Here is a 56435-nt window from a genome sequence, read left to right as displayed (position 1 = left end):
CGTCCCGCCGAGGGCAGCTATCTCATGCGACAGTGCGACAGAAGAAGGATCCCCCACATGCTCAAGAAGTTCATGGCCACCGCAGCCGCCACCGCCGCCGTTCTGGGTGCCGGTGCCGCCGTAGCCTCCCCGGCGATGGCGATCGGCAACGACCACGGCGTCAACACGGTCAACGGCAACGACGCGTCGCAGATCTACGGCAACCAGGAGACCAACGGCGCCATGAGCCCGCAGCTGTCCGCTGTCCAGGGATCGCTCAACAAGCTCTGTGTCGGCCTGCCCGCGAAGGTCAACGCCGAGTCGATCCTGGCCCTGGTCAACGTCGGCGTCCAGGACATCAACGTCCTCGCCAACCCGCAGAACCAGCAGTGCACCGAGAACTCCACCCAGGCCAAGGGCGACGAGTCGGCCTCGCACATCCTGGACAACATCCCGGTCCTCTCCGGCAACATCTCCGCCGGCAGCTGACCCACCGCGACCGCGCCGGTACCACGCCCTCCGGGGCCTGGCGCCGGCGCGTTGTTTTGGTCTAGACCTTGACAGGTTCAGACCATTTTCGATTCAGTGGGCCGTAGTCGCCCCCCACGGCAACTCCCCCCACTGAAGGAGCACTTCCGTGATATCCACCCTTCGCCGTCGCGCCCTCTCGCTGGCCGCGGCCGCCGCCGTCACCCTCGGCCTCGCGATCGCCCTCCCCTCCTCCCCCGCCGCCGCGGCTCCCGCCTGCGCCGGCGCGTGGGCCACATCGGCCGTCTACACCAACGGCATGAGCGCCTCGTACGGCGGCCACAACTGGCAGGCGAAGTGGTGGACCCAGGGCGAGACCCCCGGCACCACCGGCCAGTGGGGCGTCTGGTCGGACCAGGGCGTCTGCGGCGGCGGGGGCCCGGTCGACCCGGACCCGGGGACCGGCAACCCCTCCGGATTCGTGGTCAGCGAGGCCCAGTTCAACCAGATGTTCCCGAACCGGAACCCCTTCTACACCTACAACGGCCTCGTCGCGGCCCTGTCGGCGTACCCCGGCTTCGCCAACACCGGCGACGACACCGTCAAGCGGCGCGAGGCGGCCGCCTTCCTGGCCAACGTCTCGCACGAGACGGGCGGGCTCGTGCACATCGTCGAGCAGAACACCGCCAACTACCCGCACTACTGCGACGCGAGCCAGCCGTACGGCTGTCCGGCCGGGCAGGCCGCCTACTACGGGCGCGGCCCCATCCAGCTGAGCTGGAACTTCAACTACAAGGCCGCCGGTGACGCGCTCGGCATCAACCTCCTCGCCAACCCCTACCTGGTGGAGCAGGACCCGGCCGTCGCGATGAAGACGGCGCTCTGGTACTGGAACACGCAGAACGGCCCGGGCACGATGACGGCCCACGCCGCCATGGTCAACGGCGCGGGCTTCGGCGAGACCATCCGCTCCATCAACGGCTCGCTGGAGTGCAACGGCGGCAATCCGGCCCAGGTGCAGAGCCGGGTGAACTCGTACCAGAGCTTCACCCAGCTGCTGGGCGTGACCCCGGGGAACAACCTGAGCTGCTGAGGCCTGCGGTCAGCGGTCAGCGGGTCCGCAGCGTGGTGGCCAGCTGGGCCCGGGAGCGGACGTCGAGCTTCTGATAGATCCGCGTCAGACGGGCTTCCACGGTCTTCACGCTGACGAAGAGCTTCGCGGCCGCCTCCTGGTTGCTGGCACCCTCGGCCACGAGCAGTGCGAGGCGGGTCTCCGCCTCCGTGAGCGCGGCCAGGGCGCGGGCCCCGTCGGCGCCGCCCCCCTCGCCGGCGGACGGCTCGCGCGCGAGCTCGCTCCAGGGGGTGGCTCCGGCCGCCGCGAAAGCCTCGGCGGCGGCCTGGAGCGCGGCCCGGGCGGGTGCGCGCCGACGGCGGCGGCGTTGCACTCGGGCGAGCGCGAGCAGGGTGCGGGCCCGCTCCAGTGGGAGGCCGAGGAGCGCGAAGCGCTCGGTGGTGTCCTCCAGCAGGGCCACCGCCGCCTCGGGGTCGCCGTGTGCGGACAGGCACAGGCCCCGGGCCCGGTCGAGGGCGGCGATCACGCTGGTGCGGCCGAGCGCCAGGGCCGTCGTACGGACACGGGCCTGCAGTTCCGCGGCCTCGTCGGGTGAGTCGGCTGCGACCAGGGCCTCGGCGAGCTCCCCGTGCCAGCGCAGGATCGAGGGGTCCACCACCTGCTGGGCGGCCTCCAGTTCGGCGACGCGGCGCAGGGTGGAGACGGCCTTGGCGGCCTCGCCCGTGGCCAGTTCCACGAGGCCCAGTACGTACAGGCCCCTGGAGAGGAAGACCTGGTCGTGCTCCTCCTCGGAGGCCTGGATGCCGCGGCGGGCGTATCCGGCGGCGCGCGGGAAGCCGCCGCCCATGGCCTCCGCCATCGCGGCGAGGTACCAGGCGGGGCCGGGAGAGAGTCCGGCCTCGACGGTCAGTTCCAGGGCGTCGCGGGCGTGCGCGGTGGCGGCCGCGCACCTGCCCCGGCGCAGTTCGACCTCGCTGAGGCTGCGCAGCACCTCGAAGACGTCCTCGGCGGAGCCGGTGCGGCGCACGGCGGGCAGCAGGACGAGCAGCTGGCGCCGGGCGTCGGTGAGCCGGTCGTCGAAGAGGGCGTGGCGTACGGCGAGGTACTGCGGGGCGTTGCGCATGCCGAGCGGCACGTCGGGGGCGGGCAGGGCGAGCGCTTCGGCGAGGATCTCCTCGGCGTCCGGGTCTCCGAGGATGCGGCCCATCCGTGCCCGTACGGTCAGCGCCATCGCTTCGGCGACCTGGTCGCCCCCGCTGCGGGCCAGCACGCCGGCCCGGGCGGCGGCGTCCCGGGAGCGGACGGGGTCGCCGTCGCTGAGGTTGTGCTTCCAGGCGATCCGCAGCCGGATGGCGGCCTGGAGCGCGGGATCGCCCTCGGCGTCGGCCATGGCGTGGGCGAAGGTCTCGTCGAGGTCGGCGAGGGCCTGGCCCGCGGCGTCGATGACGGCGAGGCGGGCGCGGACCCGGTCCCCGGGCGAGGAGTCGCGGGCGAGTACGGCGCGGCTGGCGCGGCGGGCGAGGTCGGCGCGGCCGGCCCAGCCGGCGTCCTCGGCGGCGGCGACGAGCCGGGCGAGTTCCTCTCCGGGCAGGTGGGAGGGGGTGCGCTCGGCGGCGAGGAGGCCGAGCTCGGCGGCGAGCGCGCGCTGGCCGCGGCGCCGGCAGGACGCGGCGGCCTCGGTGATCTCGGCGGCGAGCCACTGGTCGGGGGTGTCCACGGCGAGCGCCCGGTGGCGTACGGCCTGGACGGGGTCGTCCACGGCGTCGGCGAGCGCGGCGTGTCCGGCGGCGCGCTCGGGCCAGCCCGCGTCGGCGGCGAGCGCGGTCGGCAGGGCCCCGGCCGTGAACCGGACCGCGCCGTCCTCTTCGACGGTGACCAGCGCGGCCCGTTCGGCCAGCGCGAGTTCGGCCTCCGCGCCCGGGCGGCCGGCCCGGCGCAGCAGCGCGGTGGTGGGGCGCGCGGCGAGGGCGGCGAGCAGCAGGGTACGGCGGGCCTGGGCGGGCAGTACCCCGAGGAGCCGGCGGGCCACCTCGCGGGCCTGGCCGGAGACGGGGAGCGGATCGGCGTGGTGGGCGCAGCCGTCGCGGGCCCCGGCGGCTTCGGCGAGGGAGTGGCCGAGCGCGAGGGCCAGTCGGGGGTTGCCGCCGCTGGCCTGGTGGATCCGGCCGGCGAGGCGGGCGGGCAGGCCGCGGCGGACCAGCAGTTCGGCGATCTCGTCGGTGCCGAGCGGGGGAACCCGTATCTGGGGGGTGTCCGGTCCGCAGAGGGGCTCGGCGAGCGGGGCTCCGCCGTGGACGCACTCGGCGACCAGGACCCGTACGCGCGGCGGGGTGAGGCGCAGCGCGAACCGCAGCAGGTCGGTGCTCTCGGCGTCGAGCCACTGGGCGTTGTCGAGCGCGAGCAGGACGGGGCCGCGGGCGGCGAGGGTGCGCAGCACCTCGACGACGGCGAGGCGCAGGGCGACGTGGTCGCGGCCGGCGCGTGGCGCGTCGGTCTCGCGGCGCAGGAGGGCGATGGCGGTGCGCTGGGGTCCGGAGAGCCGTTCCAGGGCGAGGGCGGGAACGGAGGCGAGGAGGGCGGCGGCGGATGCCTCGGGTATCCAGCGGTCGGTGGCCTCGGGCGCGAGGTGCAGCACGGTCTCGTGGCGGAGCGCGGCGGCTTCGGTGAGGGCGCGCAGCACCTCGGTCTTGCCGGCTCCGGCGGGTCCGGTGAGCAGGGCGCGTCCGTGCGCGGTCAGCGCGCGGTCGACCGCCTTGATCAGTTCGCCGTGTCCGACGGTCGCGTCGGCGTTCCCCGTAGCCGCCACCACGCACAGCCACCAGCCTCTCGGTCCGCGCTCCTGTGCCCTTCTTGTGAGACGCGACAATACGAGGTCGGATGCCCGGCGGGCCCGGATTGTGACGCAGAAATCAGTCACGTGGCAGGAAAACCCGTCGGACCTGCCGATACGCGGTGTATCAGCAGGTCCGACGGGCTTGTTGGTCCGTACTATCGCCCCGTCAGGGCGGCTTGGAGCCTCGTGGGGAGCCGGCTCAGAAGCCGAGGTTCCAGGAGTCGATCGTGCCGGTGTCGCCGCCGGCGTTGTCGTTGACGCGCAGCTTCCAGGTGCCGTTCGCCACCTCGGAGGAGGCGTTGACGGTGTAGGTCTGGCTGATGTTGTCGGTGCTGCCGCCGGCGCGGTTGTGGACCGTGTAGACGGTGCCGTCGGGGGCGATCAGGTCGACCTTGAGGTCACCGATGTAGGTGTGCGCGATGTTCACGCCGACCTTGAGGGTGGCCGGGGCGTTGCCCGCGACCCCGCTGACGGTGATCGGGCTCTCCACCGTGGCGTTGTCGCCGATGGCGAAGTCCGCGGTGTTCTCGAAGAACGGGGTGGTGGGCGTGGAGGTCACGGCCTCCACCGTCTTGGCCGCGTCGGCGAGACCGGCGCCGCAGCCGCCGGTGCAGGTTCCGGCCAGCGGGCGGGCGTTCGTCTTGATGGCCGACTCGATCTGCGCCGGGGTGAGCGAGGTCTTGGCGGAGACGAGGAGCGCGGCGAGGCCCGCGACGTGCGGGGCGGCCATGCTGGTGCCCTGGTAGGGCTTGTAGATCTCGGCGCCGGGGGTGGTGGCGCCGCTGTTCAGGGTGGAGAGGATGGCGTTCTCGGGGGTGGTGACGGTGCCGGGCGTGTCCGTGGCGCGGCGGGTCTCACCGCCCGGGGCGGCGACATCGATGATCGAGCCGTAGTTGGAGTAGTACGAGCGGTCTCCGGCGCGGTTGCTGGCGGCCACGTTGATCACGTTGTTGCAGCTGGCCGGGGTGAAGCTCGCCGCGTCCGCGTTGCTGTTGCCCGCGGCCACGACGACGGTCGTGCCGCGGCCGACGGCCGCGTTGATGGCGTTCTGGTAGCTGCTGGTGCAGGCGCCCGACCCACCGAGGGACATGTTGATGACCTTGGCGGGGGTGGCGTTCGCCGGGATGCCCGGGACGGAGCCGCCGGAGGCCCAGGTGATGGCGTCGACGATGTCCGAGGTGGCGCCGCCGCACTTGCCGAGCACGCGCACGGGCTGGATCTTCGCGTTGTACGCGATGCCCGCGACGCCCTTGGAGTTGTTGGTGGCGGCCGCGATGGTGCCGGCCACGTGGGTGCCGTGCCAGGAGGAGCCGCTGGCCAGGGAACCGGTGCCGCACTCGCCGGCCGCGCTCCAGTCGCCCTGGTCGGCGGGGTTGCTGTCGCGGCCGCCGCCGTCGCGGGCGGCGGTGGAGCTGGAGATGAAGTCGTAGCCGGCGACGACGTTGGGGGCCACGTCCGAGTGGGCGACGTAGCCGGTGTCGATCACGGCGACGGTGACGCCGGAGCCGGTGGACTTGTCCCAGGCGGCCTGGACGTTCATGCCGGCGGTGGGCTCGAAGAGGTCCCACTGCTTGGCGTACTCGGTGTCGTTGGGGGCGACGGCCAGGGCGTACGCACGGGAGTCGAGCTCGACGTAGGCGACGTCGGGGTCGGCGCGGAACTGGGCGATCACGGCGGCCGCGTCGGACGGGGCGGTCGCACCGCCGAGGTTGACGAGGGCGGCTCCGGTGCCGAGGCGGCGCTCGAACTTGGCCTTCTTCGAAGCCTTCTTGCCCTTGGCGACCGCGTCGGTGGCTGCCGCGGTGTTGGAACTGGCCTCGGCGGCGGTGGATTTGTACCCGACGATGAGGTTTTCTACCGGTGCGGTCGCGGTAGCGGCGGCCGGGGCGGGATCCGCGGGGGACAGCGCCACCGCGGTGGTGGCGGAGCCGGCGAGCAGGGTGACGGACATCGCCACCACGGATATGAGCCTACGTCTGGATGCGTGCACGGTGTTCCCTTTCGCGGGCCGTCGCGGGGCGCGCCGCAACGGCCGGTTGGTGCAGTGTGGGAGGTGAACCGGCGGCCGCGGGACCGGGACGGGCTGGTCGAACCCGCCCGGCCACCGCTGCTCACCACTGTGTTGCCCACCACGACGTCGGGGCTGGGCAACGGTGGCACCGGCGAAGAACCGACCCTATAGCTTCACGCCATGTGGGGTGGGCGCGGGGGCTGTTCGGACGGGGAGGATCGCCGGTGGGCAGACAGTAGGCAACGCCGGGATGAACGCGATACGGGGAAAACCCTTGTCCGCCCCCTGCCGCTCCCCCGACGGCCCCTCGCCGCAGGTGTCCACGACTCCGGTGGCCCGCGCCGTAGTGTGGCGGGACCGTTGGCACGAGCAAGTGAGGAGATCCGGACATGGGCGAGCTCCACCCGCCGATCGAGCCGTACGACAAGGGGATGCTCGACGTCGGCGACGGCAACTTCGTGTACTGGGAGGTCTGCGGCAATCCGGACGGAAAGCCCGCACTCGTCGTGCACGGCGGTCCGGGATCGGGATGCGGCCCGGGGGCGCGCCGGTTCTTCGACCCGGCACGCTACCGGATCGTCCTGTTCGACCAGCGCGGCTGTGGTCGAAGCACCCCGCACGCGAGCGATCCCGCGACCGACATGCGGCACAACACCACCGGGCACCTGATCGCCGACATGGAGCGGCTGCGCGGCCACCTCGGCATCGGGAGCTGGCTGCTGTACGGCGGCTCGTGGGGATCCACGCTCATCCTCGCCTACGCGCAGCGGCATCCGGATCGGGTGTCCGAGATCGTCATCCCGAGCGTCACCACCACCCGGCGCTCCGAGATCGACTGGCTCTACCGGGGGGTCGGCCGGTACTTCCCCGAGCAGTGGGAGCGCTTCGTCGCCGGAGCCGGCGGCACACCGCGCGACGGCGACCTCGTGGCGGCGTACGCCCGCCTGGCGGGGCATCCGGACGAGTCGGTGCGTGCCAAGGCCACTGCCGACTGGTGCGCCTGGGAGGACGCGGTGCTCTCCGGCGAGACGCGGGGCACCTCCCTCCCCTACGGCGGGCGGCCGCCGGAGGCCCGGCTCGCCCTCGTCCGCATCTGCTCGCACTACTTCTCGCACGGCGCGTGGCTGGAGGAGGGCGAGCTGCTGCGCGGGGCACACCGGCTGGCCGGCATCCCGGGCGTACTGATCCACGGCCGGCTCGACATGGGCGGACCGCTCGACACGGCGTGGGATCTCCACCGCGCCTGGCCCGGCGCCGAGCTGACCGTGGTCGAGGACGCGGGGCACCTCGGCGACGCGACGACCGGCGACCACGTGCTCCGCGCCCTCGACCGGTTCGCGGACGGGAACGGCAACGGCAACGGCAACGGGTAGTCCGTCGTGAGCCGGTGGGCGGTGGTGGCCTCGGTCAGGCCTTCGGGGGGTTGAGCCGCCGGAAGTACGTCCAGCTCGTCTCGTTCGGCTCGGTCCACTTCTCCGGGGCGTGGGCGAACTCCGGGTGGCGGGCCTCGATGTACGCGCGGGTGCGGTCCGGGACCTCGGCGTAGGAGGCCAGTTTGCGGCCCCGGCAGTGGAAGGTGAGCCCGCCGGGGCGCGGGCCCTGTTCCATCCAGGGCAGCCAGGGGGACGAACGGGTCCAGGACATGGTGGACGGGACGCTCGGCGCGTCAGTGGTGAGCACGGAGGCCGGGGCGAAGAACTGGAAGAGTTCCAGGGCCCGGTAGGTGTCGTCGGCCGAGTTCTGCGGATACTGCGCGACCGGCAGCGGGGAGGGGTAGGCCAGCGGCACCTCCAGGCTGAAGCACACCTGGTCGCCCAGCTCGGTCATGGGCACCGGGAAGGGGCGCCACCGCTGGTTCGCGGGGTCGTTCCAGACGTGGATCACCGGCTTGTCCTGCCAGGTCTCCAGGATCTCGCGGGTCCCCGGGTCGAGGTAGAACGCCGCCTCACGGGTGAGGAGCTGGTAGGAGCCTGGGGTCTCCTCCCGGACCAGACGGGCCAGGTTGACGCCCTCGAAGCCGAACAGGCGCCGGTAGGGCTCGCCGGGGGCCGAGCCGTAGACGTCGCCCGTCCACCAGAAGGTGACCTCGGCGCCGTCGAGGGACGCACGGGTGCGGGCGAGGGCCTGGAGGAGATCTTCGGGAGTCATAACGGGTACTGTGCGCGGTCCGCCGGCTCCGGACAAGGACCGGACCGGCCATGCGGGCGGGCGGACCGGCCATGTGAGCGGGCGGGCGGCGCGGAAAAGCTTTTCCGCCACCCGAGGTTGTCGATCTAGTCTTCGGCGCATGCCGTCAACAGTTCGACTCATGATCCTGATCACCACGCTCCCGGGCCGCGGCCGGGAGCAGATCGATGCCTACGAGCGCCTCGCGCCGGTGGTGCGGGCCGAAGAGGGATGCCTGCGCTACGACATGCACCAAGTGAGCGGCGATCCCGACCGGTTCGTCCTCGTCGAACAGTGGTCGTCGAAGGCGGCGCTCGCCGCGCACGACGCCACCCCGCACATGATCGAGGCGGACGCGGCCAGCCCCGCGTTCCGGGCGGGACCCGCGGAGGTGGTCGAGCTCGACGCCGAACCACTCGCCTGACACCTTCCCGCCCGACGCCCTCGCCGGCTTCCGGCCACCGTCCCGGCCGCGCCCGCGCCCGACGGTGACCGGCCCGCGGACGCCCGGTTGACGCAGGCGGCGCCCGGCGGCAACCGTGACCGCATGGGGAACGGACACCGACTGCTCACGCTGCTGATCTGCCTGGTGCTCGGCGGCGGGTTGACCGCTGCCGTACTGGGGGCCGCGCGGGTGGGCGGCCCCCGCCCGGCCGCGCCGGGCGCGGGCGCCGGACCCGGCGACTTCGTGGACATCCGCGAGGTGCCGCCGGGGCCCGCCGAGCCCCGCGCGAGCGGCCCCGACGCCTCGACGGGCCGGGTGTCGGTGGAGTGCGGCGACAACGCGGAGGGCCACTACAACGAGGACAACCTGGTGGTCTCGCCGGGGCTGCGCTCCGGCGCCCACCACACGCACGCCTACGTCGGAAACCTGTCCACGGACGCCTTCTCCACCGACGCCTCCCTGGACGCGGCCGCCACCAGTTGCGCGGGCGGCGACCGTTCCACGTACTACTGGCCGGTGCTGCGCCGCACGGACCTGCCGGGCAGCGGCGCGCACGAGGGCTCTGCGGGACACGGCAACGCGGGCCGGATCCTGCCGGAGTCGGCGGTGGAGGTGGAGTTCCTCGGCAGCCCGGTCGGCCAGGTGGTGGCGATGCCGCGGTTCCTGAACGCGATGACCGGCGACGCGGTGGCCTTCACGGCGGGCACCGACGAGGACGTGCGGGCCCGCTGGGGCTGCTCGGGCTCCCCGGACCGCTCCACCATCCGCTACCCGCGCTGCCCGGCGGGCGAGCGCCTCACCCGTACGCTCGCCTTCCCCAGCTGCTGGAACGGCCTGGACACGACCAGCCCCGGGCACCGCTCCCACCTGCTCTTCCCGGCGGCGAACGGCGTCTGCCCGCGGGACACCTTCCCGGTGCCCCGGCTGCGGATCTCCCTCGCCTACGACGTGCCACCGGGGGTCCCGCTCGCCCTCGACTCCTTTCCCGAGCAGCGGCACAGCCCGAAGACGGACCACGCGATGTTCGTGAACGTGATGACCGGGCAGCGGATGGCGGAGGTCGTGGACTGTCTCAACCAGGGACGTTCCTGCCGTACGTGACCGGCAGGCGGCCCGCTCTGTGACGCAGGTCACGTGAACCGGGCGCCCGCTCACGTCGTGTTGTGACCGCACCACGCAACCGAGGAAGACGGAGAGGGTGAGATGGCCGGACCACTGTGGCCCCGCGCTCGGCGGGGCGGGGCCGACGAAGCACTGATCAAGTCGGTGTACGAGGAGCACGGCCACGCCCTGCTCGCCTACGCCACCCGGCTGACCGGGGACCGGGCCGCGGCAGAGGACGTGGTCCAAGAGACCCTCATCAGGGCCTGGCGCCACTCGGACGTCCTGGTCAACGGGAAGGGTTCGGTACGCGGCTGGCTGCTCACGGTGGCCCGCAACATCATCACCGACCGGTTCCGGGCCAAGGCGGCCCGGCCGCCCGAGGTCTCCGGCTCGCCGGCCCATCCGCCGGTGGAGGCGGACCACGCCGACGCGGTGGTGGACACGATGACGGTACTGGGCGCCCTCGACCGGCTCTCGCCGGAACACCGGGACGTGCTGACGGAGTTGTACTACCGCCAGCGCAGCGTCGCCGAGGCCGCCGACACCCTCGGCATCCCCGCCGGCACGGTGAAATCGCGCTCACACTACGCGCTCAAGGCCCTCCGAGAAGTCTTCGGGGAAGACAGACGAACGGGCAGGGCGCCCCAGCGGCCCGGCGGACTTCAGGAGGTGGTGGCATGAACCGGCAGCGGCACGAGGAGGAACTGCTCGGCCCGTACGTTCTCGGCGTCCTGGACGACGCGGACGTCCGCCGGGTCGAGGAACACGTGGACGGCTGCGTGCAGTGCCGTCAGGAGGTGACCGCGTTGCGCGAGATGGAGGCGGCGCTGGGCGAGGTGCCGGCCGAGGCCTTCCTGGACGGTCCGCCGCAGGGCGGGGACCTGCTGCTCCAGCGCACCCTGCGGCAGATGCGCCAGGAGGTGGCCGGTGCCCGTCGGCGGCGCACCGCCCTCGCGGGACTGGCCGCCGCGGCCTCCCTGGCCGCGGTGTTCTGGGCCGGGGCCCAGGTGGGCGGCGCGGACGGCGGACCCATCGCGCTGCCGCCGACTCCGACGCCGACACCGACGGTCTCCGCGCAGCCCTCCCCGCCGGTGAGCGGGACCAAGGTGGCCTCCGCGACGGACGCGGGCACGGGCGCGCGGATGACCGTACAGGTGACGCCCGCCGCGAAGTGGGTACGGGTGCACGCGGCGGTGACGGGAGTGCCGGCGGGCCAGCGGTGCCGCCTGGTGGTGGTCTCCCGGGACGGTACGCGCACCACGGCGGGCGGCTGGGTCGTGGGCACCGCGGAGCACGGCGAGGGCAAGGGCGCGGCGCTGGACGGGTCGGCGGCGGTGGACCCGGCGGACGTCCGGGCGGTCCTGGTGGAGAACGAGGCGGGCCTGACGTTCGTTTCGGTCCCGGTGGCCGCGTAACCGGGCCTCGGGGGCTGCGGGGCCGCCGGGCTCGGGGCCGGGAACGTGACGGAGCCCGGGAGCATGTCCAGCTCCCGGGCTCCAGCTTGCCACCCATTTGCGCACACCGGCGGCGTTTAAGAGCCGCGGATCATTTTGAGATCGACGTGTTCTGCCTTTGAACTACAGCGCCACGGGAGAGGCGCCGAGGGGACTTGAACCCCCATCCGACGATGATCGCCCGCGCTCGGTCGATCCGGTGTTCGGCGGCGAATACTGAGACTGGAGCGAGAATCTGAGTTTGACGGGGCCGCCTCTGCCAGGCTTGGGCCACCCCCGCACGTGGTGCGGGGGGAGGGATTCGAACCCTCAACTGACACCCCTTCATCAGCTTCAACATCAGTTTCAGCTTGCGCTCATCGCGCACCCCCCGCTCGCGACGGGGGGCGAATGTGGGGCTACCTGAAGAGGTAGCCGAATACCGCGTCGCCGACCCGCTGGTCGGTGACCTCGGTGTTGTTCGCCTCCTCGCGGGCGAACTTCACGGCCTGCTGGAGCTTCTCGACGCGGTCGAGGAGCTCGTTGACCCGGCGTGCGGGCAGCGCGCCGGAGAACTTCACGGTCGTCCAGTAGCCGACCGGTACGTCCTCGTAGTAGACCTCGACCTGAGCCGGGTGCTTCTCCGTGGCCTCGGCCTTCACGTGGTTGCGCGGGACCTTCTTCGTGCGGATGGTCCGCACCGGCTCCGTCTTCCAGGAGTCCGTCGAGGGGTCCAGGTTCCACGACTCGGAGGCGTCGAGCACCGGCAGCTTGCGCACGAAGGTGTGCAGGTCGGTGAGCTGCTTCTCCAGGAACAGCAGGTACGGGACGGGCACCTGGGGCAGCAGGACCGTGCCGTCGACGACCACGTCCGCGACCGCGGACCGGTTCGCCCAGTCCTTCGTCGCCGTCACGTCGAAGAGCCGGGTCAGGGTTCCGGCGGTCGCCCGCAGGGCGTCCTCGGCCTTGACCTGCACCCGAGTGGACTCGGGCGGCAGCTGCTCGCCCTCCTCGTCCTTGGGCTGGTAGCTCCGGGAGATGCCGGCCAGCAGGGCGGGCTTCTGCACGTCCTGGTGAGCCTGGGTGAGCTCCTGGAGGGCTTTGGACTTGACGCCCTTTTCCACTGCGATGATCTGATTCAGCTTCGGCACACGGCGAACCTAACAACCCTTCACCGTAGGCACATCCGATTAAACGTCCGCCGCGCCCCCTCCGGGTGAGGGGGCGCCGCGGCGTGGGGTCAGGACAGGCGGACCGGGAGGTCGAAGAGGTCGTTCTGGGTGAGGATCGGCTTGTTGCGGAGGTCCTGCGGGGCGACGGCCAGGGTGAGGTCGGGGAAGCGGGCGTAGAGGGCCGGGAGGGCGACCAGGGCTTCCAGGCGGGAGAGGGCCGCGCCGGGGCAGACGTGCGGGCCGTGGCCGAAGGAGATGTGCCGGTTGGGGGTGCGGGTGACGTCGAACTCGCCGGCCGTCTCGCCGTGCTGGGCCTCGTCGCGGCCGATGGCGCCGAAGGAGACGATCAGGCCCTCGCCCTGGGGCAGGACGCGGTCGCCGACCTCGACGTCCTCGGCGGCGAAGCGGATCAGGACGTGCGAGGTCGGGGTGGACCAGCGCAGCGTCTCCTCGATGACGTTCTCCCACGAGACGTCGCCCTTGAGCACGAGGGCGCGCTGCTCGGGGTGGCTCTCCAGGGCGACGACCGCGTTGACGATCAGGCTGATGGTGGTCTCGTGGCCGGCGGCGACCATCAGCTGGAGGGTGTTGGTGATTTCCTCGGTGGTGAGGTGGTCGCCGTCCTGCGAGGCGTCGATGAGGGCGCTGGTGAGGTCGTCGCCCGGGTTCTCGCGCTTGGACTCGACGATGCGGGAGAACAGCGCGCCGAGGTCCGCCATCATCTGCGGCACCTCCTCGGGCAGCGTCTGCGTCGAGAAGAACTTCTCGAACAGGGCCTTCAGGCGCGGGTGTTCCTCGGCGTCCACGCCCATCAGGTCGCTGATGACGTTCATCGGCAGCGGGTACGCGAACTGCGCCTTGAGGTCCACCGTCTCGCCGGCCGGCAGCGCGGCGAGCTTGTCCAGCATGCCGGTGGTCAGCGCCTCGATGCCGGCGCGCAGCTTCTCCACCCGGCGTACGGTCAGCGCCTGCGCGACCAGGGTGCGCAGCCGGCGGTGCTCGTCGCCGTCCACGGTCAGCATCGAGCGGCCGGGGTTGGCGAGGCCGATCAGCGGCCAGTCCATCGGGATCTCGCCGCGCTGCCAGGCGCCCCAGACGTTGATGTCCTTGACGATCCGGGGGTCGGTCAGCAGCTTGCGCGCCTCGGCGTGGTGCGTGACCGCGTACACGCCGACACCGCCGGGCAGGACCACCCGAACCAGCGGACCGGCGGCGCGCAGTGCGGCACTCTCGGCGTCGAGGTCCGCGACGAAGGGGTCGAGGGTGATGGCCGCGGGGCCGCTGTGGTCGATCGGGCACGTCATCGGGTGGCTCCAAGGGCGGGGGTCGGGGTGTACGTCACGGGAAGGGCGCTGAGGCCGCGGAGCCAGGGCGAGGGGCGGCGGGCCAGGTCGCCTGCGGGCACCGCGAGGTCGACGTCGGGCAGCCGGTCGAGGAGCACCTCGATGCCGGTGCGCGCGATGACCTCGGCGACCTCCTGGGCGGGGAAGGGGCAGCGGTGTTCGCCGTGACCGAAGGAGAAGAAGGCGTCCGGGAGACGACGTCGTGGCCGGGCTCGGCCAGCTTGGCGGCGAGCAGCCCGAACATCGACTCGGCGAGGTGGCGCTGGCCCTCCAGGGCGCCCTCCCGCCCGTTGATCATGTCGTTCATGGCGGTGACGAGGCCGGGGCCCTGCGCGTCGGAGAATCCGTAGATGCGGGCGAGGACGCGCAGCGGCAGCAGCATGGCGTACTCGCCGACGATGTCGCAGGAGCCCCTGCCGCACAGCTCGTCGATCAGCTCGTCCGCGAACCGCTCCGCGTGCCCCTTGAGTTCGAAGGGGTCGACGGATTCGAGGGCCTCGGAGATGACGGCGGCCCGCTCCCGGTGGCGTTCGCCGACGGTGTAGAGGATCGACGGCTGCTTGCGGCCGATCATGGGGAGCAGCGGCCAGTCGGCGGGGATGCGGTCCCACTGGTTCCACAGCTCGGAGTCCCGGGAGAAGAGCACGGGGTCGCTGGTGACCTGGTGCAGCTCGCGGTATCCGAGGACCAGCCAGGCCGGTACGTCGCCGTCGAGGACGACCGGGGCGACGGCGCCGTGGTCGCGGCGCATGTCCCGGTACAGCTCGACGGGGTCGGTCTGGAACCGGGGGCCGCCGAGGTAGACGGGCTGGTGCTCGGGGGCGGCGGGGCAGGTCACGGGGTGGGCTCCGGGGTCTGGGACAGGGGGCTCGACGGGGTACTCGACGGAAGGCTCGACGGAGGCCGGTGCTGGGCGCCCGTCTGGAGGTGCTGGACGAGGGAGATCAGCACGTGCTTGCTCGACTCGCGGGAGCGGGCGTCGCAGAACACCAGCGGGACGGCGGCCGGCAGGTCGAGGGCGGCGCGGATCTGCTCGGGGGTGTGCTCGGGTCCGCCGAAGTCGTTGCAGGCCACGACGAAGGGCGTGCCGTGGTGTTCGAGCCGGTCGATGGCGTACCAGGAGTCGGCGAGGCGCCGGGTGTCGACCAGGACGACCGCGCCGAGGGTGCCGGAGAAGAGCCGGTCCCACAGGAACCAGAACCGCTCCTGGCCGGGGGCGCCGAACAGGTAGAGCACGTTGCGGGCGTCGAGGGTGATGCGCCCGAAGTCGAAGGCCACGGTGGTGGCGCTCTTCCCGGCGACCCCGGCGATCCCGTCGACGTCGTCGACTCTCTCGCCGGCCTTGGTCATGGTCTCTTCGGTGTTCAGCGGGCGGATCTCGCTGACCGAGCGGACCATGGTGGTCTTGCCGACGCCGAAACCGCCCACGATGACGATCTTCAGTCCGTTGTCGGCGGTGCTGCGCAGTTCCCTGCGGGGCTGGAGCGGTTCGGACGTGTTCGTCGACGCGGCGTCGGGGATCGTCGCGTCAGAGATTGCGGAGTCCAACGAGCACCTGCTCCAGGATGTCGGGGTCGGGAAGGCTGTACGCCGAGCTCGCGGTACGCGGGTGGCGGGCACTGATCCGTCCGGTGCCGAGCAGGTCGGCCAGCAGGATCCGTACGATCGACACCGGCAGCCCGAGCTCGGCCGCGATCTCCACGACCGCCGTCGGGAAACGGCACATCCGCAGGATCGCCGCGTGCTCGGACTGCATGCCGGGCACCGGATCGCATTCGGCGACGACGAGGGTGACCAGGTCGAAGACGTCGGATCCGGAGCGGACGCGGCCACCGGTGAGGGTGTAGAGCCGGTCCGGGGAATCGTCCCGGCCCGGCCTGGGCCGGCTCATCCCCGGGGCCTGGCGATGAGGTGTTCGCCGAGCTGCTCGACCAGTTCCGACATGTTGTGGCCGACGAGGCCGGCGTCGGCGTCCTCGTCGGCGACGAGCGCGAGGTGGGCGCCCTCGCCCGCCTCGACGATGAACAGGATGCCGCCGTAGAACTCGGCCATGGCCGAGCGGACGCCGCCGGTTCCGTCGCCGAACTCGATGGACGCCCCGTGGGACAGGCTCTGGATGCCGGCGGCGATCGCGGCGAGCTGGTCGGCCTGGTCGACGGAGAGCTCGGGCGTCCGGCACAGCTTGAGGCCGTCGCGGGAGAGCACGAGGGCGTGGCGGGCGCCCGGTGTGCGCTCCAGGAGGCCTTCCAGGAGCCAGTTGAGCGTCTCGTCGGTGGTGAAGCCGGTCATGATCGCGTGGCGCGGCCGTCGTACGGGGCTGCGTGCCCGCGGCGTCCGGTCCGGCCGGCCGGGGCTCGCCCGTGTGACGGCTTCCCAACTCGGGAACCTCTACGGCTACGGGGACCCGCTGCCGGCTCCCGCGACCGTCCTGGAAACCGTACGCGGCCTCGCGTCCGACGGCGGCCCGGAGGCCGGGCTGTTCGCCGCCGCGCTCACCGCCGCCATCGGCCGCCTGCACGACTGGCCGGCGCCGTGGCGGGAGCTGCTGCGGGAGCTGCGCCGGCACCCGGAGGTCGAGGTCCGGGACGCGGCCTTCGCGGCGTCCACGCAGGACGAGTAGGCGGGGGCGGGGTGTTGCCGGATGCCACCCACACGGACCGATCATCACATTGCGGCCCATGACATCCTGTGACGTCACAACTCGCCGGACGGGATCGGCGGACGTCCGGGGAATATGGGGAAGGTCCATGAGGCTCTGCTTCCTGGTGGAGGAGCACTACCGCCACGACGGCATGCCGAACGAGGTGGTCCGGCAATTGAGCTCATGGGGCCACCGGGTGGATGTGCTGCGGCCCGGCGGTTCGCTGCTGCGGATGAGCGAGGCGGTGGATGCCGGCGCCCATGACGCCTGGGTGCTCAAAACGGTGTCCGGCGGGCCGGGGCTGACCCTGCTCGAAGCCGCCGCCGCGGCCGGGATGACCACGGTCAACGACGCCCGCGCGATCCGGGGCGTACGGGACAAGGCGCTGGCCGCCGCCATCGGGCGCGGGCGGGGCCTGCCCCTGCCGCCGACGTACGCCGCGGCCCGGCCGGAACTCCTGGCGGAGATCCCGGCCTCGGAGTACCCGCTGGTCGTCAAACCCGCCGACGGCAGTTCGGGACGGGCCGTGCACCTGGTGTCCTCGCCGGGGCGGCTGGCCTCGATGCTCCCCGAACTGGCCGGCGAGGGCATGCTCATCGCCCAGCCGTACGTGCCGAACTCCGGCACCGACATCAAGGTGTACGCGGTCGGCGGCGAACTCTTCGCCACCGAGCGCCGCTCCCCCCTGCACCCGGACAGCCCGGTCCCGGAGCGGCTCGTCCCGCTGTCCGCCGAGATCGCGGAGATCGGGGCACGGGTCGGGGCGGTGTACGGGCTCGATCTGTACGGGGTGGACGTGCTGCTGGGCCCCGACGGGCCGGTGGTCGTCGACGTGAACGACTTCCCGAGCTTCCGTCAGGTGCCGGACGCGGCGGCCCGGGTGGCCCGTGCGGTACTGGAACTCGCGCGCGACGGCGGCTCCGGAACGGGGGCGGGCGCCGGGATCGGCGCGGGCACGGTCATGGACCCAGGAGCCGGCGCCGGGGTCGGAAGGGACGCCGAGGCCTGTTCCGGCACCGGTCTGCCCCGGCGGGCCGGGCTGCCCGTGTCGATCCCGGTCCAGGCCACGGCCACCAAGGCCGCCACGGCGGGGGACGCCGGATGAGGATCAGCCTGATCACGGACAACCCCGGGCATCCGCTGCTGTCGGCGGCCGCCGGGCTGCTGCGGGCCGCCGGACACGGGATCGAGGTGCTGGATCCGGGCGCACCGGACCCGGCCGCCGCACCACCGGCCGACGTCTACCTGCTCAAGGCGCACACCCCGCAGGGGCTGGACCTGGCCCGGCGCCTGGAGCGGCGCGGGGCACCGGTGGTGAACTCGGCCGCGGCGACCACGCTCTGCCAGGACCGGACGCTGATGGCCGAGCTCGCCGTACGGGTCGGCCTGCCGTTCGCGGGAACCCGTACCTTCGACGCCCTCGCGCGGTGGGCGGACGGGGCCACCCTGCGCGCCCCCGTCGTCGTCAAGAGCCGGCACAGCCGCCGGGAGGACCTCGTGGCGCTGGTCGACGGGGCTGCGGGGCTGAAAGAGCTGGTGGACGCCTGGCCCGACGAGCCGGTGGTCGTACAGGACTTCGCCCCGAACAGCGGCTGGGACCACAAGCTGTGGGCGATAGGCGACCAGGTCTTCGCGGCCCTGCGCCGTTCCGAGCTCTCCCCGGAGGGCCGCGGCCCGACCCTGCCGCTGCCGCGGCTCCCCGCCGGCTGGGCCGATCTGACCCGCCGGGTCGGCGAGGTCTTCTCCCTGGACGTCTACGGGGTGGACATCATCGCCACCGCCGACGGCTCCCCGCTGATCGTGGACGTCAATGCCTTCCCCGGCATCCGCGAACAGCCGGGCGCCCCCGAGGCGTTGGCGGAACTGGCTCTGCGCCGGGCCGGGCGCCACCACGGCGAGTAGCGCCACCACGGCCAGTAGCTCCGCCCCGGCTCGATCCCCGGCGGACTACTTGACGACCTCGACCCTCTTCTCCCCGGCGGCCTTCGCGTAGGCCTGGGAGCTCGCGCCGAGCGCGGAGACGGTGAGGGCGAGCAGAACGGAGACGGCCGCGGCCGCCGCGCGCTTGCGGGTCACGGTTTCCCCCTGATGGTGTGGTGGTCCCGGCAGCTTCGCATCCGGGACCGGGCCGGACAAGCGAGTGGAACGGGTGGAGGCGGTCGGCGTGCGCGCGGTGGTGTTCGAGCGGTACGGGGAGCGGGCCGAGGTACGGGAGGTGGCCGATCCGGCCCCGGCCGCCGGCGGGGTGGTGGTGCGGGTCGAGGCGACCGGGCTGTGCCGCAGCGACTGGCACGGGTGGATGGGACACGACCCGGACATCACGCTGCCGCACGTGCCGGGCCACGAACTGGCCGGTGTGGTGGAGGCGGTGGGATCCGGAGTCGCCGACTGGCGGGCCGGGGACCGGGTCACGGTCCCCTTCGTCTGCGCGTGCGGAAGCTGCGCCGAGTGCGCCGCCGGCCAGCACCAGGTGTGCGCCCGGCAGACGCAGCCCGGGTTCACGCACTGGGGGTCCTTCGCCGAGTACGTGGCGCTGGAGCATGCCGACGTCAACCTGGTGGCCGTGCCGGAGGAGTTGTCGTTCGACACGGCGGCCGCGCTGGGCTGCCGCTTCGCGACGGCGTTCCGGGCGGTGGTCGCCCGGGGCCGGGTGGCGGCGGGCGAGTGGGTCGCGGTGCACGGCTGCGGCGGTGTGGGCCTGTCGGCCGTGATGGTCGCGGTGGCCGCGGGAGCCCGGGTGGTGGCCGTGGACACGGCCCCGGGAGCGCTGGAGCTGGCGCGGCGGTTCGGAGCCGCACACTGTGTGGATCCGTCCCGGGGCGATGCGGCCGACACGGTCCGGGAGCTGACCGGTGGCGGCGCGCACCTGTCGCTCGACGCCCTGGGCTCTCCGGTGACGGCGGCGGCCTCGGTGGCCGGGCTGCGCAGGCGCGGGCGGCACGTCCAGGTCGGGCTGCTGCCGGCGGCCCAGGGGGCCGCGGCGCTGCCGATGGAACGGGTCATCGGGTGGGAGCTGGAGATCCTCGGCAGCCACGGGATGGCGGCCCACGCGTACCCGCCGCTGATGGAACTGGTCCGCTCCGCTGCCCTGCGGCCGGACCTCCTGGTCACGTCCACGATCCCGCTGACCGCGGCCCCGGCGGCCCTGGCCGCGATGGGCACGGCCCCGGGCGGCGGAGTCACGATCATCCGGCCGGGGATGGCCGAGGGGCAGGGGCTGTTGTGACGTGCTCGTCCTAGGTCGCAGGCCGGGGGCTTGTGGTGGGTGGAAGCGCGTCGCTACAGTCCCTGATTACACGTGTAAGCAAGAACGGCTCCCGACCGGGGCCGGACCGCACCTGCGCGCCCGCACCCCTTGCGCATCCCTCACCGCACCCCCCACTCCCGCACCCCTCACCTCCCCAAGCCGCGAGAGGCACAGCCATGTCCACGATCCCCGCCGCCCCGCCCGCCAGACCCGACGTGCGCGCGTCCGCAGCGGACGGGAGCCGCCGGCGTGCCGGCACGCTCGTCCTCGGAGCCGTACTGCTCGGGATCGCCGCCGTGCTCGGCGTCGTCGTACGGCGGGACGTCGCGCGCCCGCCCTTCCAGGAACTGGACGAGCGCTGGCTGTCGTGGATGGGCGGGCCGCACGAGGGGCTCTACTCGGCGGTCGCGGCGGGCCTGAACTGGTTCGGCGGCCCGTTGGGAGCCGTCGTACCGCTCGCCCTGCTGTCCTTCCTGCTCGTCCGCCGCCGCTGGGTGTCGGCGGGCTTCCTCTTCGGCGTCTACATGGGCGGCAACATGCTCGTCGTCCAGGCACTCAAGCACCTGGTGGACCGGCCGCGCCCGGCCGACCCGCTGGTCCGGGTCGACCACGGCTCCTTCCCCTCCGGGCACGCGGCCGGAGCGGCGCTCCTCGTGGTCATCGTCGGGGTCCTGCTCGTCCCGGCCGCCCGGCGACGGGCCTGGTGGATCGGCGGCGCCGTCTTCACGCTGGCGATGATGTGGAGCCGTACCTGGCTGCACGCGCACTGGCTCAGCGACACCGCCGCCGGGGCGGTGGCCGGCGCGGGGGCCGGGCTGCTGGCGTGGTGGATCTGCGCCCCGGCACTGGCCCGGGAGGCCGAGCGGACGCGCGGACGCCGCGATGTGGCGGAACGGGCGCCCGCCGCAGGCTGACCGCACGGGTCGGTGCTCGGGCAGGGCCCCGAGGCACGGGCGGCTCCCGCGCGCCCCCGCTCAACCGCGCGGGCGTTCCCGTACCGCCCGCCGGCGGCCGCGCAGCCCCAGTACCGCCAGGACCGCCGCCGCGAGCGCGCCCGCGACCGTCAGCATCCAGACCGGGACGCCGGCGGCCGTGCGCAGTTCGTCGCGGTACTCGACCCGGCGGTACGGGGTGTCCGCGGCGGTGGCGCGCAGTTCGTGGTCGGCGTCGATCCGGGACGGGACGGGGAAACTCTGGTCGATCGCCGTCAGGAACACCGGTGCGGTGCCCGCGAGTTCGGCGACCGAGCCCGTCGGGGTGATCCGTCCGGCGAAGGTCACCTCGGGCGCGCTCCCGCCGATCGGGGAGGCGGGCTCCATGCGGTGGTCGGCCAGCACGTACAGGCCGAGGGACTGCGCGGACTTCGCCAGCCTGGACAGCCGCATCGGGTAGACGAGCCGGTCGCTCTCGAAGCGGATCAGGAGCGGGTCCAGGGTGCCCCGCAGGACCGCGCCGGACTCCCGGGGGACGAGGCGTACGGCGACGTACTCCCAGTGCTGGTCGACGTAGGGCTTCAGCTCGGTGGACAGGCCGTCGGGCAGCCTGAATCCATTGGCCTCCAGCCAGCCGCGCAGGGCGTCCGGGTCGGTCGCGGTGAGGCGGGCGACGTCGAAGTCGCCGAGCCGCTCGCGGCCCACGACACCCACCCCCGCTTCCCGGCTGCCGGGCGGCGCGGCTCCGGCCGTGTCCCCCCTGTCGGAGGTGAAGGGCCAGTCGCCCCGGCGGGGCCAGAAATAGCCCCGGGTCCGGTACTCGGGCCCGGTCAGGTCCGCCAGCTGCGGGAACAGCCCGGCATCGCCGAGGCGCACCGTGGCCCGCCCCGGCACCGGCATGATCCACGCGGCCCGCTTGGCGTCGCCGCCGACGGTGAACCGCATCGCGATCTGTTCGGTCCGGCCGTCCCAGCGCACCACGGAGGCTTCCCGGGAGACCCCGATCCGGGAGGCGGCGTCGGGGACCATCGCCCCGCAACCGCAGGCGTAGGCAGGGCTGATCAGGGACCCCAGCTGGGTCGCGAGCAGCGCGCACACCAGTACGCCTGCCCTTCGTCTCTTCGGCGGCTTCATCCACATGCGGGTATGGACGGCCGCGCCCTCGATCCGGTTCCGGTCACGTGTTCGCCGCCTGAGGGCCGCCCGGTCCTGCCACGCGGGCGCGGCCGGGCCGGTGGCCGCGCGGCGCGGGGACGGGCCGCGGCTGCCAGGGGCACGGCCACCGCACCCTCCCGGAGGGCCGGTCTGGACCGGCCACCGGCCTGATCCCATACTTCTCCCGTGAGAACGACGGATAAGCAGCCCCGTACCAGTCCGCTGGTGCCCGACGCGGTCGCCCGGGAGATCTCCCGGCACGACTGGGACTCCCTCACGTGCGGCTGCGGCCGCCCGGCCGGGCATCTCGTGGACACCTTGTGGGACGCGGCCGAAGGGCATCCGGCCGCGTTCCACGCGTTGGAGGGCCACGCCTTCCACACCGGCCGGCTGCGGGCCCCCGCCCCGGCGGTGTGCGGCGCGCTGATGGCCGTGTGGTCCGCCGGCCCGCCCCGGCAGGCGACCCGCGAGGCCCTGCTGTGGGCTTTGCTGCGGCTGCTCGGCACCGAGGACGACGGCACTTCGCACGAGGCCGGCCTGTACGGCCAGTGCGCCGCCCACATCCGCGCGGGCCTTCCGGGCCTGCGCCGCTCGACGGGCGCCCCCGGCTCCGTCTCGGCGGCGTACGTGGAGGGCATCCTGCGCCTCCTCGACCTGAGCGACTGACCGCGAGGCCACCGGGCTCGAGGACGTCCCGGGTCGGCCGGCGGGCTGAGCGAAGCGGCCGTCCTCGCCCGCGCCCCGGGGCCGGGTCCGGGCCGGAGACCCGACCGCTTCAGACCCCCAGCGGCGCGGTCAGGCAGGCCCGCAGAGTGTCCGGGGTGACCTCGGTCAGGGAGTACGCGAAGGTGCGTACCGGCGACGGCGGGACCGGCAGCAGGGACGGGACCACCAGGAGTCCGCAGCCGGCCGCCTCCGCCGAGGCCGCCCCGTCCGGGGAGTCCTCGACGGCCACGCACGCCCACGGCTCCGCGCCGAGCCGCGCGGCGGCGGTCCGGTAGGGGTCCGGGTGCGGCTTCGTGAGGTCCGTGTCGTCGGCCGACAGGGTGAAGGCGAAGGGGACATGGGCCAGGGAGCCCCCGACCACCGAGTCCACGACCACCCGCGGCGAGGCGCTGACCAGTGCGAACGGGATGCCTTCCCGCTCCAGGGCGGTCAGCAGCCGCTGCGCCCCGGGCCGCATCGGCGCGCCCGCCTCGACCCGGCCGAAGAAGCTTGCGGTCAAGGCCGCCGCCACCGCGGCCGTGTCGCCCGTACGGGCCACCCGTACGAGGTGTGCCGCGGTGTCCTCCACCGCCCGGCCGACGACCTCGGGCGCGTCGGCGTCGGTCAGCGCGTGGCCGAGGCCGGCCGCGATCTCCTCGGTGGTCCGCCACCACAGCGTCTCGGTGTCGACGAGGGTGCCGTCCATGTCGAAGAGGACGGCGGCGAGTTCGTTCACGAGGCGGCCCTCTCCACGACGAGGACGGGCCGCTCGGCCACGCACACGGCCGCCCGGGCGCCCCGTACGAGGGCTCCGGCGGCGCGCGAGGGCGGGTCGGCCTTGACCCGCGTGCCGTCCGCGGCGGAGCCGGTCAGCCGTCCGGGGAGGCGGTTCATGGTGCCGACGAACTCGGCGAGCTCGAATCCGGCGACGACGCGCGGTGCGGTGGTCTTGCCGCAGCCCGACGGGCCGAGCAGGGCGACGAGTTCGCCGGGCTCGATGGCCAGGTCGAGTCCGTCGAGGGCGACGGTGGAGCAGAACGCGCGGCGCGGGCCCCGGAATTCGACGCGCGCGCCGGCGGGGGCCGCATCGCTTTCCGCGGGCTTCCTGGCCTCGGGAAGGGTGAGGGACATGCGGGTAGGACTCCTTGCCGGAGGTGCGGGAGGTACGGGAGGCGCGGGAGGTACGGGAGGTGGCGGCTGCGGGGGACACGGTAACGGGGGCGGTGCCGGCCCGGGAGAGGAGGAGCAGCAGCAGTCAGGTGACGAGGAGGCAGCCATCGGGCGCTCCGTGCCGGGCAGGCAGCGTCACATTCAGTGTGCACAACTCGGCAGTGGCAACTCCGTTGGAGCGACGGGCGGGCGAGGGCTGACGCCCGGGGAGGGGCCTCGGCGCCGTCCCCCCGACGGCGCCCGCCGGAAATCATTCGCGGGCGGGACCTCGCCGCTGTAGCGTCCCCGGCGCGGGCGCCGGCCCCACGGGGCCGCCGAGCCCTGCGCAAGCCCGCCACGCCCCGTGCGGCCGAACACCCGTAAGGAAGCCCGATGACCGATGTGCGGCCGCCTCTCATACCGCGGGCCGTGCCCGGGCCCGGCAGCCCGGACGAGACCGCCGGGCCCGCGATCGACCACCTGCTCCACGGCCTCGCCGCCAATCCGGCCCTGCCGCCCGAGCTCTTGGACCGGCTGATCACCCTGCTCGGCTCGGTGCGCGATCCGGACGGGCACCTCGCCTGGGAACTGAGCGACCGCCCGGACCTCTCCCCCGGCCAAGTGCGCGCGCTCGCGGCCGCCGACGGGCTCGCCGCGGGCCGGCTGGGGCGCGAGGGACTCCTCGATCCCGCCGACGTGGACCCGCTCGCCCGGCCGTCGGTGGCCCTCTCCATGCTCGACGAGGGCTTCGGGCCGCCCGAGTGGGCGCGGGCGCTCGCCACCCACCCCGAGCGCCAGGTCCGCTGGAACCTCGCTTCCCGGCCCGGCCTGCCGCTCGACGTCCAGGAGACCCTCGCCGCCGACCCGGACGTGGAAGTGGTGGCGGAGCTCGGCATCTGGACCGCTGAACCAGAACTCGCCGCCCGCCTCGCGACGCACCCGCACGCCGAGGTGCGGATGACGACCGCCGTCAACGAGGCGGTGCCCGGCGTCGTGCTGGCGGCGCTGATCACCGGTGAGGGGCTCGAACCGGCGCTCGCGTGCCTGGTCTGCGACCAGGAGGAGATCCCCTTCACGCACGACCCCTACTGCGAGCGCCCGGACTGCGAGCTGTTCGGCAACGACACCTGCACGGGCGGCCACGAGACGGCCGTGTGCTCCACCCTGGAACGGGCCGCGCGCAACCCCTCCACACCGCCCGCGGTCGCGGCCACCCTCGCCGGCCATCCGGCGACGCTGATCCGCTGCGCACTGACCGAACGGTCCGACCTGCCGCAGGAGACGTACGCGCTGCTCGCCGCCGACCCGGATTCGGTGGTCCGGCTGGACACCGCCGGAAACACCGCTCTCGAGGCACCGCTGATCCGCTCGCTCGCCGCGGGCCGCGAGGCGGAACTGCTCCGGCGGCTGGCCCACCAGCCCCGGGTGCCCCTCGACGTCCTGGCGGACCTCGCCCGCAGGGTCCGGATCCGTCCGGAGCCGCTGCCCCGCATCGAGTCCGCCACCCCGGGGGAGCTCGCGGAGCTGGCCGCCTCCCCGCACGCGGCCGTACGCAAGCTCGCGGCCCGCAGCCGCGCCCTTCCGCCCGAACTGCGCGACGCCTTGGCCGACGACGCGGACGCGGTGGTGGCCAACGCGGTCGCCCCGCACCCGGGCCTGTCCGAGGACCGGCTGCGCGCGATGGTCGCGCGGCACGGCGTACAGGTCCACGCGCGGGTGGCGGCCAATCCGGATGCCCCGGCCGGCCTGTTGGAGGAACTGGCCCGGCACGATCCGCCGGCGCTGCGGGCCTGGCGCGCGATCGCCGTGCACCCGAACGCCACGGAGGCGGCGCTGCTGCCGTGCCTGGTCGACCACAAGGCCGGCCCCGAGGCCGCGCGCCACCCCGCGCTGTCCGGACCGGTCCTCGTGGAACTCCTCACCCACGACTCCCCGGACATCGCCGAGGCCGCGGCGGCCAACCCCTCCTTCCCCCGGACGGCGATGGAAGAGTTGATCGCGCGCGCGAGCCGCCGCGACGGCGACGGCGACGGCGACGGCGACGGCGACGGCGACGGCGCAGAGTAGTGCCGGTGCGCGGCGCGGCCGTTCGCGGCCCGTGCCGCGCCGGTCACCACGCGGTGCGCACGGGCGGCTTCGGGTCCGCTCAGGGCGCGGGGCTCCTCGGCATGTCCCCGACCAGCGGCTGGGCGGCCTCGCCCTTCCTGACCGTGACCGGGACGCCCCCGGCCGCCTTCTCCAGCCGCTCCTTGAACTCCGCGGAGCGTACGCCCTCCTGACTGGTGGTCACCTCGACCGACGATCCGTGTCCGCCGGAGACGCTGTAGACCGGGAAGTCCGCCTTCAGCGCGATGATCTTGTCGGCGGCGGCATCGAGGGTCCGGCGGGAGTACGGGCTCACGTACACGTCCGCGCGGGCCGGGTCAGCGCCCGGGTCCGCCGCGTGCGCGGCCTCCACGAGGAGGCGGCCGCGGACCGCATCGGTGACGCACAGGGCGACCCGGCCCGCCGGGTGGTCGGTGATCTGCGTGGAGTAGACGTCGGCGAAGGCTCCGTCTCCCTGGGCGCCGATGGCCTGGGAGAGCCGCTGGGCCTCGGGGGTGTTGGCCGGGGTGCCGTCGATCAGCGTCGGCGGCGCCTGCGGCACGGCGGGGTCGAGCACGGGACACGACAGGGCGGCCGCGGGCCGGGCCTCCCCGCCGGACCCGACCGGGTCGCTCCCCACCGCGCTGCCGCAGCCGGTGAGAAGTGCGGCGGCGCTCACCGCCGCGACCCACGCCACGCACACCTGCCTGGGCCCGACTCCCTCGATTTTCAGGGTGGTTCGGTTCTTCATGGTCTCCCCCTCGTGCTTCGGCGGCCGATCGGCTCCGCTGGGACGCGCCGGCCGGACCACCGGTTCCCCGCGCCGGGGAACCGCGGGACCCCGCACTCCCGCCAGGCCGCCGGGTCCACACAGCGGTCCCGCCGGGTGTGTGCGCGGGCGCCATGGCCAGGGCGCGCCGGTGGTTCCTAGGGTCGTTCGAGTCGGCCCGGCCGCACCGGCCCGTCGGGTGGCCGGCGGCCACGGGTCGGGCGAAGGAGCATGTGATGGGGCTGGACAAGGAGGTCGCGAGCGCGGCCTTGGCGGTGGCGGACATCTCCGCCGGGGCCTCGCTCGCGGTGGGCGGCTTCGGGTTGTGCGGGGTTCCCGGTGTGCTGATCGGCGCGCTGCTGGAGCGGGCGGAGGCGGTCGCCCTGGAGGTGGTCTCCAACAACTGCGGGGTGGACGACTGGGGGCTCGGGCTGCTGCTGCGCGCGGGCAGGATCGCCCGGATGACCAGCTCGTACGTGGGCGAGAACAAGGAGTTCGCCCGGCAGTACCTGAGCGGCGAGCTGGAGGTCGAACTCGTCGCGCAGGGCACGCTCGCGGAGCGGCTGCGGGCCGGCGGGGCGGGCATCCCGGCGTTCTACACGCCGGCCGGGGCCGGTACACAGGTCGCGGAAGGCGGGCTGCCGTGGCGCTACCGGCCCGACGGGGGCGTCGCCGTGGCCTCGCCGCCCAAGGAGCTGCGGAGCTGGGCAGGCCGTGAGTACCTGCTGGAGGAGGGCATCACCACCGACTTCGCCCTGGTGCGGGCGGCCGCCGGGGACCGGCTCGGCAACCTCGTCTTCCACTCCTCGGCGCGCAACTTCAATCCGCTGGCCGCGATGGCGGGGCGGATCACCATCGCCGAGGTGGAGGAGCTGGTCGAGCCGGGGGAGCTCGATCCGGACTCCGTGCACCTGCCGGGCGTCTTCGTCCAGCGGGTGGTCCGCGTACACCCCGGTGATCCGACAGCCGAGCGGCGCGTGGAGCGCCGCACGGTCCGTACCCTCCTCCCCGAGCAGCAAGGCGGCGTGTGACATGGCTCTGACGCGTGAGCAGATGGCGGCCCGCGCCGCCCGTGAGCTGGCGGACGGTACGTACGTGAACCTGGGGATCGGGCTGCCGACCCTGATCCCCAACCACCTGCCGCCGGGCGTCGAGGTGGTGCTCCAGTCGGAGAACGGGATCCTCGGCGTGGGCCCCTACCCGGCCGCCGGCGAGGTGGACCCGGACCTGATCAACGCGGGCAAGGAGACGGTCACGGTCCGGGCCGGGGCGTCGTACTTCGACTCAGCGCTGTCCTTCGGCATGATCCGCGGCGGGCACATCGACGCCGCCGTGCTGGGCGCGATGCAGGTGTCCGCCTCGGGCGACCTGGCCAACTGGATGATCCCCGGGAAGATGGTCAAGGGGATGGGCGGCGCGATGGACCTGGTGCACGGCGCGCGCAGGGTGATCGTGCTCATGGAGCACACGGCGAAGGACGGCACGCCGAAGCTCGTGGAGCGGTGCTCGCTGCCGTTGACCGGCCGGGCCGTCGTCCAGCGGGTGATCACCGATCTCGCGGTCCTCGACATCACCCCGGCGGGGTTCCTGCTCCGCGAACTCGCCCTCGGGGTCTCGGTGGAGGAGGTCCGCGCGGCGACGGGAGCCGAGCTGACGGTGCCCGCGGAGCCGGGCACGGGACTGGGCGCGGAGCCGGGCGCGGCGGTTTCCGGTTAGCAACCCGGGGACGTCCGCGCAACCCTGGCGGATCCGCCAACCGACGGCTCGATTGTGTCGGTCCGCGCCATGTCCCCGCTGGTAAGGGCCCTCCTACGGTGACGGCCACCGCGAGCCGCCGGCCCGCGGTGGCCGTCACCCCGTGGAGCCGCCATGTCATCGCACCGCAGACCATCCGGAACTCAGAGCGCCGTGCCCCGTGAACCCCTCCGGCGGCCTCCGCGCCCGCGCCGGGCCCTCGTACGACTGCTCGCGCTCGTGCTCCTGGCCGTCGGCGGGGTCCTGGCCGGGCCCGCCTCCCCCGCCCGCGCCGCCGTCTCCCTGGAGCGGATCGCCGACTTCGGGGCCAATCCGGGCACGCTGAACATGTACGTCTACCGGCCCGCGACTCTCCCGGCCCGGCCGCCCGTGGTGGTCGCGCTGCACGGATGCACCCAGAGCGCCCAGATCTACGCCGACAATTCGGGGCTGACCGAATTCGCCGACCGGCGAGGATTCCTGCTGGTGTTCGCGGAGACGACCTCGGCGAACAACATCAGCCAGTGCTTCAACTGGTTCCAGTCGACGGACAACCGGCGCGGCCAGGGCGAGGCCGCCTCGATCCGGCAGATGGCCGCCTACGCGGCTTCGGCCTACGGCGCCGACCCCGCCCGCACGTTCGTCACCGGCCTGTCGGCGGGTGGCGCCATGACCTCGGTGATGCTCGCGACCTACCCGGACGTGTTCGCGGCGGGGGCCGTGATCGCCGGACTGCCCTACGACTGCACCAAGGACACCGGCGCACTCGCCTGCATGAGCCCGGGCGTGGACCGCAGCCCGGCGGTGTGGGCGCAGCGTGTGCGCGACGCGTACCCGTCGTGGACCGGCCCCTGGCCGCGGCTGGCCGTCTGGCACGGCGACCAGGACCCGAAGGTGGTGCCGCGCAACGCCGACGAGCTGCGCGACCAGTGGACCGCGCTGCACGGCCTGACCACGACCCCGGACCGCACGACATCCATCGGCCCGGACGCCACCCGCCACGAGGAGTACCTCGCCGGGGACGGCACGGTGGCCGTCGAGGTGAACCGCGTCCCCGGCATCGGCCACGGCACCCCGGTCGACCCCGGGACGGGTCCCGGCCAGTGCGGCCGTACCGGGACCGCCAACTTCATCGCCTCGATCTGCTCCAGCGACTGGATCACGCGGTTCTTCGGCCTCGACGGGGCCGGTCCCGGGCCCGGCCCCGGGACCCTGCCGGCTCCCACCGGCCTCGCCGCGACCGGCACCGACGATACGAGCGTCACCCTGTCCTGGACCCCCGTTCCGGGCGCCGCCGACTACGTGTTGTACCGGGACGGGACCCAGGTGGCCAATCCCGCCGCGCCTCCGTACAAGGACACCGGGCTCGCTCCCGGGACGAGCCACACCTACACCGTGGCGGCCCGCGACGGCGCGGGGACGGCGGGCGTCCGCTCGGCGCCGGTCGCCGTGAGCACGACCGGCGCGGCCGCGGCGTGCTGGACCGCGAACAACTACCAGCAGGTGCGGGCGGGACGGGCGACGACCGACGGGAGCCATGCCTACGCCAAGGGCTCGCACCAGGACATGGGCCTCTACAACGTCTTCGTCACGCACACGCTGAAGGAGGCACCCGCGGGCTACTTCGTCATCGCCGGCGCCGGCTGCCCGTAGGGACCCGGCCACGCATCCTCACGCGCCCGCCATGGCGGCCGTCCCCACCGGGGCGGCCGCGAACATGGCGGGCGCAGCCGTGTCGGCACCGGGGCGGCCGCCCGTAGCCTCCGGCCAGTCCCCCGTCCCGCCGTCTTCTGGAGGCTCCTCGATGCCACCGGCCACCCGTTCCTCGACCACCCGCGCCAAAGCCGCCATCCGCGCCGTCGCCGCAACGGCCGTCGTATCGGCCCTGCTCACGGCCACCGCGCCCCCGGCCGGCGCCGCAGGGGCCGACGCGCACTGCGCCCGCCGCGCCCACCTGCGGGTACCGGGCGCCGAGCGCCAGCAGGCCGACTGTCTGGAGGAGCTGACGACGGCCGGGACGGTGGCCTCCGGTCATACGGACCCCGCCGACTGGGCCGGCCTCACCCCCAAGGACCTCGCCGTCCCCACCGGGGTGCCCGGCATCCAGATCGACGGCTACTTCCCCGACACCCGGGCCGCCGCCTCCACGGGCAACACCAATCACGGCTGGAACCACGACGCGCAGTTCGTGATCCGGCTGCCCGACCACTGGAACGGCGGGCTCGTCGTCGCCGGCTCCCCCGGCGTGCGCGAGCAGTACGCCAACGACCGGGCCATCGGCGACTGGGTGCTCTCGCGCGGCTACGCCTTCGCCGCCACCGACAAGGGCAACACCGGGACCGCCTTCCACCGGGACGGGCAGGCGCCCGGCGACGCCGTCGCCGAGTGGAACACCCGGGTCACCCAGCTCACCCGGGCAGCCCGCGCGGTCGTCGCGCAGCGCTACCACCGGGCCCCGTCCCGCACCCTCGCCACCGGCATGTCCAACGGCGGCTACCTGGTGCGCTGGCAGCTGGAGAACCATCCGGAGCTGTACGACGGCGGGGTCGACTGGGAGGGCACCCTGTGGCGGGCCGAGGGCCCGAACCTGCTCACGTTCCTGCCCCCGGCGCTGGCCGCCTACCCCCGCTACGCGGCCGGCGGCCCGGACGCGGAGCAGGCCCACGCCCGGCTGCTCGCAGCCGGCTACCCGGCCGGGTCGGAGTTCCTGTGGCCCTTCCACCACGCGTACTACTGGGACCTCACCCAGCGGATCTACCGCGAGGAGTTCGATCCGGGCTTCGACGGTCCCACCGAGGCCGGGACCCCGTTCTGCACGCCCGGCACTCCCGCCTGTGATGCCGACTACGCCTATGCGGAGCGGCCCGCCGAAGTCCGCCGCGCCGTCGCGAAGACCGCGCTCACCGGCCGCATCGGCAAACCCCTGATCACCCTGCACGGCACCCTCGACGTCCTGCTCCCCATCAGCCAGGACTCCGACGTCTACGCCGACATGGTGCGGCGTGCCGGCCGGGGCGCCCTGCTGCGCTACTACCGCATCGAGGGCGGCACCCACGTGGACTCGCTCGTTGACGCCTTCCCCGACCGGCTGCGCCCCCTCACGCCCTGCCACCGCGCCGCCTTCACCGCGTTGGAGGACTGGATCGGGCGCGGGGTGCGGCCGCCGCTCGGCCACACCGTCCCCAGGGATCCCGCGGCCGATCCGGCGACCCTGCTGACCAGCTGTCCGCTCGACGCCTGACGCCTGACGACGTCTGACGACCGGGGCCCGGCCACCGGGCTCGGCGGCGGCCGCCGGGGGCCGGCCGCCGACGGCGCGCGCCCCGCATGGTGATCGCCTCCATACCCGCGGCGGCGAGTATGGAGCGCGACACCGTGGGCGCCACCCCGGCCCCTGCCTACGCTTCGAGCCATGACGAGCGAACTTCCTTCCCCCACGCCGCTTCGGGAGCGCGTCGCCCTGGTGACGGGCGGCGGCAGCGGCATCGGCCGGGCGTGCGCCGTGGCCCTGGCCGCGGCCGGGGCCACGGTGCACGTGGTCGACATCGACGCGGCGGCGGCCAAGGCCGTCGCCGGCCTCGTCGGCGGGCACGCCCACGTCGCCGACCTGGCCGATCCCGCCGCCATCGGGGAGCTGCCCGGCGCCGTCGACATCCTGGTCAACAGCGCCGGACTGCAGCACGTCGCCCCGATCACCGAGTTCCCGCCCGAGCGCTTCGCCTTGATCCAGCAGGTGATGGTCACCGCGCCCTTCCTCCTGCTGCGCCGCGTGCTGCCGCACATGTACGCCGCCGGCTGGGGCCGGGTGGTCAACATCTCGAGCGTCCACGGGCTGCGCGCCAGCGCGTACAAATCGGCCTACGTCGCGGCCAAGCACGGGCTGGAGGGGCTCAGCAAGGTCGCGGCGATCGAGGGGGCTCCGTACGGCGTGACCAGCAACTGCATCAATCCGGGCTACGTCCGCACCCCGCTGGTCGAGGGGCAGATCCTGGACCAGGCCGCCGCGCACGGGATCGCCGCGGGCGATGTCCTCTCCGAGGTGCTGCTGACCCGCTCGCCGATCAAGCGGCTCATCGAGCCCGAGGAGGTCGCCGCGGCCGCCGTCTGGCTGTGCGGACCGCACACCGGCTACGTCACCGGCTCCTCCCTCCCCCTGGACGGTGGCTGGGGCGCCAACTGACCCCGTCCGGGTGACAGCCCGTGCGGCCCGGCGCGGGCGGGCGGCCGAGGTCCCGCAGGGTCCCGTACGGTCCCGCACGTGACCGATGCGACCAACGCGAACAACCCGACCGGGCCCGCCGACCCGGACAACCTGAACATCACCACCGGACCGGGAGCGCTGCGGGTCCTCGTCCTCTCGGGGTCCTCCCGCGAGGGCTCCGTGAACACCCGGCTCGCCGCCCTCGTCGCCGGACAGGTCGAGCGCTCGGGCGCCGTCGTGGACCTCGCCCGGATCGGGGACTTCACGATGCCCACCTACGACGGCGACACCGAGGCGGCCGAGGGCCCGCCGGCCGGGGCGGCCGCGCTGCGCGAACGGCTGCTGGCGGCCCAGGCCCTCGTCATCGCCTCGCCCGAGTACAACGCCTCCGTGCCCGGCGTGGTGAAGAACGCCGTCGACTGGGTCTCGCGGTTCCGGCCGCAGCCCTTCAAGGACAAGCAGACGCTGCTGGTGTCCGCCTCCCCGTCGATGGTCGGCGGCAACCGCGGGCTGTGGGCGCTGCGCGTGCCGCTGGAACACCTGGGCGCCCGGGTCTACCCCGACATGTTCAGCCTCGCCGCGGCGCACTCCGCCTTCGGCGACGACGGCGAGCTGACCGAGCCGGGCCTGCGCGAGCGGCTGGGCGACACGGTCGACTCCTTCCTGGCCCTGGCCGAGGCCGACACCCGCTACCTGTGCCTCCAGCGCCGCTGGTACGAGTTCCTCGGCGACGAGAGCAGCGCTCCGGTCACTCAGCGTGCCGAGGGGTGAAGCCCTGCTCAGGGGGTGCTTGAAGGGTCAACACGACCGCGGGTTAGCATATGAGCGCCGCCTAGCTCGAAAGACAAATCTGTGACTGTCAATGACGACTCGTTCACCGAGTGGAAGAACCGCGAGAAGATCGCGGAGTCGATGATCCCGATCATCGGGAAGCTGCACAGGGAGCGGGACGTCACGATCCTGCTCCACAGCCGCTCCTTGGTGAACAAGTCGGTGGTCAGCATCCTCAAGACCCACCGATTCGCCCGCCAGATCGCCGGTGAGGAGCTCTCGGTCACCGAGACGCTGCCGTTCCTGCAGGCCCTCACCTCGCTCGACCTCGGTCCCTCCCAGATCGACATCGGCATGCTCGCCGCGACGTACGCCGCTGACGACCGCGGCCTGTCGGTGGAGGAGTTCACCGCCGGTGCCGTCTCGGGCGCCACGGGTGACAACAAGATCGAGCGCGGCGAGGGTCGCGACGTCGTCCTCTACGGCTTCGGCCGCATCGGCCGCCTCGTCGCCCGCCTGCTCATCGAGAAGGCCGGCTCCGGCAACGGCCTGCGCCTGCGTGCCATCGTCGTCCGCCAGGGCGGCGACCAGGACATCGTCAAGCGCGCCTCGCTGCTGCGCCGCGACTCGATCCACGGCCAGTTCCAGGGCACGATCACCGTGGACGAGGCGACCAGCACGATCATCGCCAACGGCAACGAGATCAAGGTGATCTACGCCAACGACCCGTCCGAGGTCGACTACACGGCGTACGGCATCAAGGACGCCATCCTGATCGACAACACCGGCAAGTGGCGCGACCGCGAGGGTCTGTCCAAGCACCTGCGCCCCGGTGTCGACAAGGTCGTCCTGACGGCTCCCGGCAAGGGCGACGTCCCGAACATCGTGCACGGTGTGAACCACGACACGATCAAGCCGGACGAGCAGATCCTGTCCTGCGCCTCCTGCACCACCAACGCGATCGTCCCGCCGCTCAAGGCGATGGCGGACGAGTACGGCGTTCTGCGCGGCCACGTGGAGACCGTCCACTCGTTCACCAACGACCAGAACCTGCTGGACAATTACCACAGCGCCGACCGGCGCGGCCGCTCCGCGCCGCTCAACATGGTCATGACCGAGACCGGTGCCGCCTCCGCCGTCGCCAAGGCGCTGCCGGACCTCAAGGCGCCGATCAGCGGCAGCTCGATCCGCGTCCCGGTGCCGGACGTCTCGATCGCGATCCTCAGCCTGCGCCTGGGCCGCGAGACCACCCGCGACGAGGTGCTCGAGTACCTCCGCGACGTGTCGCTGACCTCGCCGCTCAAGCGCCAGATCGACTTCACCACCGCGCCCGACGCGGTCTCCAGCGACTTCATCGGCTCGCGTCACGCCTCGATCGTCGACGCCGGCGCGACCAAGGTCGACGGGGACAACGCGATCCTCTACCTCTGGTACGACAACGAGTTCGGCTACTCGTGCCAGGTCATCCGGGTCGTCCAGTACGTCTCCGGCGTGGAGTACCCGACCTACCCGGCCCCGGCGGTCTGATCCCGCCCGGCCCCGCACGATCCCATGCCCCCCTGGCGACCTCGGTCGCCAGGGGGGCATGCGTCGTCCGGGGCCCACGCGCCCGTCCCGCTCAGGGAGCGGCGGCGGCCGCGACGGTCAGCCCGCCGGGGTCAGAGCCAGCCGGGCCGGTCCGTCCCCCAACGGGAGGGCCCGTGCCCCCATTCCCCGCCCCCGAGCGGGGACACCGCGTAGCGCAGCGTCCCGTACCCAGATCCGGTCTCGCGCAGCCACGGCTCCGGCGCGTACCCGGGAACGGCGGCCCCCGGTCCGGCTCCGGCTCCGGCTGCCGGCACGTCGCGGACCAGCCACGACGCCGTACCGGCCAGCGAGAACCGCAGTCCCCTCCCACCGCCCTCCGCGAGCGCCCGCAGGACACCCGCCGCCACCAGGTACCCCGTCCCGTGGTCCAGTGCCTGCGCCGGCAGCACCCCGGGCCCGTGCCCGTCCCCGCAGGCCGCGGAGATCCCGTACCCGGCCTGCACCAGCGAGTCGAAGCCCCTGCGCCCGGCCCAGGCGCCCCGCCACCCCCACGCGCACAGCTCGGCGACCACCAACCCCGGCCGCTTCGCCAGCAGTTCGTCCGCTCCGAGCCCGTAGCGCGCCAGCGCCCCCGGCCGGTAGCCCGTCACCACCACATCCGCTCCGGCGAGCAGTTCCTCGAACACCGCCCGGTCGGCCGCCGCGCCCAGGTCCAGGAGCGCGGACCGCTTCCCGAAGCCGGTGTCCGCGTACGCGTCGTCCGACTCCGCGAGCCCCGGAGAGTCGATACGCAGCACGTCCGCGCCCAGCAGCCCCAGGGTCCGGGTGGCCACCGGTCCGGCGATGACCCGGGTCAGGTCCAGTACCCGTACGCCCTCCAGCGGCAGCCGGTCCGCGCTCCTGCCCAGCTCCCGGCCGCGGCCGCCCGATTCCCACAGCTCGACCAGCGGCTGCGGCTCCCCGAACTCCGGCGCCACGGCCACCGCCAGCCCGCCCTGCGCGTAGACCGCCTCCTGTACGTCCACCGCCGCCCGCCGGGAGACCGCCCGGGCGACGCCCTCCCGCGTCCCGGCCGCCAACGCCCGTACCAGCGCGGCCTCGTGATGCGGGTAGTTGGCGTGCGTCCGCACCCATCCGTCGGCTGCCCGCCAGAAGCCTGACAGCGGCGCGAACGTCACCGGCGCCCGCCCGGCCACCAGCAAGTGCCGCTCACTGACGAACGCCGTGGTCACGGCCCCCTCGTCCACCACCAGCGCGGCAACGTCGTCCGCCCCGCCCCCCGCCCGTACGGCGGCAAGCTCCGCCGCGGCCAGCGCGCACGCGCCCACGGTGGCCCGCGCGAGCTCCCGTACGGGCAGCGGCCCGTCCCCCAGGCCGCTCGCGCCCCGGTAGGCCACCCGCCCCGCCAGTTCGCCGGCCCCACCCAGCGCGGCCCATGCCCGCGCGGTCCCATCGTCATGACTCGTCATGGGGCCATCCTCCGCGACCGCGCCCGCGCACGGCCGGTGACCTGGTGCGCAGCGGCGTTACCCGATCGGGCGATGTAGCGCTTCAAAGCGTCTCGATACGCGCCGGCCCGCGTTACACGACGCGGAACATGAACACCGCCTCGGCAGCCTCGTCTTCCGTAGCGGCGCACGCCGGCGCGTGCGGAACGGGGCGGCCGGCGGCCCGTACGAGGGAGCACGATGACCGACCCGACCGCGGTGGACACCAGGCGTGGAAGGCTGGCCGCGCACTGCCGTGACGTGTGCGAGGCGCCCGCGTTCTCGCTCGCCGTTTTCGCGGTGATCCTCTTCAACGCCCTACTCCTGGGCGTCGAGACGTACAGCGGCCTGACCACCGAGTACGGCCGACTCCTCGCCATGACCGAGCACTTCTGCGTGGTCGCCTTCACCCTGGAGATGCTGATCCGCCTGGGCGCTCACGCAGACCGGCCGAAAGCTTTCTTCCTGGACCCCTGGAACGTCTTCGACCTGCTGGTCGTCTCCTCGGCCTTCATCCCGTTCCTGCGGGAGAACACCACCCTTCTGCGTCTGCTGCGCCTCGCGCGCGTACTGCGCACCGCACAGTTCATGCCGCAGCTGCGGGTCCTCCTCGTCGCCGTGGGGCGCAGCCTGCCCGGCACCGTCAGCTTCCTGTTCGTGGGCGCCCTGATCCTCTACGTGTACGCGATGATCGGGTGGATCTGCTTCGCCGGCCACGACCCCGGGCACTACGGCTCGATCGGCCGGGCCGGGCTGACGCTGTTCCTGCTGATCACGCTCGAAGGACTCGGGGACGCCGTCCACGCCGGGCTCGCCGTGTCCCCTTTCAGCATCCTCTTCTACGCCTCCTACGTGCTCCTCGCCTCGTTCGTCCTGGTCAACGTGCTGATCGGGGTGGTCCTCAACGCCCTTGAGGAGGCACGGGAGATGGAGGAGCAGAGCCAGCGGGCCGAACGGGGGGTGGAAGCGGCCGCGGACGCCGCGGACGAACTCCTCCTGCGGATCGCGGCGGTGCGCGGCGCCCTCGACGACATGGAGGCGCAGCTCGGTTCGTCGGCGAACGCGGCGCAGGCGGCGCCGGCCGCGGCTTCCGCCCCGCAGGCGCGCGCCTCGGCGGGCGTGCGGTAGGCGGATCGGACCGAGCGGGCACCCGTCTCCCGGTGGGCGGGTGCCCGCTCGTCAGGCCCGCGCGAGCACGGCCACGGCGTTGTGTCCGCCGAAGCCGAAGGAATTGCTGACCGCGATCGACGACTTGTGGTCCCTGGCGGTTCCCGTGACCCACGTCGATGTCCATGCCGCTGTCGGTCTCGGTCAGCCCCGCCGTGGGCGGAACCGTGTCCTGCGTCAGGGCGAGGACCGTGAGCGCCGCCTCGATGACCCCGGCGGCGCCGAGCGTGTGGCCGAGCGTCCCCTTGGCCGAGGTGACGGGAGGCCGGTGGGGGTCCGTCCTTCTCCGTGCCCCTACCCCCGCGGCGCGGGCGCGATGAACCGCCGGATGCCCCGGGGGACCGTGGTCCGCGGGGCACCCGGCGGCGTGGCGGCACCCCCCGGGCCGCCGCCATTTCGGTGATCACGAAAGGATGAGCACCGCGCCCCCGCCTTGACGGGGGCGCGAATCACCCGGTACGGATCACCGAGTCTCGTCGCCCGTCAGAGCGGCCGGGAGGGCTGGGTCCGCCAGAACCCGCACTGGTGATCCGCCGCGAACTCCCGGTCGAGCCGGTCGCCCGTGGGACCGAGCTTCAGTACCGCTCCGCCCGGGCCGGTCGCCGGCCACGGGGTCTGGCCCGCCGCCGCGGGAACCCCGTAGCGCGCGAAGGCACCCCAGTAGCGCTTCATCCGCGTCGCCAGCGCGACCTGGACGGAGCTCAGGGGCCGCTCGCCCATGGTGAAGTCGTGCAGATAGGCCAGCTCGGCGCTGTGCGCGTTCGACTCGTCCAGGCCCGGGACCTGCGCGCCCGCCAGGGTCGGCGAGTCCGGGTCGTCGAACTCGTAGGCGAAGGTGGGGACCTGTCGGGCGAACAGCTGAGCCGTCCAGGCCGTCTGGCAGGCGAACGTCGAATCCGTCATGACGGCCGACAGCGCCAGGTACGGGGACCCGTGTGCCGAGACCGGGTAGCGCAGGAGGACCTCCGGCCCTGCCGCGCCGTAGCCCGACAGGACCTGCTCCGCGTACTGCTCGGCCGTGAGACCCGGCTGGGTCAGCGCGACGAAGAAGCGCGCCTCGGAACGGGTGCTGCCGATCAGGACCGGGACCTTGTTCCAGGTTCCCGCCGCGATCGCGGCGGCCGGATCCCTCGGGAGCAGTCCGTCGCCCGACGCCGGGCCCGACGTCGCGTGCGTCCGGGCCGCGTCCACCAGCGCCTGCCCGGAGGCGGCACGCAGGCACGCCACGACCCCGGCCGGATCGGCGCAGCCCGCGCTCGCGGCGAAGGCGCGTGCCTCGGACTCGGCGCGTGCTCCGTCCGGGGTACGCAGCAGCGTGCACGGCCCGCTCTGCAGCACGGCCCGGTGGAACAGCCCCGCCGCGGACGGGGCGGCCAGCAGCCCGCACACCGAACCGCTGCCCGCCGACTGGCCGGAGACGGTGACGTTGCCCCGATCCCCGCCGAAGGCGCCGATGTTCTCCCGCGTCCAGCGCAGCGCCTGGATCTGGTCCATCAGGCCGAAGGACCCGGAGCGGGGCGCGTTCTCCCGGCCCAGTTCGGGAAGGCCCAGATAACCCAGCTGGCCGAGGCGGTAGTTGATGCTGATCACGATGCCGCCGGTCAGCTCCGCCATCGTGCGCCCGCCGAACTGCGTTCCGGTGCCCTGGCTGTACGCGCCCCCGTGCATCCAGAGGATCACCGGCAGCCGGGCCCCCGCGCGTGCACTTCGCGGCCGGTACACGTCCAGGTACAGGCAGTCCTCGCTGACAGCCCGGGGATCCCGCAGCCCGAACGGCGAGAACTGCAGGCAGGCGGGCGCCTGTTCGACAGCCTCGCGGACCCCGTTCCAGCGCCGGGGCTCCTGTGGTGCGCGCAGCCGACCGTCCCCGACCGGCGCCGCCGCGTAGGGCACGCCGAGGAACTCCTGCGCTCCGTCGTGGACGCGGCCGCGCAGCGCGCCCTGCGCCACGGAGACCACAGGGCGGGGCGAACCGTCCGACGGGCCGGGGTACTTGCCTGCGGGAGAGGCGGCCGCCGGGAGGGCCGCGGCGATCAGGGCGGTCAGCGCGAGTGCCGCACCGAGCAAGGGTCTTGCCGTGGAAAGCCGGGCGATCCGGGTCGAGAGCCGTTGCCGTTGCATCCGTACTCCTGGGTTGACGACGATCCGGGGGCGGGGCGCGGCACACCCACCCAGCCCCCGGACAGCAGGCGGGTGTTGCGGACGGGCCGGACGGCTACGGGCGCAGCCCGGCGATCAGGGCGGCGGTGACGGCGTGGGCGGCCGGTCCCGTGTTCCAGTCGGCGTTCATCGGGCTGACGGCGATCTTCCCGGCGCTCACGGCTTCCACATCGCTGCCCCGGGCCGGCGTCCGCAGGTCGACCGTCACGCCGACCTTCCAAGTGCCGTCGCCGGCGTCGGTGAAGTCGGCCTTCAGCAGGACCTGCGCGTCCTGGAAGGTGGTGGCCACCCCGGCCGGGGTGCCCTTGCCGTCGGCGCCGACGACGGGGTGGTTGACGTTCAGGCCGACGCCCTCGGGCAGCAGGGGGCCGGACCTGGCCCGCGTGCGCAGCCGGTCGATCAGCTTGACGGCGAAGTCGAGCGTCGGTCCCATCGCGTTGACCGTGGTCACCGGGTCCGGAGCCGTGACGCCGCCGGTGCTCAGGGCGATGGCGGGTACACCTGCCTCCAGGGCGGCGACGGCGCCGCCGACCGTTCCGGAGTGGGTGGCGAGGCCGGCCACGTTCGGCCCGAAGTTGGTGCCCGACACCACCAGGTCGGGCGCGCGGCCCTCGAACACCTCGGAGAGCCCGAAGGCCACCGAATCGCCGGGCGTTCCGTCGACGGCCCATACCTTCGGCTCGGGGTGGCGGACCGTCACCGAGGGGGCACTCATCATCTTCGTGCCGGTGCCGCTCTGATTCGTGAGCGGGGCCACGATGGTGACGTCGTGCCCGGCGGCGGTCAGCCTCTCGAACGCGATACGGATGCCGGGCGCGTTGTAGCCGTCGTCATTGGTGAGCAGGATCCGCAGCCGGCTCGCGGGCACGGGTGCGGGCGCCGGACCGGCCTGCGGCTCGGCCGCGGCGGCGGGCACCGTACCGGCGAGGGCCGGCGCGCACAGCAGCAGGGCGGCCAACGGCAGAACTCGCTTGCGTTGCACAGAACGCTCCTTCGGAGAGGGAGTGGAGTGGGGACGGGATGAGGGCCGGGAAGGGTGGGGACCGGCGGGCTCGCGACCCTCGGCACGAGCCCGCCGGAGTGCTGGCCGGGCCGCCGCCCGGGGGCATGGGAGGCGGCCCGGAGAATGTGGGGTGGCGACGGGATCAGCGCACGCTGCGGATCGGGAGGATGGCCAGCGCGCCGATCAGCGAGAGGGCGCCGCCGACCAGGAACAGCGGGGTGTATCCGCCCAGGGCCGTGACGACGGCGGAGGCGACGAACGGGGCGATGATCTGGGGCCCGGCGTTCGCGATGTTCAGGACGCCCATGTCGCGGGCGGCGTCCTCGGCCCGGGGCAGCACCAGGGTGACGAGCGCGGTGTCGACGGCCATGAAGCACCCGAAGGCGAGGCCGTTGAGCGCGCTGAAGACGAGCATGCCCGTCCACGTCGGGCTGACCACGGGAACCACCATGACCAGCCCGGCGAGGGCCGCCGAGACGCCGACGAACACCTTGCGCCGGTTCCAGCGGTCGGACAGCAGCCCGCCGACCACCGTGGAGACGGCCATCGCGACCATCGAGACGGGAGTGAGCATCGCCATCGCGGCCGGCGGGGTCAGCCCCTCGGGGAGCGCGATGTGGTCGTCCAGGATGTAGAGCTGGTAGCCGACCACCGAGAAGTAGCCGAGGACCATCAGCGCCCGCCCGATGAAGGCCCACCGGAAGTCGTGGTTGCCGAGCGCCGAGAGGAAGGCCTTGACCTGGGCCCCCTTGGGGGCGGCGGGCGCGTCCGCGGCGGACGTGCCCGGGGCGGGCTCGGAGCGCGGCACGTCCCGGCAGAAGGTGGTGAGCAGCAGCGCGGCCCCGGCGATGACCCCGCCGAAGACGAGGTAGCCGGTGCGCAGGTGGTCCGCGGTCTGGGAGGCGATCAGTACGCCGACCGTGCCGCCGATGGGCAGACCCAGTCCCACCAGCGCGGACGCGGTCCCGCGCCGGGCGGCGGGCACCCGGTCGGGCACGATCGCGGTGACGGCGGCCTGGTAGACGTTCATGGTCGCCTGGACCAGGCACCAGCCGATCCCGACGAGCAGTGCGGTACTGACGCTGCCGAGGAGGGCCAGGCCGCCGAGCGAGGCGAGGGCGCCGCCCAGCACCCAGGGGTTGCGGCGCCCGCTGCGGTCGGAGAGGGCGCCGGCTATCGGGTTGAACGCGGTCGCGAAGATCGCGCTGATGCCGCCGATGAGGCCCAGGACGGCGACCTTGTCGTCGCCGGCGATCGCGGCGATCTGGGTGGGCAGCAGGACCGAGCCGACACCCATGTAGACGGCCATCATCGCGGAGTTCGCGACCAGCAGGAGGAGCAGGAGCCCGCGTCCGCGGGAAGGTTCGGGATCCGCCAGGCCGGGCGGGTCGGTGATCTCGTTCGTGGCCATGACGACTCCTCGGGGGACGGAGCGGGGAGGTGGCGTGGGGGGTACCGCCGGGGTGCGGTGCGCGGGGAGGACGGAGACGCCGAGGGTGCTGTTGCGCACGAGGGCGTCGCCGGGAACGCCGCGCCGAGCGCGATGCGGCTGACGCGGCGCGGTTGCTCGGTGCGGTGGGTGCAGTGCAGTGCAGTGAAGGGCCTGCGGTGCGGTGCAATGCAGTGAAGGGCCTGCGGTGCGGTGCGGTCGACACGATGTTGTTACACGTGTCACTGGAAGTGCTTGGACACTGTGTAGCACCCGTTCCCGGGTCTCGCCAAGGGTTGGAGCGGGTCTCCGCCCAGATCGTGACCCGTGCACGAAAGCCAGGTCGATCACGTGTAACCAGCCGGATGAGACCACCGGCCGGGCCCGGACCCGTCCGAAAACTCTCTTGCCCTTGTGGCGACGGTCACGCTTCCGCAATACTCCGTGCCGCACCGTGACGGCCCCGCCGTCGCGCACCGGAAGAGCCCGCCCACCCCTGCGGCTCCACCGCCGCGCCGGCCCGCCCCGGCCCCCTCCGCGCACCTCCGCGCCCCGCGCCCGTACGCCACCTCCCCGCACGCCCCCACCGCCCGGGGAGGCGACCGCGAAAGGTCCCGCCATGCCTCGATTCCCCGCTCCCGCCCCCGCGCCGGCCCCGATCCCCGCCCGGCCGCCCCGGCGCCCGGTACCCGCGCCGCCGCCCCGCCACGCCGCCGCCTGGGGCGCGGCACTGACCCTCCTGTCCGTGCTGATCGGACTGCTCCTGCGGATGGGCGAACGACCCTTCTTCCAGGGCCTCGACGACGCCTGGGCCGCTTCGCTGAACGGCTCGCCCGCCGACTCCGCCACCGGGTTCGCCACCGCCCTCGACCGCCTCGGCGGCCCCCTGGGCACGGTCCTGCCGCTGTTGCTGATGGGCTGCCTGTGCATGTACGGGCGCTGGCGGTCGGCGCTCTTCGTCTTCACCACGGCCATCGTGGCCAACATGCTCGTCGTACTGCCCCTGAAACAGCTGGCCGACAGGCCGCGGCCCCCGCACACCTGGGTCCTGGTCAACGACGGCTCGTACCCCTCCGGCCAGGTCTTCAGCGCGGTGGCCCTGGTGATCGCGGCCGCGGTGGTGCTGTTCCCGCCGGGCGGCCGGCGCTGGTGGTGGCTTTTCGGCGCGGGATACACCGGCGCCATGATGTGGAGCCGCACCTGGCAGCACGCCCAGTGGCTGAGCGACACCTTCGCCGGGGTCCTGGCCGCCGTGGGTGCCTGCCTGCTCCTGTGGCGGGCCTTCGCGCCCCTGCTGGAGACGGAAGCGGAACGGATGGCGGCCGACACCCTCTGGCTGTGAGGGGCCTCCCGGCCGGCCCGGCGGGCACCCCTCGCAGACATCGCGGAATATTGACGGTCGTTGATTTCACGCCATACTCTCGACGGGTCCGCGCGCGTTCGGCGCCCGGCCCAGGAAGGATCGACTCATGGCACCCACCCCAGGACCCGATCAGCCCGTGGTGAATCTGCCCGCGGGCCGGCTGCGCGGCGCGTTCGAGGACGGGCTCGCCGTCTTCCGGGCCGTGCCCTACGCCGCACCCCCGGTCGGCGCACTGCGCTGGCGGCCCGCGCGGCCGCACCCCGGCTGGAGCGGCACTCGGGACGCGACCGCCGACGGCCCCAGCGCCCCGCAGATGTACATGGAGGGCGGCGACCCGGTACTCGGCGGGCACGGCTCGCCACCCTTCGACGAGGACTGCCTGACCCTCGACGTCTGGACGCCCGCGGCCGACGACGCCCGGCGTCCGGTGCTCGTCTGGATCCATGGCGGCGGCTTCGTGTCCGGCTCCGGTTCCCTGCCGAACTACTCGGGCGAGACCTTCTCCCGCGACGGGGACCTCGTCGTGGTCAGCATCAACTACCGCATCGGGCCCCTGGGTTACCTCTACACCGGCCCCGAGGACGACGCGGCGGACTCCGGCGCCAACCACTGGCTGACCGACCAGCTCGCCGCCCTGCTCTGGGTGCGGGACAACATCGAGGCCTTCGGCGGCGACCCGGACACGATCACCGTCGCCGGCCAGTCGGGCGGCGCGGTGTCCACCGCCGCCCTCGCCGGGCTCCCCGAAGCCCGGGGCCTGATCCGGCGGGTGATCCTGATGAGCCCGCCCTTCGGGCTGGACCTCCCCGCACCCGACGCCTCCCTGGAACGCACCGCCGCGTATCTGGAGGTCGCCGGGGTCAAGACAGTGGCCGAGCTGCGCGCACTGGCCTGGCCCGAGCTGATCGGCGCCGTCGGCGGCCTCTTCGCGCGGACGACCCGCTGGGGCTACTGGCCCACGCCGTTCCTGCCCGTGGTCGACGGGGTCACCCTGCACCGCCACCCGGCCGAGGCCCTGCTGCACGGGGCCGCGGCCGGCATCGAGGTGATGATCGGCTGGACCCGGGAGGAGGCCAACTTCGGCTTCGCCCTGAACGAGGTCCACGCCGCGGCCGACCGGGACCAGGTGGCCGGCCGGATCGCGGACACCTTCGGCTCCGAGGCCGCCCCCGACGTGTACGCGGCGTACGAGCGCGCCCGGCCGGGGGCCCGGCCGGCCGACGTCCTGATGGACCTCATCACCGACGAGCTCTTCCGGGTGCCCGCCCTACGGCTGGCCGAGGCGCGGGCCGAGTCGGGCCACCCGGTGTGGGCCTACCAGTTCGACCTCCCCGCGGCCGTCTACGACGGCCGGCTCGGCGCCGCGCACTGCCTCGAACTGCCCTTCGCCTTCGCCAACTTCGACCAGTGGGCCCACGCGCCCCTGACGGCCGGGCTGGACCCCGCCGTCCGGGACGGGCTCGCGCACACCATGCACGAGGCCTGGATCGCCTTCGTCCGTACCGGCGACCCGAACCATCCGGACATGCCGACGTGGAACCCGTACGCGAAGGACACCCGAACGACGATGCGCTTCGACTCCGTCGTCACCGCGCTCGGCGACCTCGCCGGAGACTCCCTGCGGCTGCACGAAAGGGCTCTCGACCGGCCCGCGTAAGGGCAGGCCTCCCACCGGCCTCCCCACCGGCCTCCCCCGGCTTCTCGTGGGGCCCATCCGGCCCGCGGGGCGCTCCCCGGACCCCCCGGGGAGCGCCCCGCACATCCGCGCGGGCCCGCGCTCCCTTGATCTAACTCGTGTAACCTGCGAAGGGAAGGCACCGAGCCGATCAAAAGGAGCGTCGATCGACGTCATGGCCAAAGACACTCCTGTTCCGGCGTCCCCCACCAGCGCCGACGTGGCCCGCCTCGCGGGCGTGTCCCGCGCCACGGTCTCCTTCGTCCTCAACGACACCCAGGGCCACCGCGTCGGCGAAGCCGCCCGGGCCCGCGTCCTCGACGCCGCCCGGCAGCTCGGCTACGTACCGCACGCCGCGGCCCGGTCCTTGCGGGCCGGCCGCAGCAATCTCGTACTGATGCCCTCGTCGATCTCCGCGGTCGGCCGCCTCGTCAGCGACTGGGTCGACGATCTGCACAGCGAGCTCGACCGGCACGGCTACACCGCCGTCCTGCACGCCGGGCGCTTCACCGACCCCCTCGACGCAGCCCGCGCCTGGGCCGAACTGCGTCCGGCGGCCGTAGTCGCCCTCGACGGCGACCGGCTCACCGCGCAGGCGGCCGAGCTGCTGCGGCGCGCCGGGGTCCGCGGGGTGCTCGCCTTCGCGGCCCACCCCGTACCGGGCGTGCACACCATCGGCTTCGACCACGCCCGCATCGGCGCCATCGCCGCCGAGCACCTGATCGCCCGCGGCCGGACCCGTATCGGCGTGGTCATGCCGCAGGAGCGCGGCCTCGCCACCCTCGCCGAACCGCGGCTCGCCGGCGCCGAGTCGGTCGCCGCCCGGCACATGGCCACGGTGACCCCGGTGAAGCTCTCCTACACCCGGGAGTCCGCGACCGCGCTGGCCCGACGCTGGCGGAGCCTCGGCCTGGACTCCGTCTTCGCCTACAACGACGAGTACGCCGCGCTGCTCCTCCACGCGCTGCGGGCCGAGGGCATCGCCGTACCGCAGGACGTGGCCGTCGTGGGCTCCGACGACCTGGTCCTCGCCGCCCTCCAACAGCCGCCGCTCACCTCGATCCGCCTGGAACTGGTCCCGCCCGCGCTGGTCGCGGACGCCGTGCACGAGCTGATCGAGACGGGGACGACGGCGCCCGTGCCCGACGTCGAGGCGGTCCTGGTCCACCGCGAGACCTCGTAGCCGGCAGCCGGTGGCGCGGGCGCGGCTTCCGGCCGGGCCGCCAGTCCTTCATGATCACGTCATGAGTGATTCCGGTTCCGGTGCTTTCGGAGGGTCCACGTGGCTCGGCGGCTTCTACGAGCTGGCGATCGAGGTGGGACCCCGCGACGACGAGCGGCTGCAGAGGGCTCTGACCGCGGTGTGGGCCGCGGCGGACGTCCAGGGGTGCTTCGGCGACGCGCGACGCGCGCCACGGGACCAGGAGCCCGTGGACTTGACGGTCGAGTCCCTGACGAGGTTCGGGCACGTACTGGGGCAGGTCCGGCTGCCGACCGGGCAGGTCGTGGCATGCGGCTGCATGGCGATCCGGGAGGACGAAGCCGACACCGTCGACTGGCTGGACTTCTACCTCCCCGTCGGAGCCCTTCACGACGCGGGCGTCGACATCGACGGCCGCCGGTCCTACAGGTCCGCCGTTCTGGACGACTGGCTCGCCGCCATCGGAGCCGAGGTCTTCCGCGCCGTCGACTTCCACGCCGGGTTCATCGGCTACGAGACCTCCGGCTGCGGCGATGCCGCGAGCCTGGGCGGCGAACTGCCGTCATCCCGCGGCGTCGGCTACCTCCTCCCGCGAGCGGGAGAACTGCGCTACGGCCCCGCCGACGACTCCTGATCAGCGCGCGGAGCGAGTCGCCGGGCCTCGTGCTCACGGCAGGCGACGTGGAGCTCTCGGACCGCGTCGGCGAGGTCCTGGGGCAAGTCCCGCGCCACGTGCGCCGCACGGGACGGAAACAGGCGCACCGCCCCTGAGGCGCTGCCCGGCGAGAGCGACGGCCTTGCCCCCGGCCGGACTCGGGCGGACTCGGGCGGACTCGGGCGGACTCGGGCGGACTGCCGGGAGCGGCCCGACGCCGGCAGTGGGCGCCCCGGTGCCGGGGCGCCCACTGCGGCGGCGGGCCGCTCGGCCGGCTGCGGGGCGTCAGGCGCCCGCGGCCAGGTGGCGGTTGAGGAAGGCGACGCTGTCGGCGACGATCCGCTCGATGTCGGGAGACCCGAGGAAGATGTGGTCGGCGTCTTCCACGGGCGTCAGGGTGACCTCGCCGCCGGCCTTCGCGAGGGCCGCGGCGAGCTGCTCGCTCTGGCTGTAGGGGACCAGCCCGTCCCTGGTTCCGTGGATCAGCAGGAACGGCGGCGGGTCCGAACCCTCTACGGCGTACGTGACCGGGCTCGCGGCCCGCGCCAGCTCCGGGCGTTCGGCGACGGACGCGCCGAGCAGGGCTTCGTACGGGTCGGGGAACTCGGCTCCGGCGGGCATCGCCGGCATCGCCGGCATGGGGTGCTCCGCGAGGGTGACCAGGTCGTGGACCCCGTACCAGTCGACGACGGCTCGTACGGCGGTGTTCCCGGCGCCCACCCCCTGCGCGCCCTCCAGCTCCGCCGCGTCCGGGGTGTCCGCGCCGACGACCCCGGCGAGGGCGGCCAGGTGGCCTCCGGCGGACTCGCCCCAGACCCCGATCCGGTCGGGGTCTATGCCCAGTACGGCGGCGAACTGCCGGACGTAGCGGATCGCGGCCTTCACGTCGTGCAGCTGGGCCGGGAAGGGGGCCTCCAGGCTGTGCCGGTAGTCGATGGAGACGAGCGCCAGGCCCGCCCCCAGCACCGACCCGTGCAGCAGTTGCACGGGCACGGTCGGCGGCGGATAGCGCCGGTCGCCGTCCAGCCAGCCGCCACCGTGGATCCACACCACCGCGGGGAAGGGCCCCTCGCCCGCGGGCACCAGTACGTCGAGCAGCCGCGGGCGGTAGCCGGGCGAGGTCGCGTAGGTGACCCCGTCGAAGCGGCGGACCCCGTCCGCGTCCACCACTGCGGGCACGGGGGTCCGGAACGGCGGGGGCGGCCAGGTCATGTCCGCCAGGTCGATTGCGGTGGGGAGCGGTTGCGTCATTGCGGCCCTTCCAATCTGCTCGGCCCCGGGGGGCCGACGGGTCCGGGTACGGGACGGGTACGGGACGGGTCCCCGGTACGGGTCCAGGTTCGGGTCCAGCCACGGCTACGGCTACCACTAGGGACAAGGCTTCGTAACGTATGTCCGAAATGCTTGCGCGAACCAGGTCGGAGGCTTAGCGTGTTACACGTGTAATCACGACTCTAGCGACGCATTTCCGCAGACCACAAGAGCACGGGCAGTCCCAGTTCCCCACGAGTTACACGAGACACAGCGCGGACGTCGTCGCCTTCCCCCCTCCGGGAGCACGCCATGCCCACCTCCACCCCGCCCCCCAGCCCGCCCGCCGCCGGCCCGGAAGCCCCGGCCGCCCCGGCCGCTTCCCGGGCCCGCGGCTTCGGCCACTGGGCCGCGGAGCCCACGGCGGCGACCGTCCCCCTGATCCGGTCCCACGTCCGCGCCGTGCTCGACGGCTGGCAGATCGCCGCCGAGATCGCGGACGTCCTACTGCTGGCCGTCAGCGAGCTGGTCGGGAACGTCGTCCTGCACGCCGCCGACGCCGGTCTCCTGCGCGTCGGGATCTCGCTGCGGGCGGGCTGGCTCCAGCTGGAGGTCACCGACGGAGCCGCCTCGCTGCCGCGGCTGCCGCACCCCCGCGGCGAGGTCGACCCGGACGCCGAGGACGGGCGCGGCCTGCTGATCGTGCAGCTCATGGCGGCCGAGAGCGGTGGCCGACTCAGCGTCAAAGCAGACGAGTTCGGCAAGTCCGTGCGGGTGCGGGTGCCGGCCGCCTGACGCGCGGCGAAGCGCACACCGGGGCCCCGAAGGGGACCTGGGCGCCGCCGGAGCGGGCGTCGGACGCGACGCCGAGGGGGACGATCGCCCCACAGAAATATCGCGAGGAATTGACGGCCGCCATTTTATCGAGATACTTGCCCCATCTCCCGCTGCTCCCTGATTGAGGTGCCGCCCCATGGAGCTCTCCCCTTCGGCGCATGCCGATACCTTCTGCCGCGACCGGCTTCCGCCGTTCGACCTCTGGCCCGAACTCCACTTCGATCTTCCCGAGTTGGAATACCCGGACCGGCTCAACTGCGCCCACAGCCTCCTCGACGACGCCGTCGAGCGCTGGGGCCCCGACCGCCCCTGCCTGCTGACCCAGGACGAGCGCTGGACGTACGGCGAACTGCTCCACCGTGCCAACCAGGCCGCCCAGGTGCTCACCGAGGACCTGGGCCTGCGCCCCGGGAACCGCGTGCTGCTGCGCGGCCCCAACAACCCCTGGCTCGTCGCCGCCTGGTTCGGCGTGCTCAAGGCGGGCGGTGTGGCCGTCACCACGGTCCCGCTCCTGCGCGCCGCCGAGCTCACCGGGCTGTGCGAGATCAGCCGGCCCGCCGTCGCCCTGTGCGACCACCGCTACCTCGAAGAACTCGAAGCCGCTGCCGCCGCCACCGCGGACGGCGCCGCCTCGACCGGGGCCCCCGGCTTGCGGGTGATCGCGTACGGCGGCCCGGGCGAGGACGATCTCACCGCCCGCTGCGCCGCCAAGGACGGCGTCTTCACCACCGTGGACACCGCCGCGGACGACGTGGCGCTGATCGCCTTCACCTCCGGTACGACCGGGCGGCCCAAGGCGACCCTGCACTTCCACCGGGACGTGCTCGCCAACGCCGACACCTTCTCCCGGCACGTCCTGCGGCCGCGCCCCGACGACGTGTTCACCGGTACCCCGCCGCTCGCGTTCACCTTCGGCCTCGGCGGTCTGGTGGTCTTCCCGCTACGCGTCGGGGCCGCCACCCTGCTCGTCGAGGCGGCGACGCCGGGGCAGCTGGCCGACCTCGTCGCCGCACACGGGGTGACCGTCCTGTTCACCGCGCCCACCGCCTACCGCGCGATCATGGCCGCGGGCGCGGCCGGCCGGCTGGCCGGCCTGCGCCGCTGCGTATCGGCGGGTGAACCGCTGCCCGCCACCGTGTGGGAGGAGTTCCACGCCGCCACCGGGCTGCGCATCATCGACGGCATCGGCGCCACCGAGATGCTGCACGTGTTCATCTCCGCGGCCGACGAGGACATCCGGCCCGGCTCCACCGGCCGGCCCGTCCCCGGCTACCGCGCCGCGGTGGTCGACGAGAGCGGAGCGCCCGTTCCCGACGGGCAGCCCGGGCTGCTCGCCGTCACCGGGCCCACGGGCTGCCGCTATCTGGACGACCCCCGCCAGTCCACGTACGTCCGAGGCGGGTGGAACATCACCGGTGACACCTACATCCGCGATGCCGACGGCTACTTCTGGTACGTGGCCCGCAGCGACGACATGATCGTCTCCTCGGGCTACAACATCGCGGGGCCCGAGGTCGAGAAGGCGCTGACCGGCCATCCGTACGTGGCGGACTGCGGTGTCGTCGGGGTCCCCGACGAACGGCGCGGCATGCTCGTCAAGGCGTACGTGGTACTGCGTGCCGGTGTCCCGGCCGCCCCGGCGACCGTCCGCGAGCTCCAGGACCACGTCAAGGCGGCGATCGCGCCGTTCAAGTACCCGCGTGCCGTGGAGTTCGTCAGCGAGCTCCCCCGTACGGAGACCGGCAAGCTGCGCCGCTCCGAACTCCGCACGCGGGGCGGGGAGCCGGCCGCCGCGCCCGCACCGGGGCCCACGGCGGCCGCGACCGCCGCGACCGCCTCCGCACCGGCTCCGGCCGATGACGGAGGGTGCGCCGCCGGGTGCTCCGAGGCCCGGGTGCCGCACCTGCCCAGCGTCGTCGTCGAACGCCGTGTCGAGTGGACCGACACCGACGCGGCCGGCCACTACCACCACTCCACCGTCGTGCGCTGGGTCGAGGCGGCCGAGGCCGTGCTCCTGCGCCGGCTGGGCCTGTCGCACCTCTTCGGCAGCACGCCCCGCGTCCACTTCGAGGCCGACTACCGGGCCCGGCTCTGGTTCGGCGAGGCCGTGCGGACCGAGCTGCGCATCACCAAGGTCGGCACGAGCTCCCTGCACTACGCCTTCACCGTCCACGGCGAGGAAGGCGCGGAGGCCGCCACCGGCCGCATGGTCATCGCCCACTCCGCCGCCCGCGCCACGGGGACCACCCCCTGGCCGGACGAGGTCCGCGAGGTCCTCACGAAGGCGGGCCGGCAGGCCCCCGAACTGATCGAGAACAACCGAGGAGGCGCCCCGTGCGCATAGCAGTCATCGGAGGCGGGCCGGGCGGCCTGTACTTCGCCGCCCTGGCCAAGCAGCTGTCCCCGCACTGGGAGGTCACCGTCTGGGAGCGCAACGCTCCCGACGACACCTTCGGCTTCGGGGTCGTCTTCTCCGACGAGACCCTCGACGGCATCGCGCAGGCCGATCCCTCGGTCCACGCCGCGATGTCGGCGGAGTTCGCCCGCTGGAGCGACATCGACGTCCGTCACCGCGGCCGGACCCTCACCTCCGGCGGACACGGTTTCGCCGCGCTGGGCCGCCGCCGGCTGCTGGAGATCCTCCAGGAGCGCTGCGCCGCCCTGGAGGTGGACGTCCGCTACCGCACACAGGCTCCTCCGCCGGAGCAACTGGCCGCCGAATACGACCTGGTGGTCGCCTGCGACGGCGTGCGCTCGGCCACCCGGGCCGCCTACGCGGACACCTTCGGCGCCGATCTCGACGAGCGCTCGGGCCGCTACATGTGGCTCGGCACCGACAAGGTCTTCGAGGCCTTCACCTTCATCGTCGAGGAGCGGGACTTCGGCACCCTCCAGGTGCACGCGTACCCGTACGACGACACCCGCTCCACGTTCATCGTCGAGATGGACGAGGAGACGTGGCGGCGCGGCGGCTTCGCGGAGTCCGCCGGCCGCGACCTCGCGCCCGGCGCCAGCGACGAGGAGGGGATCCGCCGCTGCGAGGAGATCCTCGCCGGGCACCTGGACGGCCACCGGCTCATCCCCAACAACTCCAAGTGGCTGCGCTTCACCACCGTGCGCAACCGCACCTGGCGGCACGCCAACACCGTGCTGCTCGGGGACGCCGCGCACACGGCCCACTTCTCCATCGGCTCCGGCACCAAGCTCGCCATGGAAGACGCCCTCGCGCTGGCCGCCTGTCTGCACGAGCACCCCGACGTGCCGAGCGCGCTGGCCGCCTACGAGGACGAGCGCAAGCCGGTCGTGGAGTCCACCCAGCGGGCGGCCCAGGCCAGCCTCGAATGGTTCGAGAACATCGACCGGTACACGGGCCAGGACCCGCACCAGTTCGCCTTCAACCTGCTGACGCGCAGCCGCCGGGTCACCTACGACAACCTGCGCGTGCGCGACGAGGAGTTCACCACCGCCGTCAACGCCTCGGCGCCGGTCCCGCCGATGTTCCGGCCCTTCCGGCTCGGCGGCCTGCGCCTGCGCAACCGGATCGTCGTGCCCCCCATGGCCCTGTCCACGGCCCGCGACGGCGTCCCGGGCGACTTCGACCTGGTCCACCTGGGCACCCAGAGCCTCGGCGGCGCGGCCCTGGTCATCGCCGGCATGACGGCGGTCAGCGCCGGCGGGCGGACCGACGCGGGCTGCCCCGGCCTGTGGACCGACGAGCAGGAGGCCGCCTGGGGGCGGATCACCGGATTCACCCAGGGCCAGTCGGACACCTGCCTCGGCATCCAGCTCACCCACGCCGGCCGCCGGGCGGCCGAGGGACCGCTGCTGGCCGCCTCCGCGCTGCCGTGGGACGAGCGGAGCCCGGTGCCCCGCGAGGCGAGCCGCGCCGATATGGACCTGGTCGTACGGGACTTCGTGCGCGCGGCCGAGCGCGCCGACCGGGCCGGCTTCGACGTCCTGGAACTCCAGTACGGGCACGGTCACTTGATGTCGGGCTTCCTGTCCCCGCTGACCAACCGGCGCACCGACGAGTACGGCGGGGCGGTGGACGGCCGGCTGCGCTTCCCGGTCGAAGTGCTGGGCGCGGTGAGAGCGGTGTGGCCGGCCTCCAAGGCGCTCCTGGTCCGGATCTCGGCCGCCGACTGGGCGCGGGGCGGCCTGGAGGAGGCGGACGCCGTGCACATCGCCCGGGCCCTGGCCGCGGCGGGCGCCGACGCGATCGACGTCTCGACGGGCGAGGTCGTGGCCGACGAGCGGCCCCGCTTCGGCCGCAGCTACCAGACCCCCTACGCCGATCTGATCCGCAACTCCACCGGCGTGCCCACCATCGCCGTCGGCGCGATCTCCACGTACGACGACGTGAACTCGGTGATCCTGGCCGGCCGGGCCGACCTGTGCGCGGTGGGCCGTGCCCAGCTCCACGACCCCCTGTGGACCCTGCACGCGGCCGCGGCCCAGGGGTACCGCGGACCGGCCGCGCCCTGGGCCCGGTCCTGGCGGGCCGGCAGCGCCCGGCCGCCGGCCGCGCGCACCGACCGGGTCGCGCCCCGCCTCGAACTGCTGCGGCAGCCCGCCGCACCGGTGCACCAGCGATGGCTGCCGCGCGTCACCGCGCCGGCCCTCTGAACGGAACGGCCGAGATCCCATGGAGAACCCTCCCCAGCGCGACCTGCCCCGCTTCACCGCTGCCGCCGTACAGGCCGCCCCCGTCTACCTCGACCCCGCCGCAACCGTCGACAAGGCCGTCGCCCTGATCGCCGAAGCGGCCGGGAACGGTGCCGAACTCGTCGTCTTCCCCGAGGCGTTCGTCCCCGGATACCCGTACTGGAACTGGACGATGAACCCGGTCCAGGGCTCGCCCTGGTTCGAGCGCCTGCAGCGCTCCTCCATCGACATCCCCGGCCCGCACGTCGACACCCTGCGCGCGGCGGCCCGTCAGTACGGGATCGTCCTCGTCATCGGCGTCAACGAGCGCGCCCCGCACAGCCTGGGCGTGCTCTACAACACCCTGCTCACCATCGGCCCCGACGGGGAACTGCTCGGTGTGCACCGCAAACTGGTGCCCACCTGGGCCGAGAAGCTCACCTGGACCGGCGGCGACGGCAGTTCGCTGCGGGTCCACCAGAGCGCCATCGGCCCGATCGGCGCCCTGGCCTGTGGGGAGAACACCAACACCCTCGCCCGCTTCGCCCTCCTGGCGCAGGGCGAACTCGTGCACGCAGCCTGCTACATCTCCCTGCCGGTGGCGCCCGCCGACTACGACATGGCCGACGCCATCGCCGTGCGAACCGCCGCGCACAGCTTCGAGGGCAAGGTCTTCTCCGTCGTCGCCTGCTCCACGGTCTCCCCCGAGATCATCGACACCGTGGCCGGGGACGACGAGGAGATCCGGGCCCTGTTCAGCCGGCCGCGCAGCGCCCTGTCGGGCATCTTCGGGCCCGACGGCCGCCCGGTCACGGAGCCGCTCGTGGACGCCGAGGGCATCGTCTACGCCGAGATCGACCTGTCCCGGTGCATCCAGCCCAAGCAGATGCACGACATCACCGGGCACTACAACCGCTTCGACGTCTTCCGCCTCGAAGTCGACAACCGCCCGCGCCCGCCGGTCACTTTCACCGTCCCGCCGTCCGGGCCGCTGCCCGCCACCCTCGAGGAGGAATCATGACCATCGAACAGGACGACACCGCACTCGGCCGCGCCCGGGTCACCGACACCCCCGAACTCACCGCCTACTACGCCGAACTCGAAGCCCTCGAGGCCGGCGCGCTGTGGACCGTGGCCAACGACATCGAGCCCTGGTACCCGCAGCCCAAGTCCGTCCCGGTGCTCTGGCGTTACGAGGAGCTGCGGCCGCTGGTCCACAAGGCCCTCGGCCTCGTCCGGGCCGACGACGCGGGCCGCCGCGTCGTGATGCTGGTCAACCCCGGCCGCAAGGACGTCAGCGCCGCCGCCGGGCTGCTCTACACCGGACTGCAGATCATGGGCCCCGGCGAGGCCATGACCGCCCACCGCCACCAGGCCGCGGCCCTGCGCTTCGTCCACGAGGGCACCGGGGCGTGGACGATCGTGGACGGCCAGAAGCTGAAGGTCGGCCCGCGCGATTTCGCCATCACCCCGAACGGCACCTGGCACGAGCACGGCAACGACGGGACCGACGCCCCGGTGATATGGCAGGACGGCCTGGACATCCCCCTGGTCAACGCCCTGGACGCCGGCTTCTACGAGGTCCACCCCGAGCTGCACCAGCAGCCCGGGAAGGTGGTCAACTCCTCGGTGCTGACCTACGCCGCGAACCTGCTCCCGTACGGCGCCGAGAGGTGGACCCGGCCCTACTCCCCGTTGCTGGCCTACCCGTGGGAGCCGACGTACGAGGCCCTGCTCGGCCTCGCCAAGGCGACCGGGGGCTCCCCGTACGACGGGATCATCGCGGAGTACACCAACCCGGTGACCGGCGGCCCGGTCATGCCCACCATGAGCGCCCACATGCAGCTGCTGCTCCCGGGCCAGGCCACCAAGGCCCACCGTCACACCGGGTCGGTGATCTACACGGCGGCCAAGGGCCGCGGGGTCTCGGTGGTCGCCGGGCAGCGCTTCGAGTGGAAGCAGGGCGACGTCTTCTGCGTCCCGTCCTGGGCCTGGCACGAGCACCACAACCTCGACCCGTCCGAGGACGCCTGCCTGTTCTCCTTCAACGATTTCCCCGTCATGCGCTCCCTCGGCTTCCACCGCGAAGAGGCGTACACGGACAACGGCGGGCACCAGCCCGCCTCCTGAGCCGCGTCGCCGCACCGGAAACCGCCGGCCCTGACACCGGTCCCGGTGCGGCGGCGCACCGGGCGGGGCCGGCCGTCCGCGCCCGGCCCCGCCGCCCGCCCCCCGTCTCACCCACTCTCTTCTAGGAGCCACCGATGCGACTGGTGACGTACACGCCCACCGGAACGACCGACACCGCCGACCGCCTGGGCGCCCAGGTGGACGGCCTGGTGTACGACCTCGCGGCCCTCGCCCGGCACGCGGGCGCCGAGCTGCCCGGCGACCTGCTCTCGTTCGTCCGGGCCGGCGCCGCCGCCCGCGAGATCGCCTCCCTCCTGCTGGAGGGCGGTCCCGCCCACCGGCCCGCCGGGGCCGTCCACCGGCTCGAAGACGTCACCCTGCGTGCCCCGCTGCGCCCGGGCAAGATCATCGGGGTGGGGCTGAACTACGTGGAGCACGTCGAGGAGTCCAGCCGGAGCCTGGACACCGACAAGGACCTGCCCCCGCGCCCG

At 73.6% G+C, this 56435-nt stretch carries 49 protein-coding genes and 3 pseudogenes (1 of these 52 cut by a window edge); 33 read left to right on the top strand and 19 right to left on the bottom strand.

All coding sequences use genetic code 11. The features are described 5' to 3' along the window. Positions 1-57 precede the first annotated feature (57 nt). Complete coding sequence (locus tag J7F03_RS11670) at positions 58-468, top strand: rodlin (protein ID WP_214948636.1); 411 nt, start codon at positions 58-60, stop codon at positions 466-468. Positions 469-616: 148 nt separating this feature from the next. After that, positions 617-1540 (top strand): glycoside hydrolase family 19 protein, encoded by a 924-nt coding sequence (locus J7F03_RS11665; RefSeq protein ID WP_374104312.1) that lies wholly within the window; start codon positions 617-619, stop codon positions 1538-1540. Positions 1541-1556: 16 nt separating this feature from the next. Here J7F03_RS11665 and J7F03_RS11660 read toward each other — a convergent pair whose 3' ends face one another. Both J7F03_RS11660 and J7F03_RS11655 read right to left on the bottom strand, forming a co-directional pair. After that, a complete protein-coding gene (locus J7F03_RS11660; RefSeq protein WP_308379365.1) occupies positions 1557-4328 on the bottom strand; it encodes a LuxR family transcriptional regulator in 2772 nt (923 codons plus the stop codon). Positions 4329-4551: 223 nt separating this feature from the next. Beyond that, a complete protein-coding gene (locus tag J7F03_RS11655) occupies positions 4552-6303 on the bottom strand; it encodes a S8 family serine peptidase (protein WP_214948667.1) in 1752 nt (583 codons plus the stop codon). 449 nt (positions 6304-6752) lie between these two features. On the opposite strand from J7F03_RS11655, the gene pip reads away from it, so the two are divergent. Next, positions 6753-7736 carry a prolyl aminopeptidase gene (gene pip / locus J7F03_RS11650; RefSeq protein WP_214948635.1) on the top strand — a complete coding sequence of 328 codons (984 nt, stop codon included), beginning with the start codon at positions 6753-6755 and terminating at the stop codon, positions 7734-7736. 34 nt (positions 7737-7770) lie between these two features. Here the strand turns inward: pip and J7F03_RS11645 are convergent, their stop codons facing one another. Beyond that, positions 7771-8511 carry a DUF1838 family protein gene (locus J7F03_RS11645; RefSeq protein WP_214948634.1) on the bottom strand — a complete coding sequence of 247 codons (741 nt, stop codon included), beginning with the start codon at positions 8509-8511 and terminating at the stop codon, positions 7771-7773. Between the two features lie 160 nt (positions 8512-8671). Between J7F03_RS11645 and J7F03_RS11640 the strand changes: the two genes are divergently transcribed. The 4 genes from J7F03_RS11640 to J7F03_RS11625 all read left to right on the top strand — a co-directional run bounded on the left by J7F03_RS11640 (position 8672) and on the right by J7F03_RS11625 (position 11493). Then, a complete protein-coding gene (locus J7F03_RS11640) occupies positions 8672-8953 on the top strand; it encodes a putative quinol monooxygenase (RefSeq protein ID WP_251071759.1) in 282 nt (93 codons plus the stop codon). 123 nt (positions 8954-9076) lie between these two features. Further along, on the top strand, positions 9077-10075 hold the full coding sequence (locus J7F03_RS11635; protein ID WP_214948632.1) for a DUF1996 domain-containing protein: 999 nt from the start codon (positions 9077-9079) through the stop codon (positions 10073-10075). Positions 10076-10177: 102 nt separating this feature from the next. After that, the gene (locus tag J7F03_RS11630; RefSeq protein WP_214948631.1) at positions 10178-10759 is read left to right on the top strand and encodes a sigma-70 family RNA polymerase sigma factor; all 582 of its coding nucleotides are present in this window, start codon (positions 10178-10180) and stop codon (positions 10757-10759) included. Then, complete coding sequence (locus tag J7F03_RS11625) at positions 10756-11493, top strand: zf-HC2 domain-containing protein (RefSeq protein ID WP_214948630.1); 738 nt, start codon at positions 10756-10758, stop codon at positions 11491-11493. Before J7F03_RS11630 ends, J7F03_RS11625 begins: the two co-directional genes overlap by 4 nt. Before the next feature lie 437 nt (positions 11494-11930). Here J7F03_RS11625 and J7F03_RS11620 read toward each other — a convergent pair whose 3' ends face one another. The 6 genes and pseudogenes from J7F03_RS11620 to J7F03_RS11595 form a co-directional block, all read right to left on the bottom strand. Then, entirely contained in the window at positions 11931-12662 is a 732-nt protein-coding gene (locus J7F03_RS11620; protein WP_214948629.1) for a hypothetical protein, read from the bottom strand. 89 nt (positions 12663-12751) lie between these two features. Further along, a complete protein-coding gene (locus tag J7F03_RS11615) occupies positions 12752-13987 on the bottom strand; it encodes a cytochrome P450 (protein ID WP_214948628.1) in 1236 nt (411 codons plus the stop codon). Continuing rightward, positions 13984-14864 (bottom strand): annotated as a pseudogene (locus J7F03_RS11610) (hypothetical protein). Before J7F03_RS11610 ends, J7F03_RS11615 begins: the two are co-directional and overlap by 4 nt. After that, complete coding sequence (locus tag J7F03_RS11605; RefSeq protein ID WP_374104311.1) at positions 14861-15574, bottom strand: ATP/GTP-binding protein; 714 nt, start codon at positions 15572-15574, stop codon at positions 14861-14863. The pseudogene J7F03_RS11610 and the gene J7F03_RS11605 overlap by 4 nt, the downstream one beginning before the upstream one ends. Continuing rightward, a complete protein-coding gene (locus J7F03_RS11600; protein ID WP_214948627.1) occupies positions 15555-15917 on the bottom strand; it encodes a DUF742 domain-containing protein in 363 nt (120 codons plus the stop codon). The genes J7F03_RS11605 and J7F03_RS11600 overlap by 20 nt, the downstream gene beginning before the upstream one ends. Beyond that, on the bottom strand, positions 15914-16315 hold the full coding sequence (locus J7F03_RS11595) for a roadblock/LC7 domain-containing protein (RefSeq protein ID WP_214948626.1): 402 nt from the start codon (positions 16313-16315) through the stop codon (positions 15914-15916). Before J7F03_RS11595 ends, J7F03_RS11600 begins: the two co-directional genes overlap by 4 nt. Between J7F03_RS11595 and J7F03_RS11590 the strand changes: the two genes are divergently transcribed. The 3 genes from J7F03_RS11590 to J7F03_RS11580 all read left to right on the top strand — a co-directional run bounded on the left by J7F03_RS11590 (position 16314) and on the right by J7F03_RS11580 (position 18569). Further along, the gene (locus tag J7F03_RS11590; protein ID WP_214948625.1) at positions 16314-16646 is read left to right on the top strand and encodes a hypothetical protein; all 333 of its coding nucleotides are present in this window, start codon (positions 16314-16316) and stop codon (positions 16644-16646) included. The two genes, J7F03_RS11595 and J7F03_RS11590, sit on opposite strands and share 2 nt — an antisense overlap. A gap of 127 nt (positions 16647-16773) precedes the next feature. After that, positions 16774-17772: a RimK family alpha-L-glutamate ligase gene (locus tag J7F03_RS11585; RefSeq protein WP_214948624.1), complete on the top strand. Its 999-nt coding sequence runs from the start codon at positions 16774-16776 to the stop codon at positions 17770-17772. Continuing rightward, entirely contained in the window at positions 17769-18569 is an 801-nt protein-coding gene (locus J7F03_RS11580) for a RimK family alpha-L-glutamate ligase (RefSeq protein WP_214948623.1), read from the top strand. Before J7F03_RS11585 ends, J7F03_RS11580 begins: the two co-directional genes overlap by 4 nt. A 45-nt stretch (positions 18570-18614) precedes the next feature. Here J7F03_RS11580 and J7F03_RS41970 read toward each other — a convergent pair whose 3' ends face one another. Then, positions 18615-18743, bottom strand: coding sequence for a hypothetical protein (locus tag J7F03_RS41970; protein ID WP_285440432.1), 129 nt, complete (start codon positions 18741-18743; stop codon positions 18615-18617). Positions 18744-18831: 88 nt separating this feature from the next. Between J7F03_RS41970 and J7F03_RS11575 the strand changes: the two genes are divergently transcribed. After that, positions 18832-19893, top strand: a complete 1062-nt coding sequence (locus J7F03_RS11575) for a zinc-dependent alcohol dehydrogenase family protein (RefSeq protein WP_214948665.1) — start codon at positions 18832-18834, stop codon at positions 19891-19893. A 197-nt stretch (positions 19894-20090) separates the two neighbouring features. After that, the gene (locus J7F03_RS11570) at positions 20091-20828 is read left to right on the top strand and encodes a phosphatase PAP2 family protein (RefSeq protein ID WP_214948622.1); all 738 of its coding nucleotides are present in this window, start codon (positions 20091-20093) and stop codon (positions 20826-20828) included. A 60-nt stretch (positions 20829-20888) separates the two neighbouring features. On the opposite strand, the gene J7F03_RS11565 is transcribed toward J7F03_RS11570, so the two are convergent. Continuing rightward, a complete protein-coding gene (locus tag J7F03_RS11565) occupies positions 20889-21980 on the bottom strand; it encodes a DUF2330 domain-containing protein (RefSeq protein WP_374104310.1) in 1092 nt (363 codons plus the stop codon). Between the two features lie 207 nt (positions 21981-22187). Between J7F03_RS11565 and J7F03_RS11560 the strand changes: the two genes are divergently transcribed. Continuing rightward, the gene (locus tag J7F03_RS11560) at positions 22188-22667 is read left to right on the top strand and encodes a hypothetical protein (protein WP_214948620.1); all 480 of its coding nucleotides are present in this window, start codon (positions 22188-22190) and stop codon (positions 22665-22667) included. A 109-nt stretch (positions 22668-22776) separates the two neighbouring features. Here the strand turns inward: J7F03_RS11560 and J7F03_RS11555 are convergent, their stop codons facing one another. Continuing rightward, positions 22777-23442 carry an HAD family phosphatase gene (locus J7F03_RS11555; RefSeq protein ID WP_308379364.1) on the bottom strand — a complete coding sequence of 222 codons (666 nt, stop codon included), beginning with the start codon at positions 23440-23442 and terminating at the stop codon, positions 22777-22779. Between the two features lie 179 nt (positions 23443-23621). Next, positions 23622-23837: pseudogene (locus J7F03_RS11550) on the bottom strand (ATP-binding cassette domain-containing protein); the annotation flags it as partial. A 411-nt stretch (positions 23838-24248) separates the two neighbouring features. On the opposite strand from J7F03_RS11550, the gene J7F03_RS11545 reads away from it, so the two are divergent. Then, on the top strand, positions 24249-25922 hold the full coding sequence (locus tag J7F03_RS11545) for a hypothetical protein (RefSeq protein ID WP_251071758.1): 1674 nt from the start codon (positions 24249-24251) through the stop codon (positions 25920-25922). A gap of 79 nt (positions 25923-26001) precedes the next feature. Here J7F03_RS11545 and J7F03_RS11540 read toward each other — a convergent pair whose 3' ends face one another. Then, on the bottom strand, positions 26002-26691 hold the full coding sequence (locus J7F03_RS11540; protein WP_214948619.1) for a hypothetical protein: 690 nt from the start codon (positions 26689-26691) through the stop codon (positions 26002-26004). 254 nt (positions 26692-26945) lie between these two features. Between J7F03_RS11540 and J7F03_RS11535 the strand changes: the two genes are divergently transcribed. The 7 genes from J7F03_RS11535 (at position 26946) to J7F03_RS11505 (ending at position 34942) form a co-directional block, all read left to right on the top strand. Next, the gene (locus J7F03_RS11535; RefSeq protein WP_214948618.1) at positions 26946-27740 is read left to right on the top strand and encodes a CoA transferase subunit A; all 795 of its coding nucleotides are present in this window, start codon (positions 26946-26948) and stop codon (positions 27738-27740) included. A gap of 1 nt (position 27741) precedes the next feature. Further along, the gene (locus J7F03_RS11530) at positions 27742-28425 is read left to right on the top strand and encodes a CoA transferase subunit B (RefSeq protein WP_214948617.1); all 684 of its coding nucleotides are present in this window, start codon (positions 27742-27744) and stop codon (positions 28423-28425) included. Positions 28426-28578: 153 nt separating this feature from the next. Then, a complete protein-coding gene (locus J7F03_RS11525) occupies positions 28579-30096 on the top strand; it encodes a PHB depolymerase family esterase (RefSeq protein WP_214948616.1) in 1518 nt (505 codons plus the stop codon). 151 nt (positions 30097-30247) lie between these two features. After that, entirely contained in the window at positions 30248-31684 is a 1437-nt protein-coding gene (locus J7F03_RS11520; RefSeq protein WP_214948615.1) for a tannase/feruloyl esterase family alpha/beta hydrolase, read from the top strand. Positions 31685-31855: 171 nt separating this feature from the next. Continuing rightward, a complete protein-coding gene (locus J7F03_RS11515) occupies positions 31856-32623 on the top strand; it encodes a 3-hydroxybutyrate dehydrogenase (RefSeq protein WP_214948614.1) in 768 nt (255 codons plus the stop codon). A 159-nt stretch (positions 32624-32782) separates the two neighbouring features. Beyond that, entirely contained in the window at positions 32783-33415 is a 633-nt protein-coding gene (locus J7F03_RS11510; RefSeq protein ID WP_214948663.1) for an NADPH-dependent FMN reductase, read from the top strand. 81 nt (positions 33416-33496) lie between these two features. Further along, positions 33497-34942: a glyceraldehyde-3-phosphate dehydrogenase gene (locus J7F03_RS11505; protein ID WP_214948613.1), complete on the top strand. Its 1446-nt coding sequence runs from the start codon at positions 33497-33499 to the stop codon at positions 34940-34942. Between the two features lie 131 nt (positions 34943-35073). Here the strand turns inward: J7F03_RS11505 and J7F03_RS11500 are convergent, their stop codons facing one another. Further along, entirely contained in the window at positions 35074-36411 is a 1338-nt protein-coding gene (locus tag J7F03_RS11500; protein ID WP_214948612.1) for a CoA transferase, read from the bottom strand. Between the two features lie 219 nt (positions 36412-36630). On the opposite strand from J7F03_RS11500, the gene J7F03_RS11495 reads away from it, so the two are divergent. Continuing rightward, positions 36631-37557 carry an ion transporter gene (locus J7F03_RS11495; RefSeq protein WP_214948611.1) on the top strand — a complete coding sequence of 309 codons (927 nt, stop codon included), beginning with the start codon at positions 36631-36633 and terminating at the stop codon, positions 37555-37557. A gap of 522 nt (positions 37558-38079) precedes the next feature. Here J7F03_RS11495 and J7F03_RS11485 read toward each other — a convergent pair. From J7F03_RS11485 to J7F03_RS11475, 3 genes are all read right to left on the bottom strand, one after another. Next, positions 38080-39717, bottom strand: a complete 1638-nt coding sequence (locus tag J7F03_RS11485) for a carboxylesterase/lipase family protein (RefSeq protein WP_214948610.1) — start codon at positions 39715-39717, stop codon at positions 38080-38082. 94 nt (positions 39718-39811) lie between these two features. Beyond that, positions 39812-40738, bottom strand: a complete 927-nt coding sequence (gene surE / locus J7F03_RS11480; RefSeq protein WP_214948609.1) for a 5'/3'-nucleotidase SurE — start codon at positions 40736-40738, stop codon at positions 39812-39814. A 163-nt stretch (positions 40739-40901) separates the two neighbouring features. Continuing rightward, complete coding sequence (locus tag J7F03_RS11475; protein WP_214948608.1) at positions 40902-42170, bottom strand: MFS transporter; 1269 nt, start codon at positions 42168-42170, stop codon at positions 40902-40904. A gap of 637 nt (positions 42171-42807) precedes the next feature. On the opposite strand from J7F03_RS11475, the gene J7F03_RS11470 reads away from it, so the two are divergent. The 4 genes from J7F03_RS11470 to J7F03_RS11455 all read left to right on the top strand — a co-directional run bounded on the left by J7F03_RS11470 (position 42808) and on the right by J7F03_RS11455 (position 47061). Next, positions 42808-43530, top strand: coding sequence for a phosphatase PAP2 family protein (locus J7F03_RS11470; RefSeq protein WP_214948607.1), 723 nt, complete (start codon positions 42808-42810; stop codon positions 43528-43530). A gap of 127 nt (positions 43531-43657) precedes the next feature. Continuing rightward, on the top strand, positions 43658-45208 hold the full coding sequence (locus tag J7F03_RS11465) for a carboxylesterase/lipase family protein (RefSeq protein WP_214948606.1): 1551 nt from the start codon (positions 43658-43660) through the stop codon (positions 45206-45208). Positions 45209-45401: 193 nt separating this feature from the next. After that, positions 45402-46409 (top strand): LacI family DNA-binding transcriptional regulator, encoded by a 1008-nt coding sequence (locus J7F03_RS11460; RefSeq protein ID WP_214948605.1) that lies wholly within the window; start codon positions 45402-45404, stop codon positions 46407-46409. A gap of 61 nt (positions 46410-46470) precedes the next feature. Next, on the top strand, positions 46471-47061 hold the full coding sequence (locus J7F03_RS11455) for a hypothetical protein (RefSeq protein WP_251071757.1): 591 nt from the start codon (positions 46471-46473) through the stop codon (positions 47059-47061). Between the two features lie 306 nt (positions 47062-47367). Here the strand turns inward: J7F03_RS11455 and J7F03_RS11450 are convergent, their stop codons facing one another. Further along, the gene (locus tag J7F03_RS11450; RefSeq protein WP_251071756.1) at positions 47368-48333 is read right to left on the bottom strand and encodes an alpha/beta hydrolase; all 966 of its coding nucleotides are present in this window, start codon (positions 48331-48333) and stop codon (positions 47368-47370) included. A 312-nt stretch (positions 48334-48645) separates the two neighbouring features. On the opposite strand from J7F03_RS11450, the gene J7F03_RS11445 reads away from it, so the two are divergent. The 7 genes and pseudogenes from J7F03_RS11445 to J7F03_RS11420 form a co-directional block, all read left to right on the top strand. Further along, entirely contained in the window at positions 48646-49128 is a 483-nt protein-coding gene (locus tag J7F03_RS11445; protein WP_214948604.1) for an ATP-binding protein, read from the top strand. A gap of 178 nt (positions 49129-49306) precedes the next feature. Further along, positions 49307-50977 (top strand): annotated as a pseudogene (locus J7F03_RS11440) (AMP-binding protein); the annotation flags it as partial. Positions 50978-51064: 87 nt separating this feature from the next. Continuing rightward, positions 51065-51514 carry an acyl-CoA thioesterase gene (locus J7F03_RS40965; RefSeq protein ID WP_308379373.1) on the top strand — a complete coding sequence of 150 codons (450 nt, stop codon included), beginning with the start codon at positions 51065-51067 and terminating at the stop codon, positions 51512-51514. Next, the gene (locus J7F03_RS11435) at positions 51505-53796 is read left to right on the top strand and encodes an FAD-dependent monooxygenase (RefSeq protein ID WP_214948602.1); all 2292 of its coding nucleotides are present in this window, start codon (positions 51505-51507) and stop codon (positions 53794-53796) included. Before J7F03_RS40965 ends, J7F03_RS11435 begins: the two co-directional genes overlap by 10 nt. Positions 53797-53815: 19 nt before the next feature. Then, entirely contained in the window at positions 53816-54835 is a 1020-nt protein-coding gene (locus tag J7F03_RS11430; protein WP_214948601.1) for a carbon-nitrogen hydrolase family protein, read from the top strand. Further along, positions 54832-55944 (top strand): cupin domain-containing protein, encoded by a 1113-nt coding sequence (locus J7F03_RS11425; protein ID WP_214948600.1) that lies wholly within the window; start codon positions 54832-54834, stop codon positions 55942-55944. The genes J7F03_RS11430 and J7F03_RS11425 overlap by 4 nt, the downstream gene beginning before the upstream one ends. 134 nt (positions 55945-56078) lie before the next feature. Further along, positions 56079-56435, top strand: partial view of a fumarylacetoacetate hydrolase family protein gene (locus tag J7F03_RS11420; RefSeq protein ID WP_214948599.1) — the 5' portion only. The gene runs 558 nt beyond the window's last position; the window shows 357 of its 915 coding nt (coding positions 1-357); it begins with the start codon at positions 56079-56081; its stop codon lies beyond the right edge, outside the window.

The sequence above is a fragment of the Streptomyces sp. ISL-43 genome, assembly GCF_018614195.1.
Classification (GTDB): Bacteria; Actinomycetota; Actinomycetes; order Streptomycetales; family Streptomycetaceae; genus Streptomyces.
The sequence above is the reverse complement of the archived record's forward strand: the minus strand, read 5'-3'. Positions and strand labels throughout refer to the sequence as shown.

Excerpts from the sequence above, each read along its gene's own strand:
- J7F03_RS11670 (WP_214948636.1), top strand. The coding sequence starts at position 58 with ATGCTCAAGAAGTTCATGGCCACCGCAGCCGCCACCGCCGCCGTTCTG.
- J7F03_RS11655 (WP_214948667.1), bottom strand. The coding sequence starts at position 6,303 with ATGTCCGTCACCCTGCTCGCCGGCTCCGCCACCACCGCGGTGGCGCTG.
- pip (WP_214948635.1), top strand. The coding sequence starts at position 6,753 with ATGGGCGAGCTCCACCCGCCGATCGAGCCGTACGACAAGGGGATGCTC.
- J7F03_RS11645 (WP_214948634.1), bottom strand. The coding sequence starts at position 8,511 with ATGACTCCCGAAGATCTCCTCCAGGCCCTCGCCCGCACCCGTGCGTCC.
- J7F03_RS11640 (WP_251071759.1), top strand. The coding sequence starts at position 8,672 with ATGATCCTGATCACCACGCTCCCGGGCCGCGGCCGGGAGCAGATCGAT.
- J7F03_RS11635 (WP_214948632.1), top strand. The coding sequence starts at position 9,077 with ATGGGGAACGGACACCGACTGCTCACGCTGCTGATCTGCCTGGTGCTC.
- J7F03_RS11630 (WP_214948631.1), top strand. The coding sequence starts at position 10,178 with ATGGCCGGACCACTGTGGCCCCGCGCTCGGCGGGGCGGGGCCGACGAA.
- J7F03_RS11625 (WP_214948630.1), top strand. The coding sequence starts at position 10,756 with ATGAACCGGCAGCGGCACGAGGAGGAACTGCTCGGCCCGTACGTTCTC.
- J7F03_RS11615 (WP_214948628.1), bottom strand. The coding sequence starts at position 13,987 with ATGACGTGCCCGATCGACCACAGCGGCCCCGCGGCCATCACCCTCGAC.
- J7F03_RS11600 (WP_214948627.1), bottom strand. The coding sequence starts at position 15,917 with ATGAGCCGGCCCAGGCCGGGCCGGGACGATTCCCCGGACCGGCTCTAC.
- J7F03_RS11590 (WP_214948625.1), top strand. The coding sequence starts at position 16,314 with ATGATCGCGTGGCGCGGCCGTCGTACGGGGCTGCGTGCCCGCGGCGTC.
- J7F03_RS11595 (WP_214948626.1), bottom strand. The coding sequence starts at position 16,315 with ATGACCGGCTTCACCACCGACGAGACGCTCAACTGGCTCCTGGAAGGC.
- J7F03_RS11585 (WP_214948624.1), top strand. The coding sequence starts at position 16,774 with ATGAGGCTCTGCTTCCTGGTGGAGGAGCACTACCGCCACGACGGCATG.
- J7F03_RS11580 (WP_214948623.1), top strand. The coding sequence starts at position 17,769 with ATGAGGATCAGCCTGATCACGGACAACCCCGGGCATCCGCTGCTGTCG.
- J7F03_RS11570 (WP_214948622.1), top strand. The coding sequence starts at position 20,091 with ATGTCCACGATCCCCGCCGCCCCGCCCGCCAGACCCGACGTGCGCGCG.
- J7F03_RS11565 (WP_374104310.1), bottom strand. The coding sequence starts at position 21,980 with ATGAAGCCGCCGAAGAGACGAAGGGCAGGCGTACTGGTGTGCGCGCTG.
- J7F03_RS11545 (WP_251071758.1), top strand. The coding sequence starts at position 24,249 with ATGACCGATGTGCGGCCGCCTCTCATACCGCGGGCCGTGCCCGGGCCC.
- J7F03_RS11540 (WP_214948619.1), bottom strand. The coding sequence starts at position 26,691 with ATGAAGAACCGAACCACCCTGAAAATCGAGGGAGTCGGGCCCAGGCAG.
- J7F03_RS11535 (WP_214948618.1), top strand. The coding sequence starts at position 26,946 with ATGGGGCTGGACAAGGAGGTCGCGAGCGCGGCCTTGGCGGTGGCGGAC.
- J7F03_RS11530 (WP_214948617.1), top strand. The coding sequence starts at position 27,742 with ATGGCTCTGACGCGTGAGCAGATGGCGGCCCGCGCCGCCCGTGAGCTG.
- J7F03_RS11525 (WP_214948616.1), top strand. The coding sequence starts at position 28,579 with ATGTCATCGCACCGCAGACCATCCGGAACTCAGAGCGCCGTGCCCCGT.
- J7F03_RS11520 (WP_214948615.1), top strand. The coding sequence starts at position 30,248 with ATGCCACCGGCCACCCGTTCCTCGACCACCCGCGCCAAAGCCGCCATC.
- J7F03_RS11515 (WP_214948614.1), top strand. The coding sequence starts at position 31,856 with ATGACGAGCGAACTTCCTTCCCCCACGCCGCTTCGGGAGCGCGTCGCC.
- J7F03_RS11500 (WP_214948612.1), bottom strand. The coding sequence starts at position 36,411 with ATGACGAGTCATGACGATGGGACCGCGCGGGCATGGGCCGCGCTGGGT.
- J7F03_RS11495 (WP_214948611.1), top strand. The coding sequence starts at position 36,631 with ATGACCGACCCGACCGCGGTGGACACCAGGCGTGGAAGGCTGGCCGCG.
- J7F03_RS11485 (WP_214948610.1), bottom strand. The coding sequence starts at position 39,717 with ATGCAACGGCAACGGCTCTCGACCCGGATCGCCCGGCTTTCCACGGCA.
- J7F03_RS11475 (WP_214948608.1), bottom strand. The coding sequence starts at position 42,170 with ATGGCCACGAACGAGATCACCGACCCGCCCGGCCTGGCGGATCCCGAA.
- J7F03_RS11470 (WP_214948607.1), top strand. The coding sequence starts at position 42,808 with ATGCCTCGATTCCCCGCTCCCGCCCCCGCGCCGGCCCCGATCCCCGCC.
- J7F03_RS11465 (WP_214948606.1), top strand. The coding sequence starts at position 43,658 with ATGGCACCCACCCCAGGACCCGATCAGCCCGTGGTGAATCTGCCCGCG.
- J7F03_RS11460 (WP_214948605.1), top strand. The coding sequence starts at position 45,402 with ATGGCCAAAGACACTCCTGTTCCGGCGTCCCCCACCAGCGCCGACGTG.
- J7F03_RS11455 (WP_251071757.1), top strand. The coding sequence starts at position 46,471 with ATGAGTGATTCCGGTTCCGGTGCTTTCGGAGGGTCCACGTGGCTCGGC.
- J7F03_RS11450 (WP_251071756.1), bottom strand. The coding sequence starts at position 48,333 with ATGACGCAACCGCTCCCCACCGCAATCGACCTGGCGGACATGACCTGG.
- J7F03_RS11445 (WP_214948604.1), top strand. The coding sequence starts at position 48,646 with ATGCCCACCTCCACCCCGCCCCCCAGCCCGCCCGCCGCCGGCCCGGAA.
- J7F03_RS11430 (WP_214948601.1), top strand. The coding sequence starts at position 53,816 with ATGGAGAACCCTCCCCAGCGCGACCTGCCCCGCTTCACCGCTGCCGCC.
- J7F03_RS11425 (WP_214948600.1), top strand. The coding sequence starts at position 54,832 with ATGACCATCGAACAGGACGACACCGCACTCGGCCGCGCCCGGGTCACC.